Here is a 55190-nt window from a genome sequence, read left to right as displayed (position 1 = left end):
TGGGGTCCTCTTCCAGCAGCCGCTGCATGGCGGCCGACAGCCGGTCCTCGTCCTGGCGGGTGCGCGGGTGCAGCGCCACCGTATGCACTGGGTCCGGCAGGATCAGCGGGTCGTACTGGATCGGGGCCGCCGGGTCACAGAGCGTGTCGCCGGTGTGCGCCTCCACCCGGGTGATGGCACCTAGCATGCCGGCGCTCAGCTCACTCACCTCGGTCAGGTCCTTGCCGTTCACGGTGTACAGGTGGGCGGGGCGCACCTCCAGCCGGATGGTGCTGTTCAGCAGCGTGTCGCCGGCATGCAGCCGGCCACTCCAGACGCGCAGGTAGGCCACCCGGCCCAGATAGGGGTCCACGCTGGTGCGCCACACCCGCGCGCTGAACGGCGCGTCCGGCGTCGGCTCGCGCTTCTGGCCGTCCTGTCCGGTGAGCGGCCCGCGCTCCTCGGGGCTGCGCAGGCCGTCCACCATCAGCGTGGTGAGCGGCGCCAGACCGATCTGGCGTACCGCACTCACCGGCAGCACCGGATACAGCAGCCCGGCATGCACCGCCCGCAGGTAGGCGGCCCGCAGCTCCTGGTCGTCGAGCGTCTCCCCTTCCAGGTAGCGCTCCACCAGGGCGTCGTCGGTTTCCACGATCGCCTCGATCAGCTGGGTGCGGTACGTCTCCACCAGCCCGGTCAGGTCGTCCGGCACCGGCCCGTCCGGCTGACCGTCCCGGATCGCCCGGCGGGTCAGCAGGTCCACCACCCCCTCGAACTGCGCCTCCTGCCCGATCGGCAGGCTGGCCGCCACACATGGCCCCTTCAGGCTGGCCCGGATGTCCGACAGCACCGCGTAGAAGTCGGCGCGTTCGCGGTCCATCTTGGACATCAGCACGATGCGCGGCATGTTGAAGCGGTCGGCGGTGGCCCACACCCGCTCGGTGCCCACCTCCACCCCGCTCACCGCACTCACCAGCACCAGCACGCTGTCGGCGGCCCGGATCGCACCTCTGATCTCGCGCACGAAGTCAGCGTAGCCGGGGGTGTCGAGCAGGTTGACGACCGTCTCGCCCAATCTCAGCTGCACCACGCTGCTCTGGATACTGAAGCCGCGCGCCCGCTCAGCCTCGGTGTGATCCGAGACGCTGGTGCCGTCGTCCACCGACCCCGGACGCGAAACGGCTCCGCTGACGTGCAGCAGAGCCTCGGTGAGCGTGGTTTTTCCCGCGCTGCTGTGCGCGGCGACCGAAACGTTCCGTACGGGCATAGGGCCACCTGCCATCCTGCCGCCGTGCGGCGGCGCTGAACTGCGGGCACACGAACAGCCACCGAAACCGACCTCAGATGTAGTGGAGGCAGCATACACCGCCCGGCCCCGGCACAGTGTTGGCCCGGCAGCCCTCAGCGCCGGGTGTGGTCATGCGGGCTGTTCTGGCCGCCCAGATCACCGTCGGCATGCACCTCCAGGCTGGCCTGCTCCCGCTCCAGCAGCGCGCTGTCCAGCCGCTCGGCCAGCGCCTGGGCCTGCTCGGCCGACAGCTCCAGCTGTTCGGCCCCGGCCACCTGGCTGTCCACGTCGTAGCGCACCAGACGAGCGCCGCCCTCGTCCATTTGCTCCAGCCGCACCCACCAGTTGGGCGCGTCGGCCGGGTAGCACAGGTCCAGGGCGGCGTCGGCCCCGGGCTCGTGGCGCAGCAGGCGCTGCACCTGCCGGGCCGCGGCGGCGGTCAGGAAGGTCTTGAGGCGGTCGCGCTGCAACTCCGGGTCGCCGGCGTGTTCCAGCGCGCGCAGCTGCAGCAGCGGCTCCCCGGCGGCCGGCACCGCCGCACTCGGATCGGGGGCCACCGTCACGTTGAGGGTGAGCGGCAGGGCGCTGGCGGCGGTGCGGTGCGTGCTGAGGTCCATGCTCCACCGTAGCCGCCCCGCTCAGGAGGGCGGGTAAGCGATCCCCCAAAGGCCGCCGGGCCGTTCAGCCGGGCAGCTGAGCCAACGCGTGCCGGGCGCGCGGCAGTTTCACCTGCCGCTGCTCCTCGAAGGCGTACGGCTCGTTCATCAGAAACCAGTACAGGTCGTGGAGGTAGGTGTGTGCGAGGTAGGCGCGGAAGCGGCCCAGCGTGGCCGGCGCCCGGTCCGGCAGCATCTCCAGCGCCGCGTCCAGGCTGGATTGGGCCGGCAGCAGGTCCAGCGTGCCGGTCTTGAACAGCGCGAAGTCGCGCAGCGGGTCGTCCCAGCCGGCGCGGGTCCAGTCGATCACCAGCAGTTCACGGGTGCGGGGGTTGATCAGGATATTGTCCTGCCACAGGTCCAGATGACAGAAGGCGGCCGGGACGTCCAGCTCGCCGCGCTCCAGCGGCCCCTCCACCGCCTCCAGCAGGTCCTCCAGCGGGTAGGGGGCCAGGGCGCTGCGAAAGCGCTTGAGCCGTTCGCGCAGCCGCACCAGATCCACCCGGCCCTGCACCTGCTGGTGCAGCTCGGCAAGAATGCGCTTGAGGTCCGGCAGCGCCTGCAGCACGTCGTCCGCCTGCAGCGGGCGGCCCTCGAAGCGGCGCATCACCAGCGCCTCCACGCCGTCGGCCTCCAGCGCTTCCACCACCCACGCGCCGAGCCCGGCCCGCCGCAGGTTCTCGGCCTCGCGGCGGTGCTCCCCGCGCTGGGTGCGGTACACCTTGACCATCAGCTCGCCGGCCCGGTACACCCGGCTCTGCATCCCGGCGTCCGACGCCACCAGCGGACCGAAGCGGGCCTCCAGGGTCGGGAAGTGGGCGGGCAGGCCAGCAGACACGGCTCGCATCATAGCCGAGCGCGGGCGGTCAGAAGGAGACGCGCGTCCTCAGCGCTGGTCCGGGTTGAGCTTTTCCAGGGCCGCGACCAGCCGGGGGTCCAGCGCCTTGCCCGCCTGCGCCTTGACCCGCTCCACCGAGCCCACCCGCACGTAGGTGTTGGCCACCGCCACCAGCCGCGCGTACAGCGGGATGTCCTCGCCGGTCAGGTGGTCCGGCTCGCCCTGGCCGTCCCAGCGCTCGTGGTGGTGCCGCACGGCCCGCTGCACCTCGCCCAGGGTGGCCACGCCCTCGATAAAGTTGGCGCCCACCTGGGCGTGGCCGTTCTCGCCGTGAATCTTGCCCAGGTCGTGGAGGGTGGCGGCGTACCAGACCTCATCGAGCTCGCGGCCCGACAGGCCCAGCCCGCGTCCCAGCTGCACCGCCAGCTCCGCCACCTGCCGGGCGTGGCCCAGCGCGTCGAACTCGCGGCTCTCCACCGCCTCCACCACCGCCACGGTCAGCTGCCGGGCCGCCTGACGCCACTCCTCACGGCCCTCGATCAGGCCCAGCAGGCCGCCCACCGCGGCCCCGAAGCGGGTCATCGTCTCCTGCTGCGCCGGGGTGACGGTACCGCCCGTGGTCCAGTCGAGCAGCAGCGCGCCCAGTCCCCGGCCCCGGTCGGCCAGCGGCACCACCAGCGACAGGCCCACCGCGCGCATGCCGGCGGCGTCCAGTTGGGCCGTCACCTCCGGGCCGTTGGCGGCGTACAGTTCGCGCGCTCCGTCGGTCAGCGCGCGAACCCGCCCCGACACCCACGGGCCGCTCAGCTCCACGCCCAGCAGGCTGCGCGGATAGTCCAGCACCGCCGCCACCTTGTCCTGCCCGCGCCTCAGAATGCCCAGGCCGCGCACCTGGGCGCCCAGCAGGGGGCCGGCCTGGGCGAGGGCCGCGTCCAGCACGCCCTCCTGGGTCGGACGGGCCAGCAGCTCAGTCAGCAGGCGGACGCTGTCCGGCTCGCTGGGGGTGGAGGCGGAGGCCGCGCTGGGCGGAACGGCTGCGGGAGCTTTGCGTTTGAACACCTTGCGAAGCAGTATAGCCGCCGGGCCCAGCCGAACGGTATGTCAAACCCGGCAGACACCCCCGGCAGGCTGCTACGCTGCACCGGATGACCCGCCCACCGGACCCGCTGCACACCACCCTCCGGACCGCCTACGCCCGCTACCAGCGTCAGGCGGGCCGCTGGCTGGACGGCTACACCCGTCAGGGCGGACAGGTGTACTGCGGCGCCGGCTGCTTCCGCTGCTGCGACATGCCGATCCGGGTCAGCCTGGCTGAGGCGCGTCTGACCGCCAGCGAACTGACGGCCGCCCAGCTGAACGGCATGCGCCAGCACGCCCGCAAGACCATCCGCAATGCCCGCAGCGCCCGCAGCCTGGAGCAGTACGTGGAGCGGCACCGCCAGGAGGTGGGCTTCTGCCCGCTGCTGGACCGGGAGCAGGGCGTCTGCACCGCCTATGAGGTGCGGCCCACCCGCTGCCGCGACACCTACAGCGCCTTTCCGGCCCGTTACTGCGCCGCCGGCGCGCTGGAGGACATGACCCGTCAGGAACTTCAGGCGTACCGCCGCGAGGTGCGCCGGACGCCCGGCACCGACGGCGAGAGCCACTACATCGCGCCGCTGGAGGAACTGAGCGAGCCGGTGTGGACGCAGGCGGCGCGGGCCATGCGGCAGGCCTGGGGGCTGGAGGTGTGGGGCGACTTCTGGGTGCTAACCAGCCTTGCGACCGACGACGCATTCATGCGGGCGGTGGAGGCGGGGCAGGCGGACCCGGCGCGCCGCCGGGCGCGGGCGCTGGGCCTGGAGCACCCGGAGCTGCTGGAATTCGCCTGAGCCGCGCTCAGAAGCTGCTGCTGCCGCCCACCCGGACGCCCTCGTAATACGCATACGCCGCCGAGTAGCAGGCCGGGCGCTTGTACCAGCTCTTGGCCGCGCAGATGCTCTTCATATTGGTGTAGAAGGCCGAATCGGTGGTCTGGCGGTTGGCGTCGGTGCGCTCGTAGACCTTGAGGTTGCGGTAGCCGAAGTCGTGGACGTTGCAGGCGGGCCGGAAGTCCTCGCGGTAGCCGAGCCCCAGGCCGTCGGGGGCGCTGCACCCGTCGCGGCTCCAGTCCAGGCCGCTGTACGGCAGGCTGGTGCCCGCGTAACTGGCGTACTGGCCGTCATAATTGGCCACCGTGCCCCATCCCACCCACTTGACGTAGGCCAGCCGGTCGCTGGCGAGGTCCAGGCTATGGATGACCGGCGCAGCGGGTAGCGCCAGCGTGGCGGGCCGCTCGCCGTAGGCCTCCTGCAGCGCGGCCAGCAGGCCCGGATCGTTGGCGTAGCGCTGCAGGATCGCCTGGCTGCCGGCGTCCTGCAGCTCCGGACGCTCAGCGTAGGGGGCGGTCAGCGGCTGGGGGCTGGGCTGGGCGACCTGCTGACCACAGGCGGCGAGCAGCAGCGGAACGGCACTGGCAATGAGCAGACGGCGCATGGTTCTCCTCCAAGCTGAGCTGGGTTGTGGAACGGTCTTCAGCGTAGCGTGACCGGGCCGCGTCATCCAGAGGTCAGTGCGGGAACCACGAACCGGCCCCGGCCTCCACATCGGGAAGCCGGGGCCGGAGGGCCTGCCGGAAACGTCAGGCCTTGCTGGCCGCGATCAGTGCCGGAACGATCTCGTTGATGTCGCCCACGATGCCGTAATCCGCGACCTTGAAGATCGGGGCCTCGGCGTCCTTGTTGATTGCCACGATGTAGCGGCTCTTGCCCATGCCCGAGAGGTGCTGCACCGCGCCCGAGACGCCCAGCGCGATGTAGGCCTTCGGCTGCACCGTCTTGCCGGTCTGGCCCACCTGCTCGGCGTAGGGCCGCCAGCCGGCGTCCACCACCGCGCGGGTGGCGCCCACTCCGGCGCCGATGCTGTCGGCGAGGCCCTCGACGTACTTGCCGAAGTTCTCCGGGTTGCCCACGCCGCGTCCGCCGGTCACGATCACGTCGGCCTCGGTGAGCGCCACGCGGCTGCTCTTCTCCACGCTCCGGCCGGTCACGGTCACGCGGGAGGTCGGCAGCGTCAGGTCCACGTCGTACTGCTCACCGGGGGTGGCCAGCGGCTCGGCCGGAGCGAAACTGCCCGGCTTGGCCGTGACCACCACCACCGGCCCCTCGGCGCGCACCGTCTCGGTGACGTCGGGCGAGGTAGGTGTAGCGCTGCGCCTGCAGGCCCGCCCCCTCGGACGTCAGGCTGATGGCGTCCTCCAGGTAGGGCGCGTCCAGCCGCACCGCCACACGCGGCGCATACTCGCGGCCCGAACGGCTGCCGCCAATGATGACGGTGTGCGCCTCGCCCTCCTGGGCGATCTGGGTGGTGGCTGCCGCCCACAGCTCGGCGTTGTACTGCGCCAGCGCGGCCGTGTCGCCCACCAGCACCTGATCGACGTAGCGGGCTGCCTCGTTGGCCACCTCCGCCACGCCCTGTCCCAGCACCAGCAGGGTCACCGGACCTTCCCGGCCGCTGCCGCGCGCCGCCGTCACCATCTCCAGCGTGCTCTTGGAGAGCTTTCCACCGCTGTGCTCCGCCACAATCAGAATCATGCCAGCACCTTCGCTTCGTTTCTGAGCAGGTTCAGCAGCTCTGCGGCCGCCGCCTGCGGGTCCTTGCCGTCAATCAGCCGGTTCAGCCGGGCGCGGCTCTGGATCTCGGCGCCCACGAACGCCACGGCCGGCTTCGCGCCGTACGTCTCCAGCGTGTCCTTGCGCAGTTCCTTCTTCTTGGCCTTCATGATGTTGGGCAGCGTCGGGTAGCGCGGCTCGTTGAGGCCCTGCTGGGTGGTGACCACGGCCGGCAGCGCGGCCGTGAAGCTCTCGTTGCCCTCATCCACGTCGTGGCGGCCGCTGATCTGCTCGCCCTCCACCTTCAGCTCGTTGGTCCAGGTGAGCTGCGGCCAGCCGAGCCGCTCAGCCGTGGCCGCGCCCAGCGCCTGCGAGTCCCAGTCGGCCTCCTGGCCGCCCACCAGCAGCAGGGTGGCACCCTCGGCCTGCGCCACCTGCGCCACGACCCGGCTCAGCGCAATCGGGTCCAGCCGCTCGTCGGTCTCGACGTGGATGGCCCGGTCGGCGCCCATGGCCAGGGCGGTCCGCAGCGCGTCCTCGTTGCGCTTGGGCCCGACGGCCAGCACGATGATCTCCTCGACGCTGGCGCCCGACTCGCGCACCCGCAGCGCCTGTTCCACGCCGTACTCGTCCATGCCGTCCATCACCAGGGTGGCCCCTTCCAGGTCCACCGCGTTGCCCGAGGTCTTCACACGCGCCTCGGCGTCCGGCACCTGCCGGATCAGGGTCAATATCTTCATGGTGCCTCCTAGGGGTCAGGGTACATTATTGAACTGGGTATAATTTTAGCACACCCCAGCAAACCCTTGAGCTGAACAGAAGCCCACGGCCCGCTGAGCGCAGCAGTCCAAACCACAGTAATCCTGGTGGCTGCCCGGCACGAGCCACCACCCGCGGTTGCTACTTCAACAGGTTTCTGGAGATCACCACGCGCTGGATCTCGTTGGTGCCCTCATAGATCTGGTTGAGCTTCACGTCGCGCAGCAGCTTCTCGACCGGGTACTCGCCCACGTATCCGTAGCCGCCGTGCACCTGTATCGCCTCGTTGGCGGCGTCGAAGGCCATCTCGCTGCAGTAGGCCTTGGCAATGCTGCTCTCGGTGGCGTGCGGCAGGCCCTGGTCCACCAGCCACGCCGCCTTCCAGGACATCAGGCGCCCGGTCTCGATGCCCATCAGCATCTCAGCCAGCTTGAACTGGATGGCCTGGAAGCTGGTGATCGGCTTGCCAAAGGCCTCACGCTCCCTGGCGTACTTCACGCTCTCGTCCAGCGCCCGCCGGGCAATGCCCACCGAGCCGGCCGCCACCGGAATGCGGGTCTTGTCGAGCGTTTTCATGGCGATCTTGAAGCCGTCGCCCAGGCCGCCCAGCTGATTGGCCCTCGGCACCCGAACGTTCTCGAACACCAGCTCGGCGGTGTGCGACGCGCGCTGGCCCATCTTGTGATGGATCTTGTTGGCACTCATGCCCTCGGGCATGCCCTCCACCACCAGCGCCACCGTGGCGCGGTGTCCGCCGTTGCGGTCGGTGGTGGCGAACACCACCGTGATGTCGGCCTTGCCCCCGTTGGAGATCCACATCTTGGTGCCGTTCAGCACCCACTCGTCGCCGTCCAGCACGGCGGTGGTGTGCATAGCCGCCGCGTCGGAGCCGTTGTTCGGCTCGCTGAGCGCGAAGGCGGCCAGCGCCGGCTTCTCCACCAGCGGGGCCAGAAAGCGCTTCTGCTGCTCCTCGCTGCCGCCCACCAGAATCGGGGTGATGCCGAGCTCGCTGGCCATCAGCACCGTGTAGATGCCCATGCAGCCGTAGGCCAGCTCCTCCCCGATCAGGCACTCGTCCAGCATGCCCAGGCCCAGCCCGCCGGCGTGTTCCGGCACCGACAGGTTCAGCAGACCCACCTCGTGGGCCTTCTCCACCACCTGCCAGGGCAGTTCTTCCTTCTGGTCGTACTCGCTGGCGATCGGAATGATCTCGCGGCGGGCGAAGTCGCGGGCCAGCTGCTGCAGCTGCTTCTGTTCGTCGGTCAGGGAAAACTCGATCATGGTGGCCTCCTGGCGCAGGCCCGATCAGGCTTGCCCGCCTGACGAACGCCCGCTTGTTTTGACTGAGTTCAAAATAGCAGCATCCGGCCGGGAAGTGCCATCATGCCCGGTGCTGCCGACCCTCAATCTGACGCCCGACGAGGCCCAGGCCCTGCTGCTGGCCGAGGGCGACCGCCTGGCCAGCCGCCTGATCCAGCATTTCCCGGTGGGCCTGCACAACCTGGAGCGCGCCCATCTGGTCGGCCGCACCGTGGCCGTGACGCTGGTGGAGGCGTTCCTGCCCACCGCCGAGACCATCACCCGCCGGCTGGCTCAGCCACTGAGCCTGTACGTCAGCGCCGACACGCGGGGCCGTCCGGAACTGCTGGCGGTCAACCGCGACGGAGAAGCGCTGGAACACCTGCCGGTGGACGAACTGCTGGAACGCGCCCTGTACGTGCGGGGCCGGCTGCATCCGCAGGTCCGGGCCGAGCTGGTGGCCGCGTTGCAGGCGGAGAACGAACGGGGCGCCAGCCTGGCCCTGGTACGGCTGTTCCGGCTCCCCCAGGTGCTGGACGCCACCCGCCATTATCTGAACCGTTACGCCGGGCGCTGAAGGGTCAGGCTGGGTCCGGCAGCAGCGAGGTGCCCAGGGCAACCAGCAGGAAGACCAGGGCGGGCCAGCGTCCGGCCAGGGTCCCCAGCGCTGCCCCCGCCACCAGAAACAGGACCGCCTTCAGCAGCAGTCGCGGTCCGCTCGGCAGCGGCAGGGTGGCCCGCGGCGCCACAAACAACCCCCAGAGTACTGCGAAGACCAGCGGCAGCCCGAGCGCGGCCAGCAGCTGAAGGCCCAGCAGCGAACTGCTGCGCCAGCCCCACACGCCCAGGCCCACCGCAGCCACCAGCTCCGACAGAAATGCGAATATCGCAAGCATCATCATGGGGCCTCCCCTTCTGGCGACCAGCCGGCCCATGTGGCCGCGCCAGGCTGCTCCGAAGGTGAACAATGTTCACCTTGAGATAAGTCTACATTTGCGCTGAGACCACGTCAAGATGAAAAAGCGTGCCGATCCACCAGGGATCGGCACGCTCCAGCGTCCTGCGACCTTACTGACCGAGCTTGATGATGCGGTCCTGAGCCGGCGTGGCCAGGGGCTCGTTGGCCTTCAGGTAGGCGTTGAAGGCGTCCACGTCCGCCAGGTTCGGCTGCTGCAGCACGTTGGTGCCGTTCTTGAACTCCACGAAGCTGTCGCCACCACCCGCGATGAAGTTGTTGACCACCACGCGGTACCCGGAGGTGGGGTTCACCACGGTGCCGTTCAGCTTGATGCTGGCGGCGTCCACCTTACTGCCGTCCGGCTTGCTCAGGTCGTAGCTGTAGGTGAAGCCCTTGCTGACCTGCAGGATGCGCGGGCCGTTGCTCTGGCCCTGCCACTGCTGCTCCAGCACCGTCTTGATCTGGGCGCCCGTCAGGGTCATGACCGTCAGGGTGTTGCCAAACGGCTGCACCGTGTAGGTGTCACCAAAAGTCACGGTGTTGTTTGCTGCCGAGGGCAGCAGATCGGCACGGATGCCACCCGGGTTCATGAACGCGATCTGGGCCGAGCCGTGCGACGCGTCGCTGGTCGCGTACAGCTGGCTGTCGGCAATCACGTCACCCAGCGCGCTCTCGCCGGCCGCGTTCTGCGTCTTGGAGATGGACGGCGCGGCGATCTTGGCAATCGGGGTCAGCTTGATGGTGTCGGTCAGCCCCTTGGCCTTGGTGACCAGCGCGCTCAGGTCCTGGCTCTTGGGGATGGTGGTGTCAGCACTGGCGTCCATGATCACGTTCGCAGCCGTGACGTTCAGCACCTTGTGGGCGACCAGGTCCAGCTTCAGGTCCACGCGCTGCAGCAGGTGGCCGTAGAAGTCACCCTGAATCACGGTCTTGTCGCCCACCTTGCAGTTATAGCCCTGGTGAGTGTGGCCGCTGATGATCACGCTGACCGCTGGATCAATGGCGTTGGCAATGTCCACAATCGGGCCGGTCAGGGTCGTGCAGGCCGAGGCCGCGTAGCCGTCGGGCGAGGTGCCGCCCTGGTGGATCAGCACGAAGATGGCGTCCACCTTCTTGGCCTTGAGTTCGGGGATGTACTTGTTGATGCTGGCAGCCTCGTCCAGGAAGTCCAGCCCCTTGATGCCTTCCGGCGACACGATGTCCGGCGTGCCCTTCAGCACCGCGCCGATGAAGGCGACCTTGGCGCCGCTCTTGGTGGTTTCGATCTCATAGGGATCGAAGACCGGCTTCAGCGTGTCGTGGTACACCACGTTGGCGCCCAGGTAACGGAACCCAGACTTCGGATAGGGATTCTGGAACTTGCAGGCCTTGGTGGTGTCGTTGCTGTCGCAGCCACCGTTCTGCATGCGCAGCAGTTCCTTGAGGCCCTGGTCGAACTCGTGGTTGCCCAGCGAGCTGACCTTCATGCCCATTTTGGTCATGGCGATGATGGTCGGCTCGTCACGCAGCAGGCTGCTGGTGACCGGGCTGGCGCCGATCAGGTCGCCGGCTCCCACGAACAGGGTGTTGGCGTTCTTGGCCCGCACGCTGTCCACGTAGCCGCCGATGATGGCCGCGCCGCCGGTCGGCAGGTTGATTGTCTTGGTAGAGTCCTTGGGATCGGGAATCTTCTTGCCCGCGAAGCCAGTGGGTTCCAGGTTGCCGTGGAAGTCGTTGAGGCCCAGCACCGTGACGTCGGTGGTGGTGGGTTTGTTGCCCAGGTTCGAACAGGCCGACAGGCCCAACACCAGCGAAACCAGCATGACGTTCTTTTTCATAAGTCCTCCGTAGGGTGGCGTGGTGGCGTCAGGCGAATGTCTGCCGGGCAGCGCTGGGCCGCTCGGCGCCTGAGCCCGGTTTCACGCCCGGGCTGTTCTGGGTTGTTTGCCGATGATACCCAACTGAAACATTTGCAACACACTCATGGGCATCGGCTTAAGGGCCGCTCAAGCCACCGCCGTTCAGCCCAGCCGCTCCAGCACCGCGCGCGCGATCACGATGCGCTGAATTTCGCTGGTGCCTTCGTAGATCTCTGTGATCTTGGCGTCTCGGTACAGCCGCTCCACCGGATACTCACGGCTGTACCCGTTGCCGCCGAAGATCTGTACCGCGTCTCTGGCCGCGTCCACGGCCACCTCCGAGGCGAGCAGCTTGGCCATGCTGGCCTCCTGCCCGTGCGGCTGCCCCTGGTCCTTGAGCCAGGCGGCCTTCAGCGCCACCAGCCGCGCGGCCTCGATGCGGGCGGCCATGTCGGCCAGCTTGAAGCTGACACCCTGCTGCTCGGCGATGGGCCGGCCGAACTGCACCCGCTCGCGGGCGTAGCGGGCCGCATGTTCCAGGGCGCTGCGGGCAATGCCGATCGCCTGCATGGCGATGCCGATGCGTCCGGCGTCCAGGCTGGAGAGCGCGATCTTGAGGCCCTGCCCCTCGGCGCCCAGCAGGTGCTCGTGCGGCACCCGCACGTCGTCCAGCTGGACGGTGGTGGTGTGGGCCGCGTGCAGCCCCAGCTTCTCCTCCGGCACGCCGGCGCTCAGCCCCGGCGTGCCACGCTCCACGATGAAGCAGCTGACCCCGCTGGCCCCGCTGCCGCCACTGCGGGCCAGCACCAGGTAGGTGTCGGCCTGGTTGCCGCTGGTGATCCAGGCCTTGCTGCCGCTCAGCACCCAGCCGTGTTCGTCGCGCACGGCGCGGGTCCGCAGGCTCGCGGCGTCCGAACCGGCCTCGGCTTCCGTGAGGCAGAAGGCGCCCAGCCGCTCCCCGCTGGCTAGCGGCCGCAGGAACCGCTCGCGCTGCTCATCGGTGCCGTGGCGCAGCAGCATCTGGGTGGGCAGGCCGTTCTGGACGCTCACGATCACGGCCACGCTGGCGTCGGCCGCCGCGATCTCCTCCAGGCACAGCGCGTAGGTCACGGTGTCCAGCTCGGCGCCGCCCCACCGCTCGGGCATGGTGGCCCCCAGCAGGCCCAGATCGGCCAGCCCGCGCAGCTGCTCGCGCGGGTACTCGCCGGAGCGGTCATAGGCGGCACTCTTGGGCAGAATCTCGGCCTGGGCATACTCGCGCACCGTCTGCACGATCAGGCGCTGCTCGTCCGACAGGCCGAAGCCGAAGGTGCCGCTCGGGGCGGCGGTCAGGGGACTGGTCATGCCCGCAGTCTACCGAACGGGCGTTTGTTCCGCTGTCTCTTCACACACGGGTGGAGATGCATAAAATTCCATCGCCCGGCCGAGCGCTGCCGCCTAGACTCAGGCCCTCATGACGGCCCTCCCCTGGACTCCAGAAGCGGCGCAGCTGCTCGCGGCGGCCAACGACCTGTTTCCTGACCGCTACCACCCGCATCTGGACCAGCGCGAGCGCTGGCAGATCATCGACGAGCGCTCGGGCCGCTGCGTGGGCCTGGACCATGACCCGCTGCAGGCCGCCCGCACCGCCCTGACCAGCGCCCGGCTCAGCCACCACAAGGTGCGCCTGCACCACACGCCGGGCCGCACCATTCATCTGCCGGCCCCGCTGTGGACCCGGCTGGACGCCGAAGCGGCCCGGCTCGGCTGGAGCGTCAGCCAGCTGATCGAGCAGCGGATGGAGCAGACGTTGCCTGCCCCCGGCGAGCACCCGGAAGCGGCCAGCTGAACAGAGCAGGGGGCGGGCCGTGCCGTGGCCACCGTGTGGTCCGGCCGGCCCCGCTACACTGACCGCATGATCGAACGAGTGGTCCTGGCCAAGCCCCGCGGATTCTGTGCCGGCGTCGTGATGGCGATCGGCGCGGTCGAGAAGGCTGCCCGCCAGGAACAGCAGCCGGTGACGGTGTACCACAGCATCGTGCATAACCACACGGTGGTGGAGCGGCTGGAGCAGCAGCACGGCGTGCAGTTCGTGGAGGACCTGGACAGCCTGCCGCAGGCGGGCGGCAGCGACACGGTGGTGTTCAGCGCCCACGGGGTCAGCCCGGTGATCCGGGAACAGGCGCGGCAGCGCGGCCTGTCGGTGATCGACGCCACCTGTCCGCTGGTCACCAAGGTGCACACCGAGGCGCGCAAGTACGCCCGCGAGGGCTACAGCATCCTGCTGATCGGTGACAGCGCCCGGCATCAGGAGGTGATCGGCACCAGCGGGGAGGCCCCGGAGCACACCATCCTGGTGGGCGTGCTGGGCAAGAGCGGTCCGGGCCTCCACGACCCGCACACCGTAGAGGTGCCGGACCCGGAGCGGGTGGTGGTGCTGACCCAGACCACCCTCAGCGTGGACGACACCCGGCGCACCGTGGACATTCTGAAAGCCCGCTTTCCGGCGCTGGTGGTGCCGCCCAGCGAGGACCTGTGTTATGCCACCAAGAACCGTCAGGACGAGGTGCGGCGCATCGCCGGGCAGGTGGACGCCTTTCTGGTGCTGACCAGCACCCACTCCAGCAACGGCATGCGCCTGCTGGAACTGGCCGAGGCCGAGTGCGGCCGCGCCTACCGGCTGGAAACCGACGCCGACCTGGATGGCCTGAACCTGCAGGGCGTGCGGTCGGTGGGCATCACCAGCGCGGCCAGCACGCCGGACGATCTGGTGCAGGCGGTGGTGGAGCGGCTGCGTCAGCGCAACCCTGAGCTGCAGGTCACGGAGGAGGGCGAGTGGGAACACATCGAGTTCCGCGAACCCAAAAAGCTGCGTCCGGAGGAGCAGGTCAGCCGGGTCCGCTAGGCGGCTCTGGTACGGTAGGGCATGACCGATGCCCCTCCCCCGTCCGCACCCGCTGCACCCCAGGACCAGGTCAGCGTCACCCACCACACCCTGCACCTGAACGGCCGTGAGCTGCGCTACACCGCCACCGCCGGCACCATGGTGCTGCACGAGGAACGGCTCAAGGAGGGCGCGGTCGAGGGCGCCCGGCCCCAGGCCGAGCTGTTCTTCGTGGCCTACGCGCTGGAGGATCAGGACGCGGCGACCCGCCCGCTGACCTTCAGCTTCAATGGCGGCCCCGGCAGCAGCAGCGTGTGGCTGCACCTGGGCCTGCTGGGCCCGCGCCGGGTGGTGATGGGCGACGCCGGCCAGCTCACCGGGCCGCCCTATCAGCTCACCGACAACGAATTCACCCTGCTGCTGCACTCGGACCTGGTGTTCATCGATCCGGTCAGCACCGGCTACTCGCGCGCCACGGAGGGCAACAAACCCGCCGACTTCCACGGCTTCCAGCCGGACATCGAGACGGTGGGCGAGTTCATCCGGCTGTGGACCACCCGCGCCGAGCGCTGGCTGAGCCCCAAGTTCCTGATCGGCGAGAGCTACGGCACCACCCGCGCCGCCGCCCTGAGCGGCCACCTGCAGGAGCGCCACGGCCTGTTCCTGAACGGGATCATGCTGGTGAGCAGCATCCTGGACTTCTCGACGGTGGACTTCACCCCCGGCCACGACCTGGCGTATGTGCTGCACTTTCCCACCTACGCGGCCACCGCGTGGTACCACGGCCGGCTGGACCCGACCCGCACCCTGCCGGAGGTGCTGCAGGAGGCCGAGGCGTTCGCGGCCGGCGAGTATCACCAGGGCCTGTTCCGGGGCGCCCGCCTGACGGACGAGGAGCGGCAGCGGCTCGCCCAGACCTATGCGCGGCTCACCGGGCTGGATGAGGCCTTCGTGCTGCGCCACGACCTGCGGGTGCCGCTGGACCGCTACACCAAGGAACTGCTGCGCACTCAGGCCCGCACGGTGGGCCGGCTGGACAGCCGCTTCACCGGCATGGACCGTAACGCGGGCGGCGGCGAGTACGAGTACGACCCGAGCATGAGCGCCATTGTGGGGCCGTACACCGCCGCCATCAACCACCTGCTGCGTCACGAACTCGGCTACCGCTCGGACCTGCCCTACGAGGTGCTGACGGGCCGCGTGTGGCCCTGGAGCTACCGCGAGTTCGAGAACCGGCACGTGCGCGTCTCGGACACCCTGCGCGGCGCCATGCACCGCAATCCTCACCTGAAGGTCTACGTGGGCAGCGGCTACTTTGATTTCGCCACCCCCTACTTCGCCACCCGTCACACGCTGGACCACCTGGCACTGGACCCGGCGCTGCACGGAAACATCCGCGAGCACACGTATGAGGCGGGCCACATGATGTACGTGCACGGCCCCAGCCTGGCGCAGCAGAGCCAGGACCTGGCCAGCTTCATCGGCTGGGCGACGGGCCAGGACAGCTGAGCATCCGGGCCTCTCCCCTGTCACCGTGCCATGGACCCTGTTGTCGGCTGGCCCAGCGCTAGACTCGGATGAGTATGGAGACCTTCGATGTCGTGGTGATTGGCGGCGGACCCGCCGGATACGTGGCGGCCATCCGCTCGGCCCAGCTTGGGCTCAAGACCGCGTGTGTGGACAGCTTCACGCGCAATGGCAAGGGCTCGCTGGGCGGCACCTGCCTGAATATCGGCTGCATTCCCAGCAAGGCCCTCCTGGACAGCAGCGAACGCTACGAGATGATCCAGCACGAGGCGGCCGAGCACGGCATCAACGTGCAGGGCACCTCGCTGGACGTGGCGAAGATGCTGGCGCGCAAGGACAGCGTGGTGGACAAGCTGACCGGCGGCGTGGCGTTCCTGTTCCGCAAGAACAAGGTCACCAGCTACACCGGGCTGGGCCGGCTGGTGCGTCAGGAAGGGGACGGCTGGGTGGTGGACATGGCCGGCAGCGAGGTGCTGGCCCGCAACGTCATCGTGGCGACCGGCAGCAGCCCCCGGGCCCTGCCGGGCGTGCAGTTCAGCGAGCGCATTGTGGAGAACAGCGGCGCGCTGAACTTCCCGGAGGTGCCCGAGCGGCTGGGCGTGATCGGGGCCGGCGTGATCGGCGTGGAGCTGGGCAGCGTGTGGCGCCGGCTGGGCGCGACGGTGACGGTGCTGGAAGCGCTGCCCGGCTTCCTTATGGCCGCCGACGCCGCCGTGAGCAAGGAGGCCCTCAAGCAGTTCCAGAAGCAGGGCCTGGACTTCCACTTCAGCGTGCGGATCGAGGGCATCGAGGAGCAGGGCGAGCGCGTGAAGGTGCGCTACACCGAGAAGGAGCAGACGGTGGAGGCTGAATTCGACCGGCTGATCGTGGCGGTGGGCCGGGTGCCGCACACCACCGGCCTGGGCGCCGAGGCAGTGGGCCTGGCGCTGGACGAGCGCGGCTTCATTCCGGTGGATGCCCACTACCGCACCAACCTGCCGGGCGTGTACGCCATCGGGGACGTGATCGGCGGCGCCATGCTGGCCCACAAGGCCGAGGACGAGGGCGTGGCGCTGGCCGAGCAGCTGGCCGGGAAGCCGGGGCACGTCAACTACAACGTGATTCCCTGGGTGATCTACACCAGCCCGGAAATCGCCTGGGCCGGGCTGACCGAGGCGAGTGCCAAGGAAAAGGGCCTGAAGGTCCGGACCGGGCAGTTTCCCTTCTCGGCCAACGGCCGGGCACTGGGCCACAACGACACGCGCGGGTTCGTGAAGGTGGTGGCGGACGCCGATACCGACCAGATTCTGGGCGTCCACATGGTGGGACCCAACGTCTCGGAGATGATCGCGGAGGCGGTGACCGTGATGGAGTTCGGCGGCAGTGCTGAGGACCTGGCGCGGACCGTGCACGCCCACCCCACCCTCAGCGAGGCGGTCAAGGAGGCGGCGCTGGCGGTGGACAAGCGGGCCATTCACGCCTGAACCAGACGTTCCGGGCGGGCAGGGGCAATTGACAGCCCCCTGCCCGCCCTGTATTCTGCTGTGCGTGCTGAAAAGCACCCCTTGAAAGGGCAGCAACCGCATTCTCCGGAATGCTCACAGCTGAAGGTGTGGCCCCATCGTCTAACGGTTAGGACACTACCCTTTCAAGGTAGCGATACGGGTTCGAATCCCGTTGGGGTCACCACGGAAACCTCTGCTCAGGCAGGGGTTTTTGCTTTGCAGCCAAACAGAGAGGGGGGCCCGGAACACTGCCGGGCCCCCCTTTTCAGCCAGGGCGCGCACGCCCTCCTCGGCTCAGATGAGCTCGCCCCCATGACGGGCCGCTGCAGCGCGCACCACGTCATCCGGCACCGAATCCTCGACCGCGATCGCCCGACCGCCGCTGCTGTGGCTGGCTTCCATCCGGCTGTAACGGTCGTCGTCCACGTACTGAGCTCCGGCGCCATAGCCGCCGCTCCCGGTCTCGTCTACACCCGCCGCGCCACCGATGGCGCCGACGCCCGCACCCACACCGGAGCCCAGGGCCGTCATGCCCAGCACCACCGGCAGCAGCAGCCCTCCGGAAGCCGCGGTGGCCACCGCACCCACCACGCCGCCCGCGACGGCGCCAGCAACGGTGCCCTTGACGGCGCCCTCGCCCGCGTCCTCGGCGGTGCCGCCGCCCATGCCTTCCACCGGCCCGGTGCCGTCAAAGTCGCGGCGGTCATCGTTGAGCCGGGTGTCCGAGCCGCTGTACTGACTCTGCCGGTTAAAGCTGGCCTGCCTGGTTTCCGGCTGGATCACGCCCTGCGCGAGCAGATCCTGAACGAAAGCGTCGGCCTGTGCGGTACTTGGGAAGATGAGGTGTTTCATGCGGCCACTCTGACAAGTGCAACGCGCTGTTCCTATGAGAAATACACCAAGTCAGGTTGCCGCAGCCTTGACGTGACCGTCAGCCAGAGAGGGATGGTCCGGCTCGCTAGACTGGGCGGCAGATGACCGCCCCCCTTTTCTCCCGGGCACAACGCTTCATAGTGGCCTGGCTGGCGCTGCTGCCGACGTTACCCTTCCTCAGTGTGTTGTCTCTGGGCTCGCTGCACTGGCGCGCCCTTCCCAGACAGTTTCAGCTGATCTTTGCTGTGATGGCCACCACCCAGATGATCGCTGCCGCATTGAGCCCTTCACCGTTGCTGTCACTGGCGCTGGCGGCCGGACGGCTGCTTCTGGTACTTGCCCTGATTGGAGCGGGGCACCGTCTACAGACGGCGCAACTGCGCTGGGCGTTGGTGGGTCTCGGCGTGGTGTACGTCACTGCTTATGCCGACGCGCTGCTGGGACAGCGCAGCGCGTCCCTCCTGACCATCCGGCTGTTGCACCCGTTTCTGACCCCACCCTCGTTGGGGCTGGCCGGGGCCGCCGGGGTGCTGCTGGCGGTGGCCGCCTCCGGCGCGGCGCTGTGGTGGCGCCTGCCTGTCGGCCTGCTCGCCCTCAGCGTGTGTGTCCTGAGCGGCAGCCGCTCTCCCCTGCTGGGGCTGCTGGTGGGCCTGCTGGTCATCCTGACGGCGCGACGTCGGCGCTGGGCAGCCCTGCTGGTGGGTGGGCTCGCCTTCCTGGCCCTGACGGCAGCCGGCACCCTCAGCACCAACAGCGTATTGGAGCGCTACGCCTCCATCAGTAACACCGACCGTGACCTGATCTGGAACAACACCCTATCGGTCATCCAGCCTCACCTGTGGAGCGGTGTGGGGCCATATCAGCTGGGCGGGTTCCTGCAGCCTCCTGGGCAGTCATGCGAGTTGTGGCCCTCACTGACGGCGCGTGGCGTGGGCTGTCCTTTAGCCGTACAGCATCTCCAGGGCGCTTGGCTGATCGCTCATAACCTGATGCTGCACCAACTGGCCGAAACCGGGCTGATCGGCACCCTGGGCTATGCCCTGCTGCTGGGCTTGGCCGTGCCACTGATGCTGCGCTCCAGCCTGCCGGTGGCCGGGCTGAGCCCCCTGCTGTTGGTAGCCAGTCTGGTAGACAATGTGCTGCTGGTGCCCAGCCCCTTCTTTGCCGAGCTGTTCTGGATCGGCCTGGGGATGGCGCTGCGCGAGGGCGCCACTTCCGGCACCCCTTCTGCCGTCCTGCTGGCACCGACGCGGCTGGTGCTCAGTGCCTGCGCGGTGGCTGGCCTGTATCTATATCCGCTCTGGACATCGCTGTGGCCGCACCCTCGTCCCACCACGGTACAAGTGGTGGCTGCCAGCGGTGCCCGCCACTGGCCCCGGAACCAGCCCTACCGGGTGGATGTGCTCCTGCAGGGCCATGGCAGTTACCGTGTGGTGTTGCGCGGCTGCCTGAGCAGCTGCCGGACTCTGGGCATGCTGCCGGTGAACCTGGACAGCGTCAGCTCCCAGCCCTGGGACGGGTGGCTGGAAGAACGGCTCCCCACCGCTCCAGGGCGGGCCACCCGCGTGCTGCTGGAACTGTATCCGCTCAATGCTCCGCCCTTTTCGATCCAGCCGCTGGCCCGCAGCAGCTGGCTGGTGGATGAGCGGTGAGGTTGGCATTGATCGCCGCCATTGCGGGTGGTCTGCTGCTCATCGCTGCCTGTGGCCTGGCTGTGCAGCGGTTCAACAGGGTAGCCATTTCTCCTCTGCCTGTGGCGCCTCTGACCGCCTGCCAGCCGCAGCAGCTTGCCCGGGGCCAGGCACGCTGGGACGCCCCGGGTCAGGGTGGCTTTCTGTATGGCAACGGCACGCTGCTGCTGCAGGCGTGCCGCAAGGGTCACTGGACGCTGCAGGTCAACGGCACCGCCATGCAGGGCATTCCGCCGCATCTGATCATCACCAGCGGCATCCAGCCGTTGCTGGAACGCGACGTCAGCGGTGTGCTGACCCTGACCGTGCCAGCAAAAGCGGGACAGCCGCTGGCTCTGACTGCACCGAATACCCTGGTGGTGCTGGAGGCGCGCAACCTCTATGTGGACCACTTTCATTTTCAACCGCAACGTCCCTGTCTACAAGGGCCGGTAGAGCTGTCGTCTCCGGATGTCGGGACGCTCGGACCCACAAAAATTCAACTGCTGTCCAACGGAGCGGTCTCCCTGATCGCCTGCGGAGCCGGTGAGGCGACCTTTCAGCTCTCCGGCAGTGAGACCGCCGGTGTGGGACCGCTCGCTACGGTCCAAGTTGGCGGACACACGATCTTCCGGGGACTCATCGCCACTCAGCGTTCCCGAACCCTCCGCCTGCCGCTCCGTCAGGGCGAACAGCTGCAGATCAGCTTTTCAAACGACGCCGCCCGACAGCTGGATCAGCGGCAGATCGAGGTGAACCAAGCCGTCTTTCAGGCGGACTAGGCGGAGGAAGACAGCAAGGCGCGCAGCTCGCGCCACCGCCCGGAATCCAGGCTGACGTCGCCCGGCAGCCGGACACCGGCGCTGGCCCGGGTGCCCTCCTGCACGTCCGGCCGTCGCCGCCGAGCCAGCTCATACACACTCTTGCGCTCGGTGGCGATGTGCAGCACCTCATCCGAAATATCGGGCGCGTGCTGGATGGCCAGGGCAATGTCCAGCGCGATAATATCCACGTAGTCCTGGCTAGTAAAAACGTCGCTAAACGCCACCGGATACGCGAACTCCCGGGGCCGGAAGCTGGTACGGACGATCAGGTGCCGGGTGGCCGCGCGGGCGGCCTCCTCGGCTACGAGCTTGGTCAGGGCGTAGTAGTTGACCGGGGGTCCAGGCGTGTCGGTCTCGCGGTAATGGCCCTGGTCGCCGTCAAAGACGTAGTCGGTGCTGATGTGCAGCAGTTTCGCACCTACCGCGTTAGCCGCCTGCGCCATGTGGCGGGTGCCTTCCACGTTCACCTGCCAGCAGCGCGCCCGGTTCCGCTCAGCTGCGCCCACGTCGGTGTAGGCCGCCGCATGGACGATCACGTCGGGCTGCTCCCGATCAACGACCGCCCTTACACTTTCCGGATTGGTGACGTCGAGTTCCGAACTCGCAGGCGCCACCATTTCAGGCAGCAGCGCCTGCAGTTCCTGGCCCAGCCGGCCGCTGCCGCCGGTGAGCAGCACCCGCATCAGCCGCGGTCCTCAGCCCACAGCTGCGCCCCGAAGTGGTCCCACGGCAGTCGCCCCTCGTTCGGGTCTGCCAGGTTGAACTGCGCGTCCATGCTGTAGAGCAGGGTCGCGCCTTCAACCCCCGCCTGATACCCGTGGGCCACTCCGCTAGGAATGTGCACCACCGTGGGCTGCTCGCCGCTCAGGACCAGCCGGCGCCGCACGCCCAGGGTGGGGCTGCCGGCCCGGCAGTCCACCAGCCAGACGGTCAGCTGCCCGCCGATCACACACCACAGCTCGTTCTGCACCTCCTTGACGTGGATGTGAAAAGCGTTGATGCGAGACGGTGCCGCCCACGACACGCTGATCTGGCGCGGCGTGAGCGAACCGGGCAGCCCCTGGACCCCAGCCTCGTCTAGCCGCAGGTACTCCATGAACGCCCCGTTCTCGCTGCGGTTCTTGCGCAGGGCATGGACCCACACGCCCTCGATCTGCGGGGCGGCCGGGTAGGTCTCGAAGGTCAGGGCCTCGGTGTACTCAGGGGCCAGCTCAATACGGTGGGTCATGGGCGTCTGCCCTCCTGGCTGAGTTTGATCAGGTACTGGCCGTAGCGGTTTTTGGCAAGCGGGCGGGCCTGCTCCAGCAGCATCTCGGTGCTGATCCAGCCGCTGCGCCACGCGATTTCCTCGGGCGAGGCCACCTTCAGTCCCTGGCGGTGCTCGATGGTCTGGATGAAGCTGCTGGCCTCCAGCATGCTCTCGTGGGTGCCGGTGTCCAGCCACGCGAAGCCGCGCCGCATCAGCTGTACATCCAGCAGACCCGCCTCCAGATAGGCGTTGTTCACGTCGGTGATTTCCAGCTCGCCGCGTGCCGAGGGCCGGATGCTCTTCACGATGTCCACCACCTGCTGGTCGTAAAAATACAGCCCAGTCACCGCAAAGTCAGACTTGGGCGCGCTGGGCTTCTCCTCCAGCGACACTACCCGGCCCGCGTCATCGAACTCCACCACCCCGTACCGCTCCGGATCGCTCACCTGGTAGGCAAACACCGTGGCGCCCTGTGCCCGGCCGTCGGCCGTTTCCATCAGGTCCGAGAGGTCGTTGCCGTAGAAGATGTTGTCGCCCAGGATCAGGGCGCTGGGCCGGTCGCCCACGAAGTCCGCGCCGATCAGGTAGGCCTGCGCCAGCCCGCCGGGCTCCGGCTGCACCGCGTATTCCAGCTGGAGGCCCCACTGGGAGCCGTCGCCCAGCAGCTGCCGGAAGCGCGGCGTATCGTCCGGGGTGCTGATGATCAGAATCTCGCGGATGCCGCCCAGCATCAGGGTGGTGAGCGGGTAGTAGATCATCGGTTTGTCGTAGATCGGCAGCAGCTGCTTGCTGACCGCCAGGGTGGCCGGGTACAGCCGCGTACCGCTGCCGCCCGCCAGGATGATGCCGCGCCGGCCCGTGAGGGTGGTCACGGCTGCCCGGTTCCTGCCAGCCGCGCCCGGTACTGGGCGTCGTAGTAGGCCCGGAACTCACCGCTGCGGATCGGCGCCCACCACCACTCGTTCCCGGCGTACCAGCGGGCGGCCTCGGCCACCGCCTCTCTGGGGTCGTACTGCGGCTGCCAGCCGAGCGCCCGTAGCTTGTCCACGTTCATGCTGTAGCGGCGGTCATGGCCGGGCCGGTCCGTGACGTGCCGCACCAGGCTGTGGTCCCTGCCCAGCACGTCCAGGACAATGTCCACCATTTCCAGGTTGGTCATCTCACGGCCAGTCCCGACGTTATACACCTCACCGATACGGCCATGGAGCAGCACTGCCTCAATCCCGGTGCAGTGATCGTGAACGTGCGCATAGTCGCGCATCTGCAGCCCGTCGCCGTAGACCGGCAGCGGCTCACCGAGCAGGGCATTGGTGGCAAACAGCGGCACTGCCTTCTCGGGGTACTGATAGGGCCCCACGTTGTTGGCGCCGCGTGTGATGGTGACCGGCAGGCCATACGTGATGTGGTAGGCCTGCACCAGCTGATCGGCAGCGGCCTTGCTGGCGGCGTAGGGACTGCGTGGCAACAGCGGATCCGTCTCGACGCTCTGGTGCTGATCCGGGATGTGCCCGTACACCTCGTCGGTGCTGATGTGGTGCAGCCGCAGGCGCAGCTCGCGGGCCACTTCCAGCAGCACGTGAGTGCCGCGCACGTTGGTGTCGGTGAACACCAGTGGCCCCAGGATGCTCTGGTCCACGTGCGTTTCGGCAGCGAAGTTCACGATCAGGGTGACGCCCTGCTCCTGACAGGTGCGGCGCACCAGCGCCTGATCGGCAATGTCACCGACCACCAGCGAGAGGCGCGGATCATCCCAGAGGTCGTGCAGGTTCTCCCGGCGGCCTGCATACGTCAGCTTGTCGAGAATCACCACCCGGCCCTGGGCATGCTGCGAGAGCCAGTAGCGGACAAAGTTGCTGCCGATGAAGCCGCAGCCGCCAGTGACGAGAAGTGTGTCCATACTTGCTTACTCCTTAATGTTGATCCCAGTGGTAGCTGTGCATGCTCAGCCGTTTCTTGAGGGCCCGTGGCAGCCAGTGGTGACGACGGCCCAGCTGGAAGGCCGTAAACTTGGCGGCCGATTCGGCGATGACCCTGGGCATCAGGTCAGGTCGCCCATGGCGCAGGATATACCGCAGCTGTTCCAGTACGAACCGCGCGCCCTCACCCCCGACCCGGGCGCCGGCCAGTGCTGGACCCGCATCCGCAAAGTAGGCTCCCACATCGAAGTTGCGCCGGAACTGCTGCTGCAGGGTGTAATCGTGCGAGTGCAGCACTTCGGCCTCGGCCACGTACTTGATGCAGTGACCGGCCCGCAGTAGGCGGGCGGCCAGCGCCATGTCCTCGTTCATGATCACGTCTTCCGGAAAGCCGCCCGCCGCCCAGAACACGTCGGCCCGCACTGCCGAACAGACGTTGGAGAAGAAGAAGGCCTTGACGCCCAACCTCGGAATGTCAGCCTCTGTTCGCAGCTGACTGTGCTCCGGGTAATTGAAGTAACGCGAGAACCGCTCCAGCAGCGTGGCTTCTGGCCGGGGCAGCTGGCGGGCAAAGGTGGCCACCGCTTCGCCGCTCCGGATGGGGGCCAGCAGGTGCTCGATGGTGTCAGGAGAAGGCACCACCGCGTCCTGCGTCAGAAAGATGTAGATGGCCGCTCCGGTAGCCTGGCGAGCGCCGAGATTGCGGCTGGAACCGTGGCCGAAGTCCGCCTTAGGCAGCGGGATGGCACCACGATTCTGCGGCGCCTGGCCTGCCTCCACCGTTTCTACCACCAGCGGCTGGATGTACGTGGCCGCGTCTCCGATGGCCCCCAGATAGTCATATCGGTAAACCGGCACCACTGATGTATATGTCTCCATCGTGCGGCTGCTCACAGGAACAACCATGCCAGATTCCTGAGCAGCCCAACTTTCCAGAACCCATGCTGCAGGATGGTTCTGGCCTTGAGGAGCCGACTCATTTCGGACAGGGACCCAAAGAGGGCGGCCTCAGCTGCCCAGCCATTGTCAGAAAAGCGCTCAGCAAAGGCGCGGGCCTGTTGGGTGTTCTGCATCAGGGTGGTCCTCGCGGCCTGTCTGTCAGTCAGGCTTCCAAGTTTTGAGAGGATGTAGTGCCAGTCAAACTTCTGTGCGCCCAGCGTGTTGCTGCTGTGCTGGCGGTAGCGCACGGTTGTCGACGGCATCCAGATCACCTTTCCGGTCGCGCATGCTACCAGGGCCAGCCACCAATCGTGCATCACCGCGTCCGCTGGAACCGGCAGGGCGAGGTCCAGCAGGGCCCTGTTCACGAGCGTCGCGCAGCCGGTCACCACATTCTGGGTGAGCAACCGCGGCACGTGGTCACCCCATCGTGGATCCAGGTGTTGATACTGCCAAAAGGACGGGGCGACTGGCTGGCCGGCATCGTCCACAAGTTCCAGGTCGGAGTGAACCAGCAGGGGTGTCTGTATTCCCGCCAGCACCTCGGCCCGGCGAATCGCCCGCATAAAGCGCTCCAACTTGTCGGGCTGCCAGATGTCATCCTGATCCGCCAGGAACACATACGGCGCGTTCGTCCGGTTCAGGAGAAAGGAAAAGTTGGCGCTGGCGCCGCCACAGGACGGATGCTCCACCACCTGCAGCTGGTGGCCCAGACGGGACTGATACGCCCTCAGAATGGCCAGGGTATCGTCCGATGACCCGTCATCATGCGCCAGCAGCTGCCACCCAGTATGGCTCTGAGCCAGGATAGAGTCCAGTTGCTCAGCCAAGTAATGGCCGCCGTTGTAGGTGGCCAACACGATCTGTACTTCATACGTCACGGCTCGGTTCTCTCTTTCAGTTGCAGAATAAAGTAGGCCAGCAGAATACCTGAGACCGACGAGATCAGATATGGATTCGTAAAACAGGAAAGAAGCCAGGAGAGAAACACAATCAGATTGAGTTTGTCGACATTCAGCAGACGTATGGCGAGGTACAGCAGGTAGAACGACAGAAGGGCGGCGCCCACCACGCCCGTCTGCATCAGCAGGGCAATGAGCTGCACCTCATAGCTGTACGTGTGGGTGGCGTCACGGATCACCGCCGTGTGGGCGCCCAGGCCGCTCCCAAAGACCGGTGCTGCGTCAAACTGTTCCATCAGGCTGCGCGTCTGATCAATGCGCGTCAGGTCCGAGGCAGCAACGCTCTGGCCACTCAGCCGTTGCGAGATCACGTCAGCGTTCAGATCACCAAACAGCAGCAGCGTGGCTACAATCAGGAGGGCCGCCATGGCCGCGACCAAGACGCGAGTCAGCCGCGAAAGAACTGCGTACAGCAAAGGAATACTGCTCAACAGCCAGATAGCCCGGCTGTAACTTAAAAATACCGTCAGAAAGACCAAGGCATACAGAACATACTTCGTCGACTTTGAGAGAACCATACGCTGCACAACAACAATGACGATTGGCGCCAGAAGATCCAGGATGGTCTGTATTCGAATGATCCGGCCCACAATTTGCTGAGTGATAGGCACATACGAAATCACTTCACCATAGAAGATCAGCCGGGCATAGCTCAGCACCCCACTGGCCAGAGCTCCAATCAAGACCAGTTTCAGCAGGCCATATAGACAGAATCCCAAGACAACAGCTTTATAAAAACGTAAACGGGTAAAATAGCCAGAATACACCGCTGTACAGATGATTGCTGGATATAGCAGGGTGATCAGCATGGCTTGATACTGGTCAGGAGCCAGAGGGTAACCGTTGATCCATCCGATCAGGAGCCACACGCTCAGAAGCAGGCAGAGCATGATCACCGAGGCCAGGAAACTCAGGCTCCTCGCCCCGATGTGCCGGCGGAAGACCAGAGCGACGCCGAGTCCAGCCACGCTGATCAGCACGATCATCAACTTGTAGTTGATGTTGAACACGGTCCCACTTGGCAACATGCACGTCACGACCACCAGGAGACTGAGCACGACCGACAGATAGGTTGCCAGTCTCGGACGCGAAAACAGCTGAACCGGCCTAACACTCACGCCGGTCTCCCCTTCTGCCAGAGAAAAGATCATCCCATCTGATGACGATGATATGAAACAGGTAGATGGCCCTCAGCACGAGGTTCAGGAACCTGAGGCGTAGCCTGCTGAGCGGGTCGCCAGTATTCAAAACAACAATCTGCGCCTTGTTGCGCCTGATCACCAGAGACAGAAACAGCTTCTCAGAGCCCACAAAATCCGGATAGGCCTGTTCTTCCGCGGCCACGACATCATGCAGCAGTTGCATCTGCCGCTGCTCGCTCCTGACGCTCTGCCGGCTGTGCACCCGGTACTGAGCGACCGGCGCTCCAAGAAACCCCAGCGCGTTTCTGCTAAGGAGCTTCAGGTAGAATGGCCGGTCCTCAACCGATAGTGCAGCATCGTACAAGCCGATGCCGCCTGGCGATAGGTATGCCGAACGCCTGACCATCAGGCCTGGGCCAGGAACAGACCAGCGCAGAATCAACTCCCGAACCCGACCGGCAGGCGAATGGAGCGCGGGGACGAAGCTTCGATACAGCCCACGCATGGCACTGAGGTGGAGAAGTCGGCCGTGCTCGTCTATGGCCTGACAGTCGCCAAACACAGCGAGATGTGTGGGGTGTTCGAGCAGATAGGTGGCCCTCGCCTGCAGGCCACCTGGCAACAACAGATCGTCGCTGGCGAGAATGGCCACATACTCACCGCGTGCTGATCGGATCAAGGTATTGAGTGTCGCCGCGATGCCCTGGTTGGCTTGGGTGGCAACCTGAACCCGAACAAAGTGGTGTCCGAACTTGCCACACCATCCCTGGGCCACACCCAACGTATCGTCCATAGACCCGTCGTCCAGCACCAGCACCTCGGTCTGGGGGTAGGGGTCGAGCCGGATGCTTTCCAGGCAGGTTTCAATGTACCCGGCATGGTTGTAGGCCGGAACAAGGACACTGATCAGAGGACTGGCCACCGTCACTTGCGACCACGCAACTGCGCCAGACGGCCGCCAGCAGTCATCAGACCAACGCTCTGCCGGGTCCACCCGAACAAACCCATCCCAACCACAAACGCCACGCCCGCTACCAGCACACCATTGAACGCCGTGCCAAGGGCGTAGTTGGGCAGCGACGACAGAAGCAGCATCGCTGCGATCACCAGGGCGATATACATGCCTGCCCGGAAATCGAACCGGAAGCCCACAATGAAGAAGGCCAGCGCGGAAATCACGATGTAGTAGACGACATATGCGCCGAGGTAACCGATCCCCACAGCGTTGATGCCGAATCTGGGCAGCAGAACAAGACTCAATCCATAGAGCAAAACATTCCAAAGGGTTTCCAGAACTAGATACCAGCCCTTCTGGTGGATTGAAAGGAGAAGAAATCCAAAGGCCCAGCCCGGAATCTTCAGGACATCACCGAGCAGTTGCAGGCGCAGCACGGGTATGGCTGCATGGAATGTGTCTGAATACATCAGTTCGATCACTGAAGGAGCCAGGCTGTACAGCAGGATGATCACCGGCGCTCCCACTACCAGCGCAAACCTGATCTGCCGTCGGACATGCTGATCCAGCACTTGGTGGTTCTCCGCGAATGCACTGATGCGGGGATAGTATTCCACCGCCATCGCGTTGAGAACGAACCCCAGATAGACACTCGCCACGGTCCAGGCGGCCTGGAAATATCCCAGGTCCAGCACACCCAGGCGAACCTCGATGACCCTTCGAATCAGCAGCTGCGTCAGAGAGGAGATGAGGACCGTCGCTGAGAAAGCGGCACCGGCGACCAGCATCGGACGGACGGTCGGCCACAACGTACCCGCCCCCAGGTAAGTCCGCAGTTCCCTGACCTGCGCCCGTGTATACCAGCTCGTGAATCCGGCAGTCACCAGCGGCGCCACGGCGAGCGCCGCAGCCACGCCCAGCGCCGGTACACTGAATACCGTCACCAACGTGGCCACCGTCCCGATCACCGAACCATAAATGTTGGCCCGGGCAATCTGCTTGATCTGGCCCAGGCCGTTGAGCAGGGCGATCTGTCCTGCAGAGAGCGTTGACGCGAACAGGGTCAGACCGAGCACGCTGCGTTCCAATGTGGTCAGAGATAGGGACAGGGTGCTGGGCGCCAACAACGCCAGCACCGTCCCAACCCCTCCCCCCAGCAGACCGAGTGCCCAGGCACTGGCTGTGACCGCCGCGCGCGAACGGCCCGACTGCGCTTCACCCTTCGCCTCGCCCGCAGCCACTTCACGAACACCGCTGTTTCCCAGGCCCAGCGTAAAAAGCGTCACGCCAAAGGTCAGCAGCGTGACCAGCAGGCCCAGCGTTCCGATGCCCTGCGCTCCCAGGTGCAGCGCAATAAACTTGTACCGTACGGCACTCAGACCCACCGTGGCCACCGAACTGAGGCCCATCACCGCCGACGCTTTCAGAATGCGTTGCAAGGGCGAACTCAGCCGGTGACAGATACGTGGTGAACGGCCTGCACGACCGCCTCAACCTGATCGTCTGTCAGGTGCGGCCCGATCGGCAGACTCAGCACTTCAGCATGGATGTGCTCCGATATCGGAAAGGTGCCGGCTGACCAGCCAGCCGAGCGGTAAGCGCCCTGCAGGTGCGGGGGGCAGGGGTAGTGAATCAGCGTACTGATGCCCTGCTCGGTCAGCTGCCGCTGCAGGACGTCACGCTGCCGGCTCCCTACCACGTACAGATGCCACACCGGCTCGGTCTGATCCAGCACCACGGGCAGCTGCAGATCGGTGTCCTGCAACGCCTGCTGATAATGGGACGCAATCCTGGCCCGCCGTGCGTTCCAGGTGTCCAGATGCCGCAGCTTCACCCGCAGCACTGCAGCCTGCAGTTCGTCCAGACGGCTGTTGGTGCCCTGAATCTCGTGGACGTACTTCTGCTTTGACCCGTAATTGCGCAGCAGCCTCACGCGCGCCGCCAGCACATCATCATTGGTCGTGACGGCGCCGGCGTCGCCCATGGCCCCCAGGTTTTTTCCCGGATAGAAGCTCCAGCCGGCCGCGTGACCCAACCCGCCCACCCGCTGACCCTGGTATCGGGCTCCCTGCGCCTGCGCCGCATCTTCCAATACCAGAAGCCCGTACCGTGTTGCCAGGTCACTGATCGGCTGCATATCGGCCGGCTGCCCGTACAGATGCACCGGACAGATCACGCGGGTTCGCTCGGTGATGGCCGCCTCGATGCGCGCCGGGTCGAGGTTATACGTTCCCTGGTCCGGCTCGACCGGCACGACCGTCGCTCCGGTCTGGCTGACAGCCAGCCAAGTCGCGATGTAGGTGTTGCTCGGCACGATCACCTCGTCGCCCGGTCCCACTTCCATCGCCTGGAGCGCCAAGTGCAACGCGTCCAGGCCATTCCCTACACCGATACAGTGGCGCACACCCAGATAAGCTGCGTATTCGATCTCAAATGCCTCCAGCTGCTCGCCCATTAGATACCAGCCGCTGTCCAGCACCCGGGCCACAGCCTCATCAATCTCCGGCTTCAGCTCCAGATAGCCGGCGTGCAGGTCTAGAAATGGCACGTTCATGGCTGACATCCTATATCGCGAATGAATTCATCGTAGTCTCGGTAATAATCGGCCTCGTCGTAGCGCAGGGAAGCCAGCACCAGACAGACTGAGCCCGAAGAGAAATTCTCGAGTTCCCGCCAGATCAGGCGGGGCAGGTACAGACCGTGGTACGGCCGGTTCAGCAAAAAGGTCCTTCTGGCCCGGCCATCATCCAGCACCACCTCGAAACTGCCGGATGCCGCAATCAGTACCTGTTCCAGGTCGCGGTGGGCGTGGCCGCCTCGCGTCTCTCCGCCTGGAACGTCATACAGGTAATACACGCGCTTGATATCGAAGGGGACATGCTGTTCCCCTTCGACAAAAGTGAGGTTGCCTCTGGGATCCTGAACTCTGGGCAACTGAATGATCCGCACTTGGTCCAGGGGACTCATACCGGCGTTCCGCCCTCAGGTTCTGCTGATATCGGCCGTCTGACCCGCGCCGGACTACCCATCACCACCGCGCCTGGGGTGACGTCACGCGTCACCACCGCCCCGGCAGCCACCGTGGCACGCTCACCGATCATCACGCCCGGCAGCAGCACGGCACCTGCACCGATGACGGCACCGTCCCGGATGGTGGGTCCGGTGACTGCTCCTTCCTCGTAGCCTGCCCGCCCCATGGCATTGTCGTTCGCGGTCATCACGCCGCCGGAAATGAACACGTCTTGGCCCACCGTCATGTTGCCGGCCAACCAACTGTGATCCATCACCTTGCTGCCGTCACCAATGTGCGTCTGGTAATTCACCGTGACCTGCCGGCCAATCACGACCCGGGACCCGATGCGGGTCTGCTCACGGATCGAGGCGCCGTCGCCGATCAACGTTCGCTCGCCAAGGTGAACGTCGCAGTACAGCACCACGTGCGGACCGATGGAACAGTGAGCGCCCACCTCGACTCCACTTTCAAACACCGGCACCCGTGCCAGCGCCCCGGCCCCCTTAGGCTCCTTGCCGATCACAGCACCAGGAAACACCTCGACGCCCGGTCCTAGAGTGACACCACTGTAGATCGTGACCTGTGGATGGATCACCACATCCGCGCCAATCGTTACATCTTGTGCGATGTAACAGAACGGGCCAATGACGGTGTTAGGGCCAATGTCTGTGGTAAGCACCACCGCATGCGCGTCTATGGTCGTCTGCCCAGAAGCCTGCACTTAATACGCCCCCTTACCTGCCAGAACCACCCGGACGGTCTGCAGCAGAATGACCAGATCCAGCCAGGGCGTCCAGTTGGTGATATAGAAGTTATCCATCCCGACCCGTTCCTCGTAGGTGGTATCGCTGCGGCCATTGGCCTGCCAGTAGCCGGTGATACCGGGCCGGACCTGCTTGTACACTGCATAAACGCCGCCATACTTGATGACTTCCGCCTCCACGATCGGCCGAGGCCCCACCAGGCTCATGGTGCCGAGCAGAACGTTCAGCAGTTGCGGCAGTTCATCCAGACTGGTTTTGCGAAGAAAGGCGCCCACCCGCGTCACCCGCGGGTCGCTTTTTAGCTTGTGGGTATCTTCGTACTCGCGGCGTAGTAGAGGCGACGTGTCCAGCAGATGCCGGAGTTTCTCGTCGGCGTCCTGATGCATGCTCCGAAACTTGAAGCAGTCAAACGACTCGCCGTCCTTGCCCAGGCGGCGAGCCCGATACACCACCGGCCCTGGACTGTCCAGGCGAATGGCTAGCGCGATCAGGGCAAACACCGGCAGAATCAATATCCCGCCCACTAGGGTCGCCGCCAGATCAATGCTGCGCTTGACCAGCCGGGAGCGGAAACTCCGCAGGTTGTTGCGAATCTCCAGGCTGGCCAGCGCCCCGATGTTGTGCGGCTGCATCGCCTGGTTGGGCACGCCTATCAGATCCGGCACTGACCAGGTGATCGGAAAGACGGAGTAGATGCTGTTGATGAGGAGCCGCTGCGTTTCGGCACGCGCACTGGGGATGCCGATCACTGCCTGCTCGGTTCTCGGCTGGCTTATGGCCTCATCAATACTGCCTGCCACTAGCACGCCGTGAATCAGCGTGCCATGCAGGCGTGAATTGTCGTCATAGGCCACCACCGGATTGAGCCCATAGCTGGGGTGGCGCAGCAGATGGTCAATAATCATGCTGGCCGTCTGTCCTGCGCCGATGATGCTGACTGGCCGGCCGAAATAATGCAGCGAAATGAGCAGCGACCGCACCCCATAGCGCACCGGCAACGCCACCACCAGCACTACCAGCCAAACCAGCACGACTTCCAGACCATTCAGAGCGTAGCGCTGAACGGCCAGTGCTGCAGCCATCTGCGCCACGGCCACTTGCACCGTGCTGACGGTATGGCTGCGCAGTTCAGTCTGCGGTGACTGCCCATAACCAGGATAAAGCCCCTGATAGGCCCGCCAGAATAGCCACAGCAGCAGCCAGGCACCAGTGACCCTCCAATCAATGCTGGCATATCCCAGCGGAACCAGCAGCAGGTTGACCAGCAGGTGCGCCAGGAAGCCGCTGGCCACATCACCTGCGGCAATCAGGCCGACCTGTGGCAGAGCACGCGTCCGCAGCGAGTGGTGCTTGACGGCCCGGGCGGCCCCTACCGGCTGCCGCAGTTCGATACTCATGTGGGCTGAACCAGCCTGGTAGAGGGCTTCGGCATGTAGTGGTAGACCGCCCCCTGACGTAACCTTGACTTGTTGATCACGCACCCTATGATGTTCGCCCCACTACGCTCCCCTTGACGCAACGCCGTTCGGATGGCCGTCAGGGGAGTGTGGCCTTGTTCGGCCACCAGCAACACCGCATCAGCGCTGGCGCCCAACACCATGCCGTCGGCTAAAGCCAGCAGCGGAGGACTATCAATCAGAACCAGATCGTAGTGTTGCCGCCAGCGTTGTAGCGCCGCCGCCAGATCGGCGCGGTTGAATACATTCAAGCTGTCCAGCAGGCCCGGACCGGAGGGCAACAGATCTACACGCTCTCGGACACTCAGCACCTGCACATGCTCCGGCTGCCGCAGGGCCTCCTGGGTTGTTCGGGCGCCTCCCTCACCACTCAGCTGATGCCACGTGCCCGACAGGCCCAACTGCTGCCAGATCTCCATCTGGCTGCCCCGCCGCAGATCAGCATCAATGATCAGCACGCGCCCCCCGCCAGTCGCAATGTTGTCGGCTAGGGCGGCCGTCAGGGTGCTCTTACCTTCTCCAGGAGCGGTACTTGACACCATCAGCACTGGATGCGGCTGGTCCTGCCATAGAGACATCAAATTGACGCGCAGGAACCCCAAGGCCTCAGTGAATCCAGCCTGCCGCGCGGCCTGGACCATTCCCCTCGCCTGACGCTCCCGGCGCTTGACACGTCGAAGTACGCTCAGGGTAGGCACGTGCAGGCCCAGCAGGTCCTCCTCAAGGTTGACCGTCTGCTTCAGCGCCACACGCAGGGCTACCACACTCAGTCCCAACAGAAGCGTCAGCATTCCAGTCAGGAGCGCGTTGCGCAGCGGCCTGGGCGCGACCGGCTGCGCCGGTTCCACAGCGGAAGACAGCAGACTGAGCCCACCCGGCGTGGTAGAGGCCAGAATGGTGATCTGTGCCAGATTCTGCTGGTTGATGGTCCGGCGCGTCACCAACGCCTGACGCTCCTCCTGAGGGAGCGCAGTGGAAGCCAGCCGTGCGTCGATCTGACTCAGCTGAACCTCAAGCGCAGCCTGTGCTCGCTTAAAGCGTTGCAGGTCCTGGGCCACGTCCCAATTGAGTAAAGCCTGCGAACCCAGATCCGCCAGTCGCTTGGCGGCGGCGGCAGTAGACGCACGCGCCGACAGGGTATACAGGCCACCACCTGCTGTGGTGTCCAGCTGGATGGTTTTGAGCTGTTGCGCCTGCAGTTCACGGCGCAGTTGCTTCACCAGTCGGGTCCGCTCTGTTGCGGGAAGCGTCGGGTCCGCCTGGACGGTGCGCACCAGGGGCAGCAGCAGCTCCGTGCTCTGCACGGCTTGGGTCAGCGCGGCGCTGGGTAGCGGCTGGGCCTCCACGAATGCGCTGCCCAGCAGGCCATCCTGATCCTGCAATTGGGTAGCTCCATTCGGCAACGGCTGGGTTCGCAGTACTGAACCGTTGAGCAGCCCTCCGGGTGCCTGCGTATTGGTGCTGATCACTGTGGCGCTGGCCTCATAGACGCGGGGCTGAGCGCGTGACCACAACCAGACAATCAGCGCCAGCACAATGCTGAGGCCCACGATCCACACCAGCCGGCGCCAGAGTTCCGACCAGAGAATCCCAAGGTTGATGTCCTGTTGCGTACGCTCTTCCACTTCTGTTCTCCTGCGGCGTTGATGCACTCCAAGCCTGAAGTTCAGGTCACGCTATCAGCGGTGTGGCCTGTGTCAGCCGCATCGGCCCGCCCGTGTTGGGGATCCGGTGAATACAGCCTCAGCCGGAGCTCAAGCATCAAAGCCTCTACAGCCGGACGGCACGACCCAGCAGAACACCACGACCTGTCTATCTGGGCAACCGTCACAGTATCACCCGGCTGGGGCGCACCTCCCGCTCAAACAGGCGTGTGAAGCCGGGTGCAGCGCCTGACCACCCCGCCATTCTTCCAGCTGTCCCAACTCGGCTGTGTCCACGCTCCCCTTCCTTAACCAGCATGTCAAGCCCAAACGTCTCCTGCTCATGCGACAAACCTGCCATACAGTAACTCGAAATCTATTCTGACTCACAACACCAGGTGAAGAAAAACTCTCATGCTTCAGTCAGAAAAAGCCTAAAGTTCGGCCATTTCGGGCTGCCTGAACATAAGGCACGCGCTAGACTCCCTCCATATGAAAGCCCTGATTCCTGCGGCCGGGTTCGGTACCCGGATGCGCCCCCTGACCTTCACCCGTCCCAAACCGGTGCTGAACGTGGCCGGAAAGCCGATCATCGTGCATGCCATCGAGACGCTGCAGGCGGCCGGCATCTGCGAGATCGGCATCATCGTCTCAGAGGTCACGCACTCGGCCGTGCAGCAGGCGGTCGAGGATCTGCCGGGCGTGCAGCTGAACTTCATTGTGCAGCCGAAGATGCTGGGGCTCGGCAACGCGGTGCTGATGGCGCGCGAGTGGGCGGCCGGCGACGACGTGTGCGTGTACCTTGGCGACAACCTGTTCGAGGACGGAGTGAGCGCCTACGTGCGGGTCTTCGAGGAGCAACGCCCGGATGCGGTGATCGGACTGGTGCAGGTGGATAACCCACGCGCCTTTGGCGTGGCTGAGCTGGACGGGCAGCGCATCGTGCGGCTGGTCGAGAAGCCGCAGAACCCGCCCAGCAACCTGGCGGTGGCGGGCGTGTACTGCTTCTCCAGCCGCATTTTCGAGCATCTGGCGGCCTTGAAGCCCAGCGCGCGCGGCGAATATGAGATCACTGACGCCATTCAGAGCCTGATCGAGGCGGGCGGCACGGTGCTGGGCCAGCAGGTCCACGGCTGGTGGAAGGACACTGGTCAGCCGCACGACCTGATCGAGGCCAACCACCTGCTGCTGGAGCGGCTGGAAAACAACGTCCAGGGCACGGTGGAGGACTCGCGCGTCAACGGGCGCGTGGTGCTGGCGCCCAGCGCCGTGGTCCGCAACAGCACCATCATCGGGCCGGCCATGATCGGGGAAGGTGTGGTGATTGAGGACAGCTACATCGGGCCTTTCACCAGCATCGGTCCCGGCACCATCATCCGGCGCTCGGAGGTGGAGCACAGCGTGATTGAGCAGGAGTGCGTGATCGAGAACGTCGAGACGCGGCTGCAGGACTGCCTGATCGGGCTGCGGGCCGTGGTGCGCGGCGGGCGTCGCCAGCCCCGGACGCTCAAGCTGACCCTCTCGGACGCCAGCCTGATTGAGCTGACCTGACCGCTGCAACGACCCTCAGACGGTCTTGAAAAGCTGTTCCCGCTGACATTACCTGAGTGTGGTCATGTTAAGATGGGGGCATGTCAAACCCCTATGCAGAATGGTTCGAGCAGCTGCGGGCCGAGTACGGAGACCAGCTGCGCCAGATGCCGCTGCCGGACGGTCTGCCGGAGCATCTGCGCCTGCTGATCAGCCAGGGTGACGAGGACTCCATCACCCTGATGCTCAAGCTGGCGTGGCAGCTGGGTGCGCAGGCGGGCTTCGCAGCCGGCATCCAGCAGCACGAGGCCAAGGTCGAGCGCCAGCCGCGGATTCCGACCGTCCAGGCGTAACCACACCCACTTCAGGGGCGGGCCAGCTGGCCCGCCCCTTCTCTCTTGCTCCCTTTACTGGGCGGGCGTCGTTTGCAGGCGCTCCAGCACGCTGGGGTCTTCCAGGGTGCTGGTGTCACCCGTGATCTGCTGCCCCGCCGCCACCTGCCGCAGGAACCGGCGCATGATCTTGCCGCTGCGGGTCTTGGGCAGCGCGTCGGCCACGTAGATCGCGTCGGGCCGCGCCAGCGCTCCGATCTCGCGCGCGACGTGCTGGCGCAGCTCCGCCGGGTCTACCGTATGCCCCACCTGCGGCAGCACGAAGGCCACCACGCACTCGCCCTTCACGTCGTCGGGCCGGCCCACCACCGCCGCCTCGGCCACCGCCGGATGGCTCACCAGCGCCGACTCAATCTCCATGGTGCCGAGCCGGTGGCCTGAGACGTTCAGCACGTCGTCCACCCGGCCCATCACGGTGATGTAGCCGTCGGAGTCGCGCCGCGCGCCGTCGCCGGCGAAGTACACGTGCGGAATCTCGCCCCAGTAGGTCTTACGGTAGCGGTCATCGTCGCCGTACACGGTCCGCAGCATGCTGGGCCAGGGCCGCCGCAGCACCAGCAGGCCGCCCTCACCCGGCCCCACCTCCTCGCCGTCGCGCGTCACGATGGCCGGGTCCACCCCGAACATCGGCAGCCCGGCGGTGCCTGGCTTGCTGGGAAACGCGCCCGGCAGGGTGGTGAGCATGATGCTCCCGGTCTCGGTCTGCCACCAGGTATCGATCACCGGGCAGCGGTCGCCGCCGATCACCCGGCGGTACCACATCCACGCTTCCGGATTGATCGGCTCGCCCACCGACCCGATCAGGCGCAGGCTGGAGAGGTCGAAGCGCTCCGGGATCTCGTCGCCGGCCCGCATGAAGCTGCGGATCGCGGTAGGGGCGGTGTACAGGATGCTGACCTTGTGCCGCTGGATGATGTCCCAGTAGCGGCCCCAGTCCGGCTGGTTGGGGGCACCCTCGTAGATCATCACGGTGGCGCCGTTGAGCAGCGGGCCGTACACGGTGTAGCTGTGGCCGGTGACCCAGCCCACGTCGGCGGTGCACCACAGCAGGTCGTCGTCCTTGAGGTCGAAGACCGCGCCGGTGGTCAGGTGCAGGCTGACCATGTACCCGCCGGTGGTGTGCAGGATGCCCTTGGGCTTGCCGGTGCTGCCGCTGGTGTACAGCACGAACAGCGGGTGCTCGCTGTCGAGCGGAACCGCCTGATGCTCCGTTCCCGCCTGCGCCATCGCCTCGTGCCACCATACGTCGCGGCCCGGCTCCATCTCCACAGCCGCGCCCGCACGCGCCACCACCAGCATCTGTTGCAGGCTGGGCGCGCTCTCGGCCGCCCGGTCCGCGTTGGCCTTCAGCGGCACCTGCGCCCCACGCCGGTAGCCGGCGTCCGCGGTGATCAGCAGCCGGCTCTGGGCATTCTCGATGCGGTCGGCCAGCGCCGAGACGCTGAACCCGGCGAACACCACGCTGTGGGTGGCCCCGATGCGCGCGCAGGCCAGCAGGCTGATGACCACTTCCGGGATCAGCGGCAGGTAGACGGTGACGCGGTCGCCCGCCTTCACGCCCAGCGACTCCAGCACGTTGGCGGCCCGCTGCACCTCCCGCAGCAGCTCGGCATAGGTGTAGGTGCGGACCTCACCGTCCTCGCCCTCCCAGACGATGGCGCGCTTGTCGCCGCGCCCGGCCTGCACATGCCGGTCCAGGGCGTTGTAGGCCATGTTGGTCTGGCCGTTCACGAACCAGCGGGCGTGCGGTTCCTGCCAGTCCAGCACCTGATCCCAGCGCCGGAACCAGTGAAGCTCATCCGCCGCCTTGCTCCAGAAGGTGTCCGGGTCTGCGAGGCTCTGGGCGTACAGCTCGCGGTACTGCTCGGCCGAGTAGCGGGCCGAACGGGCGAAATCGGTGGGCGGAGCGATGCTGCGCTCCTCGTGCAGTACGGCATCGATCTTGTCGGACACGGCTGTCGTCCTCCTTCGGACTTCACGAACGGTCAATGGGCCACCAACGAACGGTAAGCCCCACTCTACCGGCCTGGAGGCACGATGGTCGCCGAATGGTTCAATCCGTGCTGTCTCACAGGGGCGTCCGGCAGCGGCGCGTATGCTGAGCGGCGTGTCCTCCCCTTCCGCCCTGACCGACCAGCTGGGCCGTCCGCTGCGCGACCTGCGCCTCTCGGTGACGGACCGCTGCAACCTGCGCTGCACCTACTGCATGCCCAAGGACGTGTTCGGCCCGGACTTCGCGTTTCTGCCGCGCAACGAGCTGCTGAGCTTCGAGGAACTGGAGCGCCTGACCCGGCTGTTCGTGGCCGCCGGGGTGCAGAAGCTGCGCCTGACCGGCGGCGAGCCGCTGCTGCGCCAGGGTCTGCCGGAGCTGATCCGGCGGCTGCACGCCATTGCAGGCGTGCAGGACATTGCCATGACCACCAACGGACTGCTGCTGCCGCGCTACGCCGCCGAGCTGAAGGCGGCCGGGCTGCGGCGCGTGACGGTCAGCCTGGACAGCTTGGACCCGGAGGTGTTCGGGCAGATGAACGGGCTGGGCATGCATCCGGACCGGGTGATGGACGGCATCGAGGCGGCGCTGCAGGCGGGCCTGCCGGTCAAGGTGAACACGGTGGTACAGCGCGGCGTCAACGACGCGCATCTGGGGGAGCTGTGGCGCGCGCTGAAGGACCGGGCGGTGCTGCGCTTCATCGAGTTTATGGACGTGGGCAACCACAACGGCTGGAACCTGGAGCAGGTGGTGCCGCCCGCCGAGGTGCTGGCGCGGCTGGGCGGCGACCTGACCCCGGTGGAAGCTCAGTACCGGGGCGAGGTGGCCGCCCGCTACCGGGACGCCCAGGGCCACGAGGCCGGGCTGATCACCAGCGTGAGCCGGCCCTTCTGCGGCGACTGCACCCGCGCGCGGCTCTCGGCGGTGGGCGTGCTGTACACCTGCCTGTTTGCCGGCAGTGGCCTGGACCTGCGCGCCCCACTGCGCGACGGCCAGAGCGATGACCAGCTGAGCCGGCTGCTGGCCGAGTGCTGGCAGGCCCGCCGCGACCGCTACTCCGAGGAACGCGGGGCGGCCACCAGCGCCCATCACAAGGTGGAGATGTCGCACATTGGCGGCTAGCGGCGGTGCCCCCGAAACCTGAGCGTACTCGGTACACAAATAGATTAGACTGATGAAGGCGCCTTTACATGCACCACCACGGGGGCGCGTTCAGGCAGGTTGATGTGTGAGGTTGGCGCCGTGAGGCGCCCGTACGAGGTTCGCGCCGTGAGGCGCCTGTGCACTGTCACCCCGGAGGGAGTATGGCCAAGTACCCACTGATCAAGACCACCCTGAAAGACCGCCTGCTGGGTGGGCACTATTCGGAGGGCCTGCCCCTGCCCAGCGAGCCGCAGCTGGCCCGCGAATTCAGTGTTTCGCGCATGACCGCCCGCCGCGCCATCGACGAACTGGAGCGCGAAGGGTACGTGTACCGGGTGCAGGGTGCCGGCACGTTCCCCACCGGGAAGCGCTTCCGTCAGGGGGTGTTCCGGGTGCGTCCCTTCAAGGAGTGGGCCCGTGACCCGGACCACCGCAACACCATTCTGCAGTCGATGCGGCTGAAGGCCACCCCCGAGATTGCCAGCGTGCTGCAGCTGCAGCACGGCGACCCGGTGATCTTCGTGCACCGGCTACGGCTGGCTGGCGAGGAGCCGCTGGTGGTGGAGAAGCGCTACGTGGACGCCTCGGTGGCGAGCACCCTGCTGGAGCACAACCTCTCGGCCGAGAGCATCCACGAGGTGATGGTCAGCATGGGCGTGCCGCTGACCCGCGTGGAACAGAACCTGGAAGCGGTCAACCTGCGCCAAGAGGAGGCAGACCTGCTGCGTGTGCCGCTGGGGACAGCGGCCTTTTTGTTGCGGCGCACCACCTACAGTGGCAGCAAGCGGATCAGCTACGTGAACTACTGGGTGCGCGGCGACCGTTACGCCTTCCAGGACAGCTTCGAGCCCTGAGCCACCGGACAAACGAGCCAGCCTAGAGGCTGGCTCGTTTTTTAGTTGCTGTCGGTGCGGACTTCCAGGTCGCTGGCCTCGGCCTCGCCCAGCAGGGCGATCCGTTCCTGGGGGCTCAGCTCCACCAGCACCCGCTGCAGCACCACGCTCACCGCCCGGTCGGCGGATTCGTCCAGGCTCAGGCCGTCCAGCTGCGGCACGCCCTGCTGCTGGGCCAGCTGCTCCAGGTAGTCCTGCATGGCCCGGATCTCGTCGAAGTAGCGCATGTAGCGGTTCAGAGGCCGGTTGCGCCCGGTCTCGCGCTCGCGGGCCTCGAAGTGGCGGCGGTGCTCGTCATCGCTCGGCAGGGTGATCAGGATCGGAATCACGATGGCGCCGCTGAAGTCCTCGGCCCGCAGGTAGCCGGGCACCAGATGCACCCCCTCCAGCACGGTGCTGACCCCCTCCTCCACGCTGCGGCGTACCACGGCGCTCAGGCCCAGGCTCACCTGCTGCACCTGCTCTCGGAAGCCCGAGAGCAGCTGGCGCTGGCTCGGGTGGGTCGGGCGTTCCTGTTCCGGCGGCACCAGCGTCTCCCAGGCGTTGAAGGTGCTGGCATGCAGCGCCGGCACCAGCCCGGGGCTGACCATCGCGCGCATCACCTCGCGGATCGAGTCGGTGGACACGATGCGCGAGATGCCCAGCCGGTACGCGATCTCGGCGGCCAGCAGGCTCTTGCCGGTGCCGCTCACCCCACCCAGCAGCACCACCAGCGGGCGTGGTGGCCGGCGGATCACCCGCAGCAGCCGGTAACGTGCCGCCACGTCCGGCCCCACCTCGCCGCGCAGCAGTTCCTCCACCTTCTCGCGGATCTGGGTGCGCGTCACCACCCGGTCCTCGGCGCCGCGCAGCTGCCGCTGGGTGCTGCGCGCCACCTTGCGGGCGTAGTCCGGGGCCACCCCGGCCGCCAGCAGCGACTGCACCAGGATGCCCTTGGAGAAGGGTGTGGGCATGCTGCTGCGCGAGCCGAGCACCCCCAGCCGGCCCCGGTTGGCCTGCAGGAAGCGGTAGGTCAGGCGCATCTGCTCGCCGTGCCGTTCGCGCAGCGCCTGCTCGGTCAGGTCGTCAATGGCCTCGGCGCGGATGTGGTGCACGCCGCCGCGCCGCAGCTGCAGGTCCACCATGCTGGCCACCGTGTAGGCGTCCTTGGGCGTCAGCCCGATGTCCTCCAGGCTGCGGGCCAGCACCCCGCGCGAGAACGGCAGCTCGCGCTTCTGGGTCTGCACCAGGATGTCTTCGAAGGCGGCCGTCTGCTGCTCCACCGTGCGCGCCACCTCCTCGCCCAGCAACGGGCGCGCCTGCTTCACCAGCAGCTGCTTGAGCTGCTCCGGCGAGGTGACGCGCTGCTGGCGCCGGAGCAGAGCTCGCTCCACCGCGCGCGCCACCGACGCGGCACGGTCCACGTCGGCACCGGCATTCAGCAGCGACTCCACCAGCAGCCCTTTGGAGAAGGGCCAGTGATGTTCAGCGGTGCCGACCGACAGCTCGGCGCGGGGTACAGCGTTGTCCAAAGCCCGACTTCCTTCCTGCTCCCGGACAGGCAGCCCGTATCAGGAGGCCATTGTAGGAGCAAATGCCGCCGGGTGGTGCAACGCTCTTCTTTAGCGGCGCAGCACCCCGTCCATCAGGAAGCCCAGGGTGGAGCGCAGTTCCTCGTGCAGCGACCGTTCGGTGCCGTAGGCGGTCCAGCGCAGCGCGATCATCAGGTAGGTATCGGCAATCAGGTTGCTCATGCGCTGCAGGCTCAGGTCGGCGCGCAGCTGTCCGGCCTGCTGCATCGGGCGCAGGATGATCTCGATGACCTTGCCCAGTGGCAGCGCCTGGTAGGCGGTACGGGCGCGTTCCGGGTCCGGATTCAGCACCTCGTAGGCCAGCGGCGGGAACAGGTCACGGTCGCGGGTGTTGCGCTCGGCCAGCTGCATCCAGACGTCCTGCAGCACCGTCATGGGCGCCACGCCGGCATCCAGCTGTCCCTGGGCGTAGCTGTGCAGTTCCTCCACCACCTCGCTGCCGTAGTCCAGCAGCACCGCCTCCTTGTACGGGTAGTAGTTGAAGAAGGTGCCGCGCGAAACGTTGCTGGCCCGCGCGATGTCGGTGGCGGTGGTGGTCTGGAAGCCGCCCTGCCGGAACAGGTCGATGGCCACCGTGTAGATCCGGGCACGGCGGCGCTCTTTCTGCCGCTCCCGCAGAGAGCTGGAATCCATAATTCATCTGTATAGCGCATGACAGTCTAAAATTGAACCCGGTCAAAGCGAGTGGCTGCGCCGGAGCATATGGAAGGACCGAGCTGACCCCGGGGCAGGTCAGCCCAGCACACCCCGGTTACTCGCCCAGATACCGGCGCAACGCGTCCAGCGCGTGCGCGTTCCCGATCAGCACCACCTTGTCGTGGGGGCGCAGTTCCTCCTCGGCGCGCGGCGTCACCTCCACCCGGCCGCTGCGGTTGATGGCGATCACCTGTACGCTGAAGCGTCCGTTGAGGTTCAGGTCGCGCAGGCTGCCGCGCAGCCGCTCGTTCACCTCGATCTCCACGATGGCGTAATCGGAGCCGAGGTCCAGGGTGTCCACGATGTTGGGGGTGGCGATCTGGCGGGCCAGCCGCACGCCCATGTCGTGCTCGGGCCGGATCACGAGGTTGGCCCCGATGCGCTCCAGCACCCGGCGCGCCATCTCGTCGATCGCCTTGGTCACCACGTAGGGGGCGCCCAGACTCTTGGCGTTCATGGTGGCCAGGATGGCCGCCTGTACGTCGGTGCCGATCGCCACGACCACTACGTCGAAGTCCGAGACGCCGATGTTGCGCAGCGCCCGCTCCTCGGTGGCGTCCAGGATAGCGGCGTGCGTGACCAGGTTCATCACACCCTCGACGTTCTCCTCGTTGATATCGATGGCCACCACCTCGTGGCCCATCTCGTAGAGGGTGGTGGCCACGGCGGTCCCGAAGCGGCCGAGGCCGATCACCAGACATTGTTTTGCTTTCATGTGCGCCTCCTTTCGGGATGTCGGCGGCTGGGCAGCGGGACGTGACCCGCCCGTGTGCTCAGCCGATGAGGATGTCGCGCTCCGGCGGGTAGCGCACGTCGGCCGTCTTGTTGCGGCTGTTGAAGGCCACGGCAAAGGTCAGGGGGCCAATGCGGCCCAGGTACATCAGCACGATCAGAATCAGCTGCTGCTCCGGGTTGGTGAGCGGGGTGGCGTTCATGCTCAGCCCCACCGTGCCGAAGGCCGAGACCGTCTCGAAGAACAGCCGGGTGAAGTCCAGCCGCGCGTCGGTGTTGAAGGTCAGCATCAGCAGGAACATCACGTTCACCAGCCCGATGCTCAGCAGCGCCACGGTCATGGCCCGCAGCACCGTCTCGCGGTCGAGGCGCCGCCCGAACGCCACCAGCTCGCCCCGGCCACGCACCATGCTCCAGGCACTGCCCATCATCACAAAAAAGGTGCTGGTCTTGATGCCGCCGCCGGTGGAGCCGGGGTTGGCCCCGATGAACATCAGGATGATGGTGATGAACAGCGTGGCCGGGCGCATCGCGGCGTAGTCCAGGGTGTTGAAGCCGGCGGTGCGCGGCGTGACGCCCTGAAAGAAGCTGGTCAGCAGCTTCTCGCCCAGCGGCAGCCGCCCCAGGGTGTTGGGATTGGTCCACTCCAGCGCCGCGAACAGCACGGTGCCGATCAGCAGCAGCGCGGCCATCATGCTCAGCACGATGCGGCTGTGGATCAGGAGACGGTTGGTGCGCCGCTGCTGCAGGTGCGCCACCACGTTCAGTTGCACCAGAAAGCCCATGCCTCCCAGAATGATCAGCCCCCCGATCACCAGCGTGATCAGCGGGTCGCCGCGGAAGCCCATCAGGTTGTCGGAATACAGCGCGAAGCCCGCGTTGTTGAAGGCACTCACCGCGTGAAACACCGAGTAGTACAGGCCCCGGCCCCAGCCTTCCAGCGGCACGAAGCGCAGCGCGAGCAGCAGCGTGCCGCTCGCCTCGATCACGAAGGTGTACAGGAAGATGTTGCGGATCAACGGCACCACCCCGCCCACGCTGAAGGCGCTGACCTGCTGCGCCAGGCGGATGCGCTCGCTGAAGTTGATGCGGCGGCCCACGATCAGGGCGAAGACGGTGCCGAAGGTGATGATGCCCAGCCCGCCCAGCTGAATCAGCAGCAGAATCACCAGCTGCCCGAAGGTGCTGAAGGTGGTGGCCGGGTCCAGCACGTTCAGGCCGGTCACGCACAGCGCGCTGGTGGCCGTGAACACGGCCTGCAGCGGCCCCACCGTCATGCCCGGCTGGTGGCTCACAGGCAGCGCCAGCAGCAGGCCACCCAGCAGGATGATGACCGCGAAGGACAACGAGATCAGCTGCGGCGGCGAGAAGCGGGCCAGCAGCGGTCGCCGGAAAGGGCGCGGGCTGGCGGGGCGGAGATCAGGCGGGCGGGCCATACAGACGGGGCATTGTAGCAAGCGGACCCGGGCGTCACCGGACCCGGCGCCGCCCGCGGCAATTGTCGCGCCTCTCGCCGCTCTGCCGGAAGAGGCACGGTAGCATGCGGCATGAGACTGGCATCTGCGCTGCTGACCTGCTCGCTGCTGGGGCTGACCGGCCTGACGGTTCAGGCCCAGGCTTCTCCCCAGCCGCTGGCGGTCATGTCCCAGAGCGCCGCGTCCAGCACGGCGGGCGTGACGCTGGCCGCTGCCGGGCGCGGCTACACCGCCAGCAACTTCTTCGCCGACGTGCGGGCCGGGCGCGTGACCAGCGTGACGCTGCAGGGCGACGGCAGCACCAGCGTGATGCTGCAGGACGGCCAGCCGCACTACGTGGTGCTGCCGCCCGACGCCCAGACGCTGGAGACGCTCCGCAAGGCGGGCGTGCCGTTCAGCGTGCTGGACGGCAGTTCCCCGTTCGGCTGGGTCACGGCGGTGCTGCCGCTGATCTTGGCGGTGCTGATCCTGCTGGTGATGTGGCGCAGCGTGCGCGGCGGCCAGCCGGGCGGCGGCGCGAGCCAGTTTGGGCGGAGCAAGGCGACGGTGCACGCGGAGGGGCAGGTGAAGGTGACGTTCGCGGAGGTGGCGGGCTGCGACGAGGCCAAGCAGGACCTGGCGGAGGTGGTGGACTTCCTAAAGCATCCGGAGCGCTACCACACCCTCGGCGCCCGCATCCCCCACGGCATCCTGCTGGTCGGCCCCCCCGGCAGCGGCAAGACCCTGCTCGCCCGCGCCGTCGCCGGCGAAGCGCGCGTCCCGTACTTCAGCATCAGCGGCTCGGACTTCGTCGAAATGTTCGTGGGCGTGGGTGCGGCCCGCGTGCGGGACCTGTTCGAGCAGGCCAAGAAGCAGGCGCCGTGCATCGTGTTCATTGACGAGATCGACGCGGTGGGGCGCAAGCGCGGGTCGGGCATCAACGGCGGCAACGACGAACGCGAGCAGACGCTGAACCAGCTGCTGGTGGAGATGGACGGCTTCCAGAGCCAGCACGACATCATCATCCTGGCCGCCACCAACCGCCCGGACGTGCTGGACGCGGCCTTGCTGCGGCCCGGCCGGTTTGACCGGCAGGTGGTGGTGGACGCGCCGGACGTGAAGGGGCGCGAGACGATCCTGAAGATCCATGCGCGCAAGAAGCCGCTGGACCCGTCGGTGGACCTGGCGGCGGTGGCGCGGCGCACACCGGGGATGGTGGGCGCGGACCTGGAGAACCTGCTGAACGAAGCGGCGCTGCTGGCGGCCAGAGAGGGGCGGCGGCGCATCACGGTGCGGGACGTGGATGAGGCCAGAGACCGGGTGCTGATGGGGCCGGAGCGCCGCAGCATGGTGATCAGCGAGGCAGACCGGCAGCGTCACCGCGTACCACGAGGTCGGTCATGCCCTGGCCGCCCAACTGCTCCCCCACGCTGACCGTGTGCATAAACTCACCGTCGTCCCCAGAGGCCGGGCGGCCGGCTACATGATGCCGCTGCGTGAGGACCGGGTGCACTACGTACGGGCCGTGCTGGAGGACATGATCGCGGTGGCGCTGGCCGGCCGCGCCGCCGAGGAGGTGGTGTTCGGGGAGATCACCACCGGGGCGCAGAACGACTTTCAGCAGGCCACCAACATCGCCCGCCGGATGGTCACCACCTGGGGCATGAGCGAGCGGCTGGGCAAGGTGGCGCTGGCCAGCGAGGACAGCGCCTACCTGGGCGGCGGCATGCAGGCGAGCCCGCACAGCCAGCAGACCGGGCGGGTCATCGACGAGGAGGTGGCGCAGATCATCGCGCGGCAGTACCAGCGGGTGCTGACGCTGGTGCGCGACCACCTGCCGCAGATCCACGTGATCGTGCCGGAACTGCTGCACCGCGAGACGCTGAGCGGCGAGGAGTTCAGCGTGCTGCTGGCCGGCGGCACCCTGGAAACGCTGAGCGAGGCCACCCTGCCGCCGCCGCTGCCCCCGCTGGGCGGGCTGGCCGGCGCCTGAATCAGACGGTCGGTTCCGGCTTGTCCAGGTGCAGCGGCAGGTCGTGTGCGGTGGCGGGCAGCAGCCGCACCTCAATCGGGTTGATGCTGAGCGGCACCGGATCGGCGGCCGGGGCGGGCGTGTTGATGCCGGCCTCGGTCAGCGCGGCCTGGATGCGGCGGTTGAACTCGCGGCCTACCGGGTACTGAGACTTAGGGAGCACCTTCATCAGGGCGCGGATGGTGAAGCTGTCGGGGCTGAGCCGGGTCACGCCCTGCTGCTCCGGCGCGGCCAGGAAGTGATGCTTCCAGGCCGGGTCCTGGTACAGCGCGTCCGTGACCGTCTGCAGCACCTGCAGGGCCGCGCTGGGATCGGTGGTGGCGGCCAGGTCCACCGCCGCCACCACCCGCGCCCAGTCCTTGCTGCTCACGCTGACGGTCAGGATCTGTCCGTTGGGAATGATGTGCAGGGTGCCGTCCAGGGCGCGCAGCCCGGTCAGGCGCAGGTTGAGCCGCTCCACCGTGCCGTTGAGCGCGCCGTTGTTCACCGCGATCACGTCGCCCACGCCGTACTGGTCCTCCAGCAGGATGAAGAAGCCGGTGAACACGTCCTTGATCAGGCTCTGCGCGCCGAAGCCCACCGCCAGCCCCAGCACCGAGACGCCGGCCAGCAGCGCCGAGGCGTTGATGCCCAGCGCCTGCAGCACACTGATCAGGGCCAGCACCACGATCACCACCCGCAGCGAACTCTCGATCACCCCGGTCAGGGTCTGGACCCGCACGCTGCGGCGGGTGAAGGCGGCGTCCTGCTGCGCTTCCGGGATCATCCGGCGCGACGCCAGCGTCACCAGGTTCCAGGCGATCAGGGTCAGCGCGAACACCACCACCACCTGTCCGGCGCGGTTGCGGAAGCCCTGAGCGATCAGCGCCCCGTTGTCGTAGAGCAGCGGCACATCCACCAGGGCCAGCGCGTACACGGTGGCAGCCAGCGCCGCGTACGCGCACACCACTGTCCAGCTGAGCCGCAGCAGTGAAGCCAGGCGGTCATGCAGGTAGGTGCAGACCAGCCCGATCAGGGTCAGACCGATGCGCCAGATGGCAAAACTGGTGCCCAGGGCAAACAGCAGTTTGAACCAGGTGGCGGGCAGGGTCAGGGTGGTGGCAAGAACATCAAACATGGTCCAGAGTAGGCCGATTCTTAATGAGACGTGGTTAAGGATGAGCTTGAGACACCGGCGTGGGCATCATCGTGGCGGCCAGTTCGCTGCTCAGGCGCTCCACCAGCCGGGTCTGGTAGGCCCGGTCGGCGCGCAGCAGGGCGTTCTTGACCGCGCGGGCGTCGGCGCTGCCGTGCCCGATAAAGCTCAGGCCCCGCACGCCCAGCAGGATGCTGGCCCCGTAGGTGCTGGGGTCCAGCCGGTCGGCAATGCCGCGCAGCGCGCCGCGCACCAGCAGACCGCCCAGCTTGGTGCTGAGGCTGCTGTTCAGCGCGTCGCGCACCCAGCCGAACAGCACCTTGGCCTCGCCCTCGGCCAGCTTCAGCACGATGTTGCCGGTGAAGCCGTCGGTGACCACGATGTCGGTGGTGCCCTGAAAGATGTCGCGGCCCTCCACGTTGCCGTGAAAGTTGATGCTCTTCAACTGGCGCAGCAGGGCGTGCGCCTCCAGCGTCAGCGCGTTGCCCTTGTGGTCCTCTTCCCCGATGCTCAGCAGGCCCACTGTGGGCCGCTCCTGCCCTTCCAGCACCTGCAGGTAGATGCTGGCCAGTTGCGCCCACTGCGCGAGGTACGCCGCCTTCACGTCGGCGTTGGCGCCCACGTCCAGCACCGTCACCATGCCGGTTTTGGACGGCAGGTGCGTCAGGATCGCCGGGCGGTCCACCCCCTTGAGGCGGCCCAGCGTCAGCAGCGAACTGGCCATGGTGGCCCCGCTGTGCCCCATGCTGACCACCGCCGAGGCGCGGCCCTCCTTCACCAGCCGGGTCGCCACGTTGATGCTGGCCTGGGGGCGGCCGCGCACGTCGCTGGCGTGCTCATCCATGCCAATCACGTCGGGGGTGTCGATGACCTCCAGCGGCAGGCGCCCGCTGCCGGGATGCCGGCCCAGCTCGGCGTGCAGCCGCACCCGGTCGCCCACCAGCAGGATGCTCAGCCCGCTGCGGGCGGCCGCCACCGCGCCCTCCACGTTGGGGGCCGCGCCGTGGTCGCCGCCCACCGCGTCCAGCGCCACCGGCAGGGTTGGCGGGGCGTCAGCGCTCATCACTGTCCGAGAGGGCGGTCATGTAAAACGGCCGGGTCTCGCGGCCCTGGCCCTCGCGCGACTCGCTGGGCAGGCGGTAGCCGGGCCGCTCCATGTGTTCGCGGATGTCCTTGAAGTCCACGTACTCATCGGCAGCGTTGCGCAGCTCGTAGCTGGTCATCTCCGGAATGCTGGCCACGATCACCCGCTTGCCGCGCGCGCGCAGCACCTCCACCGGCCGCTCGAAATCGCCGTCGCCGGTGAGCAGCACCGCCGTATCGTAGCGGTCCACCGTGGCGAGCAGGTCCGTAACCATCTCGATGTCGAGGTTGGCGTGGCGGTGCACCTCGCCGTTCTCGTCGGTGCTCTCCTTGAGCATGCGGGTCCGTACCGTGTAGCCCATGTACGTCAGCGCGTCAATGAAGCGCTTCTGCTTGTCGTCGATGGTGCCCGGCACCGCCGTGTAGTAATAGGCGTTGTAGAGCCGTCCCAGGCCGGCGAAGTGCTCCAGGATCTTGCGGTGGTCGAAGTTCCAGCCGAGCCGCTTGGCCGCAGCGTACACGTTCGCGCCGTCAATAAACAGTCCAATCCGTTCCATCGTGGGTTGTCCTCCAACCAGTTCTAGCGTGCCCTGCTCCCGAGCCAATCAAGTGTGAGTGTCCGCCCGAACCTGCGGCGTAACCTATGCAGCATACTGGAAGCCTCATCGCTTCCTCAAGGCGACCGCTTATGGGTGTGGAGCGCCCACGGGCAACTGGGGATACATCCCGTCCTGAGACAGGGCCTGCAGCACCTGCTGCTCCAGCTGACGCAGCCGCACGCCTCCGTAGAGGTCGGGCAGCGGTTCCAGATGCGCCAGCGCCTTGTGGTAATTGCGCAGGCCGGTGCTGCCGTGATGCCAGCGCTTATGTAGCGCGGCGGCCAGCAGGATCAGGCCCTGCACGAAGTGGCGCCGCTCCCCGCCCGCCTCCATCCAGACCGGCTCCCAGGCCTCATGCGCTTCCCACCACTCGCCACGGTTGAACAGCTCCGCGCCCTGCCGCAGCGCCGGGTCCAGCGTGTCCGTGTGCATGGCGGCAGTGTAGCGGGGACGGGTGAACCGCGCCTCAACCTCAGCTGAATGCCAATGCTGTACAGCGTCACCAGGGTAAAGGGTGCGGGCGCGTATGATGTCCCCATGAAGCCGATGGAACTGAACGACAGCAACTTCAAGGGCGAGATCGATTCGGGCCTCACGCTGGTGGACTTCTGGGCCCCCTGGTGCGGTCCCTGCCGCATGATCGCTCCGGTGGTGGAGGAAATCGCCTCGCAGTACGAGGGCAAGGTCAAGGTCGGCAAGCTGAACGTCGACGACAACCAGCAGACCGCCATGCAGTTCCGGGTGATGAGCATTCCCACCCTGATCCTGTTCAAGGACGGCCAGCCGGTGGAGGGCGTGGTCGGGGCGCAGCCCAAGCGCGCCTTCGAGCAGCTGCTCGACAAGCACCTGGCCACTGTCAGCAACTGAACCCGCCTGCCGCGCCGCCTGCCTCCCAGCAGGCGGCGTTCTGATTGGCTGGAAGCCTCACGGCCCGCTGCCCTATACTGACGTGCTATGGCCGAAAAAATGAAAATGACCCGCAAGGGCTATGACAAGCTGAAAGAACAGCTGGAGTTCTTCAAAACCACCCGCCGCGAGCAGATCAGCGAGTACATGGGCATCGCCATCGCGGACGGCGACCTGCGTGAGAGTGCAGCCTACGACGAGGCGCGCATGCAGCAGTCCGAGAACGAGGCACGCATTCTGGACCTCGAGGACCAGCTGGAGAACGCCATCATCATCGAGGAAGGCGTGCAGGACGGGGTGGGCCTGGGCGCGCGCGTGCTGGTGCAGGACGCCAGCGGCCGCGAGCACCGCTTCGAGATCGTGGGCACCTACGAGGTGGACGTGCTGAACGGCAAGATCAGCGATCAGAGCCCCATCGGTCAGGCGCTGGCCGGACAGCAGGAAGGCAGCAAGGTGTCGGTGCAGATGCCGCGCGGCAAGCAGGAGTTCACCATCCTGAAAGTCAGCTACGAATAACGAGAACAGGACACGTGAACGCGCCCGCCCCATCAGAGGGGCGGGCGCGTTCATTGGCGCTCAGGCTCAGTCGTCGTTGCGGTTGCGGCCACCGGTGCCGCCGCTCCAGCCACGGTCCGCGCGGGCGCGCGGACGGAACTCGCTGGGGGCACCACCTTCACGGCTGCCGCCCTCGCGGGGGCCACGGTCCTCACGGGGACGGAAGCCGCCCTCGCGGTTGCCGCCGAAGCTGCCACCACGGTCGCCGCCGCGGTCCTCGCGGGGACGGAAGCCACCCTCACGGTTGCCACCGAAGCTGCCGCCACGGTCGCCACCGCGGTCCTCGCGGGGACGGAAGCCGCCCTCACGGTTGCCACCGAAGCTGCCGCCACGGTCGCCACCGCGGTCCTCGCGGGGACGGAAGCCACCCTCACGGTTGCCACCGAAGCTGCCGCCACGGTCGCCACCGCGGTCTTCACGGGGACGGAAGCCGCCCTCGCGGCTGCCGCCACGGTCGCGGTTGAAGCCGCCACGGTCGCCGCCGTCACGGTTGAAGCCGCCGCGCTCCCCACGGTCCTCGCGGGGGCGGAAGCCGCCGCCCTGACCCTGGCTGCCCTGGCTTTCGCGCAGCTCACGCATCTCGCGGCGCAGGCCACGAATCTCCTTGGCCTGATCCTCCAGGAGGGTCTGCAGCTTGGTCAGCACCGAGAACAGCTCATCGGCGTCGACAAACGTTTCGTCCTCGCCGTCCTCGTCCAGCTCCTCGGCGTCCAGTTCGGTGTCCTCGTCCAGCGGACCCGCTTCCAGCTCGCTGATCACGCCCTGTAACTCTTCCGGGGCTTGTTCGTTGGTCATAATCTCTTCCTTTCACAGCTCTGCGGACAGGCCGCACCCTCTGCGTTGATCGCAGGCGTCCCTGGAGTCTACCATCTCACCGCCGCTCTCGTCCTTCACGCCCAGACCGCAGACGATCTCACAGTTCCCGGACGCCTGCGATTGTCAGACTGCAGCAGCAACAGGAGGCTTCACATGCAGATCACCTTCATCGGCCACAGCAGCTTTCTTCTGGACGACGGCCAGCACCGCGTCGTGATCGATCCGTTCATCGAGGGCAACCCCAAAGCTGGCCTCACGCTGGATCAGGTTAAGGCGCGGCAGCCGCAGACGGTGCTGATCAGCCACGCGCACGGTGACCACTGGGGCAACGCCCTGGACCTGGCGGCCGGGGGCGCCAGCATCATCGGCACCGCCGAGATCGCCGGGTACGCGCAGAAACAGGGTGCGGCGAATGCCCTGCCGTCCAACATCGGCGGCACGGTGCGGCAGCCCTGGGGCAGCGTGTACTTCACGCCGGCGTGGCACTCGTCGAGCTTTCCGGACGGTACCTATGGCGGCATGCCCACCGGTATGGTGATTGAGTTCGGGGGCAAGCGGCTGTACTTTGCGGGCGACACATCGCTCTTCAGCGACATGCAGCTGATCGGGGACCGGGGGCTGGACCTGGCGTTCCTGCCGATCGGCGACAACTACACCATGGGCCCCGAGGAGGCTGGCCGCGCCCTGGACCTGCTGCGGCCGCGCGACGTGATCCCGATGCACTACGGCACCTTCCCGGTCCTGACCGGCGACCCGCAGGTGTTCGCCCGCGAGGCGGAGCAGCGGGGCGTGAAGGTTCACCTGTTGCAGCCGGGTGAGACGCTCGACTACTGACGCCTGCTGGCCGGCTCAGTCCTCGTCAATCTGAATATCGAAGATCGGCGGGGCCTTCGGCTGATGGCGCACCCGGGCCGGATCACGGTCCTCCGGAAGCGGCGAGAAGCTGGAGCGCACCGCCTGGGTGGGCACGAACTCGGTGTCCGCCGCGCGCTTGGAGGCCAGCAGGATCGAGTCCACCTCCTTGGCACTCAGGACGCCTTTGTGCTGCAGGGTGCTCAGAATGGCCAGGGCCAGTTTGCGCGCGTATAGGCCTTCACGCAGCTGCGCGTCACGCTGGCGCTCGGCGTCCTGGGCCGGCGGGGCAGAAGAATCCGAACTCATGGCTTAGGCTACCGCAGCCGCGAACGCTTCTGCCATCCTGCCAGCCGATTTTGACAGCTTTCCGGGGCCGTGCTAACATCCCTTTCGCTGGGAGTCAGGCCTCCAGGCATTTTCGTGGCTGGCGCTGTAGCCAAGCGGTAAGGCAGAGGTCTGCAAAACCTCCATTCACCGGTTCGATTCCGGTCAGCGCCTCCAGTTTCATACCCCGCAGGATATCGGTCCAGACTCGTAGCTCAGGGGTAGAGCACTACCTTGACACGGTAGGGGTCAGGGGTTCAAATCCCCTCGAGTCTACCAACAGAACCTCCCTCCCAGAGGGAGGTTTTTCTTTGGCCAGGAGGTCGGGTCACCTTCCCAGAGGGGCTCACGTGGGCGGTTGAATCCTGCCTTGAGCGGCAACCTCCAGCTGTTTCCGGTACAGGTTGAAGGCTGCCTCTCATATCTCCTCCGGCACTACGGACATTAGGTGCTGGGAACGCTCGGCATTCCGGCCTGTTCAGCAAAGCAGGCAGCGGCCCAGCATCCAATCGGGAAAATGCTGGTGGCGCGGCCTGGGCAGCTCCCAAATCGTTTGATCCCCGGCGCCCTGAACTCCGGCTTGCGGCTGCCACTCCCCTTCAAACGAGGTTCAAGCAGCTTCAGCTCTCCCTGTACAGCGAGTGTCCTGTTCCGGTCAGTTCAGCTCCCAGGACCCGGACAGGAACTGCAGGCGCAGACGCCGCGCCATCTCCATCAGCTCAATACAGTCGAGGTCGGTTGAGACGTGCAGGACCTTCTCTTTCAGGTACTCCAGCCGGACCTGTCCTTGCGGGTGAGGATGCTCGTCAGCGCAGCGCGCCGTCTCGGCAAGGGTGCGGCAGATCAGGTCATGAAGATGCGGACGGGACATACCCACAACCTACCCGCCGGTTCGTGAATTAAACGTTAAACCTTTTCAACCCTGGAAAGGAACGATGTTCATCTGCCGGCGGTGAGCGGCCCCGCATCCTGTTCAGCCGTGCAGTACCTGCAGAGGTCAACTGCGGACCAGCGCCTGCACGGTCATCGCTCGGGCGTGGGCAATCAGGTCCTGATACGTCTGGGCATCGGAGGACCACCCACACACGATCGTCAGGAAGTCGGCCCTCAGGTGGTGCGCCTGCAGCATCTCGTGAGTGTCCCCCCGCTGCTGGGCTGCAGAGATGGCCTCCGCGACCGCTCTGAGCGCAAGTTCGTACAACGGCCAGTGATCCACGTTCCCAGGGTAGGCCTTGAACCCTGACAGTTTCTTGACCACAGCATTCGGCGCGCTCCGGCGGACCTGGCATCGGCGCAAGGACCAGCCGGAACAACTCACAACACGGCTTAACGGTGGCCCCGTTGCTCCCTGCGAAAAGAAGGGTAGCCTGGGACGGTTCAGGTGCTTATGACTGCTGCATGCTTCCCTTTTCCTTCCCTCCCGTGCTGCCCGCTCCATCATCCGGCGGGTGCCAAGTGAGCGCGTTCCAGCTGGGCGACCGGGTCCAGATCACCGGTGACGGTCAGCGGCTTCCGGATGGAGCGGTTGGCGTCATCACAGAACTGGGGGCGGATGCCCGCTACCGGGTCGCCACCGCCGCCACCACCGCCGAGTTTCTGGGAATGCGCGGGGTCTGGATTGCTGCGGACCGCCTCAGGCTGGTGCGGGCCGCGCCTGGCCAGCCGCGTCCGGACGTTGAGACCCGGCTGATCGTGCGGGAGACGATTGGGCCGGACGGACCGGAACTGGTGCCGGAACTGGTCCCGGTGGTGCGCCGGATTCTGATCACGGTGGGCAGCAACAACACCCAGGATCAGGCCATCAGTGAGCAGGATCTGACAGAACTGCTCCTCGGCCGGGGCTGCACGCTGGAAGAAGCGCGCCGCGTGGCTCACCGCGCCTGGACTCAGGGCCGTGGCCGTACCGACCACATCAGCGTGGAAGTCCAGGGCGTGACCGATCAGATGCTGGCCCTGCTG

Annotated in this window: 54 protein-coding genes, 3 tRNA genes and 2 pseudogenes (2 of these 59 only partly in view); 20 read left to right on the top strand and 39 right to left on the bottom strand. The window is 66.7% G+C overall.

Annotation, left to right across the window (positions count from 1 at the left end; genetic code table 11):
* The 4 genes from ABOD76_RS11365 to ABOD76_RS11350 form a co-directional block, all read right to left on the bottom strand.
* Window positions 1–1246 carry the 5' portion of an elongation factor G gene (locus tag ABOD76_RS11365; RefSeq protein ID WP_350244956.1) on the bottom strand. 776 nt of this gene lie to the left of the window's left edge, so only the first 1246 of its 2022 coding nucleotides appear in the window; it begins with the start codon at window positions 1244–1246; the stop codon falls past the left edge of the window.
* 134 nt (window positions 1247–1380) lie between these two features.
* Window positions 1381–1884 (bottom strand): hypothetical protein, encoded by a 504-nt coding sequence (locus ABOD76_RS11360; protein ID WP_350244955.1) that lies wholly within the window; start codon window positions 1882–1884, stop codon window positions 1381–1383.
* Window positions 1885–1948: 64 nt separating this feature from the next.
* On the bottom strand, window positions 1949–2770 hold the full coding sequence (locus tag ABOD76_RS11355) for a phosphotransferase family protein (RefSeq protein WP_350245247.1): 822 nt from the start codon (window positions 2768–2770) through the stop codon (window positions 1949–1951).
* A 39-nt stretch (window positions 2771–2809) separates the two neighbouring features.
* Window positions 2810–3820 (bottom strand): HD-GYP domain-containing protein, encoded by a 1011-nt coding sequence (locus ABOD76_RS11350; RefSeq protein WP_350244954.1) that lies wholly within the window; start codon window positions 3818–3820, stop codon window positions 2810–2812.
* 86 nt (window positions 3821–3906) lie between these two features.
* Here ABOD76_RS11350 and ABOD76_RS11345 point away from each other — a divergent pair, with 86 nt between their 5' ends.
* Window positions 3907–4632, top strand: a complete 726-nt coding sequence (locus tag ABOD76_RS11345) for a YkgJ family cysteine cluster protein (protein WP_350244953.1) — start codon at window positions 3907–3909, stop codon at window positions 4630–4632.
* Window positions 4633–4639: 7 nt separating this feature from the next.
* On the opposite strand, the gene ABOD76_RS11340 is transcribed toward ABOD76_RS11345, so the two are convergent.
* The 4 genes and pseudogenes from ABOD76_RS11340 to ABOD76_RS11325 all read right to left on the bottom strand — a co-directional run bounded on the left by ABOD76_RS11340 (window position 4640) and on the right by ABOD76_RS11325 (window position 8430).
* Window positions 4640–5275, bottom strand: coding sequence for a phospholipase A2 (locus ABOD76_RS11340; protein WP_350244952.1), 636 nt, complete (start codon window positions 5273–5275; stop codon window positions 4640–4642).
* A 145-nt stretch (window positions 5276–5420) separates the two neighbouring features.
* Window positions 5421–6372, bottom strand: a pseudogene (locus ABOD76_RS11335) (electron transfer flavoprotein subunit alpha/FixB family protein).
* Window positions 6369–7130 carry an electron transfer flavoprotein subunit beta/FixA family protein gene (locus tag ABOD76_RS11330; RefSeq protein WP_350244951.1) on the bottom strand — a complete coding sequence of 254 codons (762 nt, stop codon included), beginning with the start codon at window positions 7128–7130 and terminating at the stop codon, window positions 6369–6371. Before ABOD76_RS11330 ends, ABOD76_RS11335 begins: the two are co-directional and overlap by 4 nt.
* 160 nt (window positions 7131–7290) lie before the next feature.
* Window positions 7291–8430: an acyl-CoA dehydrogenase family protein gene (locus ABOD76_RS11325; RefSeq protein ID WP_350244950.1), complete on the bottom strand. Its 1140-nt coding sequence runs from the start codon at window positions 8428–8430 to the stop codon at window positions 7291–7293.
* Between the two features lie 109 nt (window positions 8431–8539).
* Between ABOD76_RS11325 and ABOD76_RS11320 the strand changes: the two genes are divergently transcribed.
* The gene (locus ABOD76_RS11320) at window positions 8540–9025 is read left to right on the top strand and encodes a hypothetical protein (RefSeq protein WP_350244949.1); all 486 of its coding nucleotides are present in this window, start codon (window positions 8540–8542) and stop codon (window positions 9023–9025) included.
* Between the two features lie 4 nt (window positions 9026–9029).
* Here ABOD76_RS11320 and ABOD76_RS11315 read toward each other — a convergent pair whose 3' ends face one another.
* The 3 genes from ABOD76_RS11315 to ABOD76_RS11305 form a co-directional block, all read right to left on the bottom strand.
* Complete coding sequence (locus tag ABOD76_RS11315; RefSeq protein WP_350244948.1) at window positions 9030–9350, bottom strand: YrdB family protein; 321 nt, start codon at window positions 9348–9350, stop codon at window positions 9030–9032.
* 166 nt (window positions 9351–9516) lie between these two features.
* Window positions 9517–11223 (bottom strand): bifunctional metallophosphatase/5'-nucleotidase, encoded by a 1707-nt coding sequence (locus tag ABOD76_RS11310; RefSeq protein ID WP_350244946.1) that lies wholly within the window; start codon window positions 11221–11223, stop codon window positions 9517–9519.
* A gap of 183 nt (window positions 11224–11406) precedes the next feature.
* On the bottom strand, window positions 11407–12588 hold the full coding sequence (locus tag ABOD76_RS11305; protein WP_350244945.1) for an acyl-CoA dehydrogenase: 1182 nt from the start codon (window positions 12586–12588) through the stop codon (window positions 11407–11409).
* A 109-nt stretch (window positions 12589–12697) separates the two neighbouring features.
* On the opposite strand from ABOD76_RS11305, the gene ABOD76_RS11300 reads away from it, so the two are divergent.
* From ABOD76_RS11300 to ABOD76_RS11280, 5 genes are all read left to right on the top strand, one after another.
* A complete protein-coding gene (locus ABOD76_RS11300; protein WP_350244944.1) occupies window positions 12698–13072 on the top strand; it encodes a hypothetical protein in 375 nt (124 codons plus the stop codon).
* A gap of 66 nt (window positions 13073–13138) precedes the next feature.
* Window positions 13139–14128 (top strand): 4-hydroxy-3-methylbut-2-enyl diphosphate reductase, encoded by a 990-nt coding sequence (gene ispH, locus ABOD76_RS11295; protein ID WP_350244942.1) that lies wholly within the window; start codon window positions 13139–13141, stop codon window positions 14126–14128.
* Between the two features lie 21 nt (window positions 14129–14149).
* Window positions 14150–15616, top strand: a complete 1467-nt coding sequence (locus ABOD76_RS11290; RefSeq protein WP_350244941.1) for a S10 family peptidase — start codon at window positions 14150–14152, stop codon at window positions 15614–15616.
* 74 nt (window positions 15617–15690) lie between these two features.
* Window positions 15691–17097, top strand: a complete 1407-nt coding sequence (gene lpdA / locus ABOD76_RS11285) for a dihydrolipoyl dehydrogenase (protein ID WP_350244940.1) — start codon at window positions 15691–15693, stop codon at window positions 17095–17097.
* A gap of 130 nt (window positions 17098–17227) precedes the next feature.
* A tRNA-Glu gene (locus ABOD76_RS11280) sits at window positions 17228–17302 on the top strand.
* Between the two features lie 110 nt (window positions 17303–17412).
* Here the strand turns inward: ABOD76_RS11280 and ABOD76_RS11275 are convergent.
* Window positions 17413–17970: a hypothetical protein gene (locus tag ABOD76_RS11275; protein ID WP_350244938.1), complete on the bottom strand. Its 558-nt coding sequence runs from the start codon at window positions 17968–17970 to the stop codon at window positions 17413–17415.
* A 122-nt stretch (window positions 17971–18092) separates the two neighbouring features.
* Here ABOD76_RS11275 and ABOD76_RS11270 point away from each other — a divergent pair, with 122 nt between their 5' ends.
* Together ABOD76_RS11270 and ABOD76_RS11265 are read left to right on the top strand one after the other, a co-directional pair.
* Complete coding sequence (locus ABOD76_RS11270; protein ID WP_350244937.1) at window positions 18093–19643, top strand: O-antigen ligase family protein; 1551 nt, start codon at window positions 18093–18095, stop codon at window positions 19641–19643.
* A 2-nt stretch (window positions 19644–19645) separates the two neighbouring features.
* Window positions 19646–20443: a hypothetical protein gene (locus tag ABOD76_RS11265; RefSeq protein WP_350244936.1), complete on the top strand. Its 798-nt coding sequence runs from the start codon at window positions 19646–19648 to the stop codon at window positions 20441–20443.
* Here ABOD76_RS11265 and ABOD76_RS11260 read toward each other — a convergent pair.
* Genes ABOD76_RS11260 through ABOD76_RS11195 form a run of 14 tightly spaced genes read right to left on the bottom strand, consistent with a single transcriptional unit; the run spans window position 20440 to window position 34507 of the window.
* Complete coding sequence (locus ABOD76_RS11260) at window positions 20440–21168, bottom strand: SDR family oxidoreductase (protein WP_350244935.1); 729 nt, start codon at window positions 21166–21168, stop codon at window positions 20440–20442. The genes ABOD76_RS11265 and ABOD76_RS11260 overlap by 4 nt on opposite strands.
* Complete coding sequence (locus ABOD76_RS11255) at window positions 21168–21713, bottom strand: dTDP-4-dehydrorhamnose 3,5-epimerase family protein (protein ID WP_350244934.1); 546 nt, start codon at window positions 21711–21713, stop codon at window positions 21168–21170. The genes ABOD76_RS11260 and ABOD76_RS11255 overlap by 1 nt, the downstream gene beginning before the upstream one ends.
* The gene (gene rfbA / locus ABOD76_RS11250; RefSeq protein ID WP_350244933.1) at window positions 21710–22606 is read right to left on the bottom strand and encodes a glucose-1-phosphate thymidylyltransferase RfbA; all 897 of its coding nucleotides are present in this window, start codon (window positions 22604–22606) and stop codon (window positions 21710–21712) included. Before rfbA ends, ABOD76_RS11255 begins: the two co-directional genes overlap by 4 nt.
* On the bottom strand, window positions 22603–23631 hold the full coding sequence (rfbB, locus tag ABOD76_RS11245; RefSeq protein ID WP_350244932.1) for a dTDP-glucose 4,6-dehydratase: 1029 nt from the start codon (window positions 23629–23631) through the stop codon (window positions 22603–22605). The genes rfbA and rfbB overlap by 4 nt, the downstream gene beginning before the upstream one ends.
* Before the next feature lie 13 nt (window positions 23632–23644).
* A complete protein-coding gene (locus ABOD76_RS11240; protein WP_350244931.1) occupies window positions 23645–24508 on the bottom strand; it encodes a glycosyltransferase family 2 protein in 864 nt (287 codons plus the stop codon).
* A 32-nt stretch (window positions 24509–24540) separates the two neighbouring features.
* On the bottom strand, window positions 24541–25470 hold the full coding sequence (locus ABOD76_RS11235; protein WP_350244930.1) for a glycosyltransferase family 2 protein: 930 nt from the start codon (window positions 25468–25470) through the stop codon (window positions 24541–24543).
* Window positions 25467–26702 (bottom strand): O-antigen ligase family protein, encoded by a 1236-nt coding sequence (locus ABOD76_RS11230; RefSeq protein WP_350244929.1) that lies wholly within the window; start codon window positions 26700–26702, stop codon window positions 25467–25469. The genes ABOD76_RS11235 and ABOD76_RS11230 overlap by 4 nt, the downstream gene beginning before the upstream one ends.
* Window positions 26659–27615 (bottom strand): glycosyltransferase family 2 protein, encoded by a 957-nt coding sequence (locus tag ABOD76_RS11225; protein WP_350244927.1) that lies wholly within the window; start codon window positions 27613–27615, stop codon window positions 26659–26661. The genes ABOD76_RS11230 and ABOD76_RS11225 overlap by 44 nt, the downstream gene beginning before the upstream one ends.
* Before the next feature lie 2 nt (window positions 27616–27617).
* Window positions 27618–29087 (bottom strand): oligosaccharide flippase family protein, encoded by a 1470-nt coding sequence (locus ABOD76_RS11220; protein WP_350244926.1) that lies wholly within the window; start codon window positions 29085–29087, stop codon window positions 27618–27620.
* A gap of 8 nt (window positions 29088–29095) precedes the next feature.
* Entirely contained in the window at window positions 29096–30202 is a 1107-nt protein-coding gene (locus ABOD76_RS11215; protein WP_350244925.1) for a DegT/DnrJ/EryC1/StrS family aminotransferase, read from the bottom strand.
* Complete coding sequence (locus tag ABOD76_RS11210; protein WP_350244924.1) at window positions 30199–30615, bottom strand: sugar 3,4-ketoisomerase; 417 nt, start codon at window positions 30613–30615, stop codon at window positions 30199–30201. The genes ABOD76_RS11215 and ABOD76_RS11210 overlap by 4 nt, the downstream gene beginning before the upstream one ends.
* Window positions 30612–31382: an N-acetyltransferase gene (locus ABOD76_RS11205; protein ID WP_350244923.1), complete on the bottom strand. Its 771-nt coding sequence runs from the start codon at window positions 31380–31382 to the stop codon at window positions 30612–30614. Before ABOD76_RS11205 ends, ABOD76_RS11210 begins: the two co-directional genes overlap by 4 nt.
* Entirely contained in the window at window positions 31383–32822 is a 1440-nt protein-coding gene (gene wbaP / locus ABOD76_RS11200; RefSeq protein ID WP_350244922.1) for an undecaprenyl-phosphate galactose phosphotransferase WbaP, read from the bottom strand.
* On the bottom strand, window positions 32819–34507 hold the full coding sequence (locus ABOD76_RS11195) for an AAA family ATPase (protein WP_350244921.1): 1689 nt from the start codon (window positions 34505–34507) through the stop codon (window positions 32819–32821). Before ABOD76_RS11195 ends, wbaP begins: the two co-directional genes overlap by 4 nt.
* Window positions 34508–35017: 510 nt before the next feature.
* On the opposite strand from ABOD76_RS11195, the gene ABOD76_RS11190 reads away from it, so the two are divergent.
* Both ABOD76_RS11190 and ABOD76_RS11185 read left to right on the top strand, forming a co-directional pair.
* Window positions 35018–36076, top strand: a complete 1059-nt coding sequence (locus tag ABOD76_RS11190; RefSeq protein WP_350244920.1) for a glucose-1-phosphate thymidylyltransferase — start codon at window positions 35018–35020, stop codon at window positions 36074–36076.
* 80 nt (window positions 36077–36156) lie between these two features.
* Window positions 36157–36408, top strand: a complete 252-nt coding sequence (locus ABOD76_RS11185; RefSeq protein ID WP_350244919.1) for a DdrH — start codon at window positions 36157–36159, stop codon at window positions 36406–36408.
* Window positions 36409–36462: 54 nt separating this feature from the next.
* Here ABOD76_RS11185 and acs read toward each other — a convergent pair whose 3' ends face one another.
* Window positions 36463–38400, bottom strand: coding sequence for an acetate--CoA ligase (gene acs / locus ABOD76_RS11180; RefSeq protein ID WP_350244918.1), 1938 nt, complete (start codon window positions 38398–38400; stop codon window positions 36463–36465).
* A gap of 154 nt (window positions 38401–38554) precedes the next feature.
* Between acs and moaA the strand changes: the two genes are divergently transcribed.
* Window positions 38555–39559 (top strand): GTP 3',8-cyclase MoaA, encoded by a 1005-nt coding sequence (gene moaA / locus ABOD76_RS11175; RefSeq protein WP_350244917.1) that lies wholly within the window; start codon window positions 38555–38557, stop codon window positions 39557–39559.
* A 182-nt stretch (window positions 39560–39741) separates the two neighbouring features.
* Window positions 39742–40434: a GntR family transcriptional regulator gene (locus ABOD76_RS11170; protein WP_350244916.1), complete on the top strand. Its 693-nt coding sequence runs from the start codon at window positions 39742–39744 to the stop codon at window positions 40432–40434.
* 41 nt (window positions 40435–40475) lie between these two features.
* Here the strand turns inward: ABOD76_RS11170 and ABOD76_RS11165 are convergent, their stop codons facing one another.
* From ABOD76_RS11165 to ABOD76_RS11150, 4 genes are all read right to left on the bottom strand, one after another.
* Entirely contained in the window at window positions 40476–41984 is a 1509-nt protein-coding gene (locus tag ABOD76_RS11165) for an ATP cone domain-containing protein (protein ID WP_350244914.1), read from the bottom strand.
* Between the two features lie 90 nt (window positions 41985–42074).
* Entirely contained in the window at window positions 42075–42677 is a 603-nt protein-coding gene (locus tag ABOD76_RS11160) for a TetR/AcrR family transcriptional regulator (RefSeq protein ID WP_350244912.1), read from the bottom strand.
* Between the two features lie 118 nt (window positions 42678–42795).
* Window positions 42796–43455 (bottom strand): potassium channel family protein, encoded by a 660-nt coding sequence (locus tag ABOD76_RS11155; protein WP_350244911.1) that lies wholly within the window; start codon window positions 43453–43455, stop codon window positions 42796–42798.
* Between the two features lie 58 nt (window positions 43456–43513).
* Entirely contained in the window at window positions 43514–44908 is a 1395-nt protein-coding gene (locus tag ABOD76_RS11150; protein ID WP_350244910.1) for a TrkH family potassium uptake protein, read from the bottom strand.
* Between the two features lie 204 nt (window positions 44909–45112).
* Between ABOD76_RS11150 and ftsH the strand changes: the two are divergent.
* Window positions 45113–46919: pseudogene (ftsH, locus tag ABOD76_RS11145) on the top strand (ATP-dependent zinc metalloprotease FtsH).
* Window position 46920: 1 nt separating this feature from the next.
* Here ftsH and ABOD76_RS11140 read toward each other — a convergent pair.
* From ABOD76_RS11140 to ABOD76_RS11125, 4 genes are all read right to left on the bottom strand, one after another.
* Window positions 46921–48075: a mechanosensitive ion channel family protein gene (locus tag ABOD76_RS11140; RefSeq protein ID WP_350244909.1), complete on the bottom strand. Its 1155-nt coding sequence runs from the start codon at window positions 48073–48075 to the stop codon at window positions 46921–46923.
* Window positions 48076–48109: 34 nt separating this feature from the next.
* On the bottom strand, window positions 48110–49156 hold the full coding sequence (gene plsX / locus ABOD76_RS11135; protein ID WP_350244908.1) for a phosphate acyltransferase PlsX: 1047 nt from the start codon (window positions 49154–49156) through the stop codon (window positions 48110–48112).
* Window positions 49146–49733: an NYN domain-containing protein gene (locus tag ABOD76_RS11130; RefSeq protein ID WP_350244907.1), complete on the bottom strand. Its 588-nt coding sequence runs from the start codon at window positions 49731–49733 to the stop codon at window positions 49146–49148. Before ABOD76_RS11130 ends, plsX begins: the two co-directional genes overlap by 11 nt.
* 129 nt (window positions 49734–49862) lie before the next feature.
* A complete protein-coding gene (locus ABOD76_RS11125; RefSeq protein WP_350244905.1) occupies window positions 49863–50207 on the bottom strand; it encodes a DUF309 domain-containing protein in 345 nt (114 codons plus the stop codon).
* A 105-nt stretch (window positions 50208–50312) separates the two neighbouring features.
* Here ABOD76_RS11125 and trxA point away from each other — a divergent pair, with 105 nt between their 5' ends.
* The gene (gene trxA, locus ABOD76_RS11120) at window positions 50313–50642 is read left to right on the top strand and encodes a thioredoxin (protein WP_350244904.1); all 330 of its coding nucleotides are present in this window, start codon (window positions 50313–50315) and stop codon (window positions 50640–50642) included.
* Window positions 50643–50729: 87 nt separating this feature from the next.
* On the top strand, window positions 50730–51197 hold the full coding sequence (locus ABOD76_RS11115) for a transcription elongation factor GreA (RefSeq protein ID WP_350244903.1): 468 nt from the start codon (window positions 50730–50732) through the stop codon (window positions 51195–51197).
* 66 nt (window positions 51198–51263) lie between these two features.
* On the opposite strand, the gene ABOD76_RS11110 is transcribed toward ABOD76_RS11115, so the two are convergent.
* A complete protein-coding gene (locus ABOD76_RS11110; protein WP_350244902.1) occupies window positions 51264–52031 on the bottom strand; it encodes a hypothetical protein in 768 nt (255 codons plus the stop codon).
* Between the two features lie 174 nt (window positions 52032–52205).
* Here ABOD76_RS11110 and ABOD76_RS11105 point away from each other — a divergent pair, with 174 nt between their 5' ends.
* Window positions 52206–52886, top strand: coding sequence for a metal-dependent hydrolase (locus ABOD76_RS11105; protein ID WP_350244901.1), 681 nt, complete (start codon window positions 52206–52208; stop codon window positions 52884–52886).
* A 15-nt stretch (window positions 52887–52901) separates the two neighbouring features.
* On the opposite strand, the gene ABOD76_RS11100 is transcribed toward ABOD76_RS11105, so the two are convergent.
* Complete coding sequence (locus ABOD76_RS11100; RefSeq protein WP_350244900.1) at window positions 52902–53213, bottom strand: hypothetical protein; 312 nt, start codon at window positions 53211–53213, stop codon at window positions 52902–52904.
* A 120-nt stretch (window positions 53214–53333) separates the two neighbouring features.
* Here ABOD76_RS11100 and ABOD76_RS11095 point away from each other — a divergent pair.
* A tRNA-Cys gene (locus ABOD76_RS11095) sits at window positions 53334–53408 on the top strand.
* A 27-nt stretch (window positions 53409–53435) separates the two neighbouring features.
* Window positions 53436–53510 (top strand) — tRNA-Val (locus tag ABOD76_RS11090).
* Between the two features lie 376 nt (window positions 53511–53886).
* On the opposite strand, the gene ABOD76_RS11085 is transcribed toward ABOD76_RS11090, so the two are convergent.
* Both ABOD76_RS11085 and ABOD76_RS11080 read right to left on the bottom strand, forming a co-directional pair.
* Complete coding sequence (locus ABOD76_RS11085; RefSeq protein WP_350244899.1) at window positions 53887–54102, bottom strand: hypothetical protein; 216 nt, start codon at window positions 54100–54102, stop codon at window positions 53887–53889.
* Between the two features lie 126 nt (window positions 54103–54228).
* Window positions 54229–54447, bottom strand: coding sequence for a hypothetical protein (locus tag ABOD76_RS11080; protein WP_350244898.1), 219 nt, complete (start codon window positions 54445–54447; stop codon window positions 54229–54231).
* 239 nt (window positions 54448–54686) lie between these two features.
* Here ABOD76_RS11080 and ABOD76_RS11075 point away from each other — a divergent pair, with 239 nt between their 5' ends.
* Window positions 54687–55190 carry the 5' portion of a hypothetical protein gene (locus ABOD76_RS11075; protein WP_350244897.1) on the top strand. It continues 9 nt past the right edge of the window, so 504 of the gene's 513 nt are visible here — the first part of the coding sequence; the start codon lies at window positions 54687–54689; the stop codon falls past the right edge of the window.

This window comes from Deinococcus sonorensis KR-87 (assembly GCF_040256395.1).
Classification (GTDB): Bacteria; Deinococcota; Deinococci; order Deinococcales; family Deinococcaceae; genus Deinococcus; species Deinococcus sonorensis.
Note: the sequence above shows the minus strand (reverse complement) of the source record. Positions and strands in the feature narration are given on the sequence as shown.

Excerpts from the sequence above, each read along its gene's own strand:
- ABOD76_RS11360 (WP_350244955.1), bottom strand. The coding sequence starts at position 1,884 with ATGGACCTCAGCACGCACCGCACCGCCGCCAGCGCCCTGCCGCTCACC.
- ABOD76_RS11355 (WP_350245247.1), bottom strand. The coding sequence starts at position 2,770 with ATGCGAGCCGTGTCTGCTGGCCTGCCCGCCCACTTCCCGACCCTGGAG.
- ABOD76_RS11345 (WP_350244953.1), top strand. The coding sequence starts at position 3,907 with ATGACCCGCCCACCGGACCCGCTGCACACCACCCTCCGGACCGCCTAC.
- ABOD76_RS11340 (WP_350244952.1), bottom strand. The coding sequence starts at position 5,275 with ATGCGCCGTCTGCTCATTGCCAGTGCCGTTCCGCTGCTGCTCGCCGCC.
- ABOD76_RS11330 (WP_350244951.1), bottom strand. The coding sequence starts at position 7,130 with ATGAAGATATTGACCCTGATCCGGCAGGTGCCGGACGCCGAGGCGCGT.
- ABOD76_RS11325 (WP_350244950.1), bottom strand. The coding sequence starts at position 8,430 with ATGATCGAGTTTTCCCTGACCGACGAACAGAAGCAGCTGCAGCAGCTG.
- ABOD76_RS11315 (WP_350244948.1), bottom strand. The coding sequence starts at position 9,350 with ATGATGATGCTTGCGATATTCGCATTTCTGTCGGAGCTGGTGGCTGCG.
- ABOD76_RS11310 (WP_350244946.1), bottom strand. The coding sequence starts at position 11,223 with ATGAAAAAGAACGTCATGCTGGTTTCGCTGGTGTTGGGCCTGTCGGCC.
- ABOD76_RS11305 (WP_350244945.1), bottom strand. The coding sequence starts at position 12,588 with ATGACCAGTCCCCTGACCGCCGCCCCGAGCGGCACCTTCGGCTTCGGC.
- ABOD76_RS11300 (WP_350244944.1), top strand. The coding sequence starts at position 12,698 with ATGACGGCCCTCCCCTGGACTCCAGAAGCGGCGCAGCTGCTCGCGGCG.
- ispH (WP_350244942.1), top strand. The coding sequence starts at position 13,139 with ATGATCGAACGAGTGGTCCTGGCCAAGCCCCGCGGATTCTGTGCCGGC.
- ABOD76_RS11290 (WP_350244941.1), top strand. The coding sequence starts at position 14,150 with ATGACCGATGCCCCTCCCCCGTCCGCACCCGCTGCACCCCAGGACCAG.
- lpdA (WP_350244940.1), top strand. The coding sequence starts at position 15,691 with ATGGAGACCTTCGATGTCGTGGTGATTGGCGGCGGACCCGCCGGATAC.
- ABOD76_RS11275 (WP_350244938.1), bottom strand. The coding sequence starts at position 17,970 with ATGAAACACCTCATCTTCCCAAGTACCGCACAGGCCGACGCTTTCGTT.
- ABOD76_RS11270 (WP_350244937.1), top strand. The coding sequence starts at position 18,093 with ATGACCGCCCCCCTTTTCTCCCGGGCACAACGCTTCATAGTGGCCTGG.
- ABOD76_RS11260 (WP_350244935.1), bottom strand. The coding sequence starts at position 21,168 with ATGCGGGTGCTGCTCACCGGCGGCAGCGGCCGGCTGGGCCAGGAACTG.
- ABOD76_RS11255 (WP_350244934.1), bottom strand. The coding sequence starts at position 21,713 with ATGACCCACCGTATTGAGCTGGCCCCTGAGTACACCGAGGCCCTGACC.
- rfbB (WP_350244932.1), bottom strand. The coding sequence starts at position 23,631 with ATGGACACACTTCTCGTCACTGGCGGCTGCGGCTTCATCGGCAGCAAC.
- ABOD76_RS11230 (WP_350244929.1), bottom strand. The coding sequence starts at position 26,702 with ATGATCTTTTCTCTGGCAGAAGGGGAGACCGGCGTGAGTGTTAGGCCG.
- ABOD76_RS11215 (WP_350244925.1), bottom strand. The coding sequence starts at position 30,202 with ATGAACGTGCCATTTCTAGACCTGCACGCCGGCTATCTGGAGCTGAAG.
- ABOD76_RS11210 (WP_350244924.1), bottom strand. The coding sequence starts at position 30,615 with ATGAGTCCCCTGGACCAAGTGCGGATCATTCAGTTGCCCAGAGTTCAG.
- wbaP (WP_350244922.1), bottom strand. The coding sequence starts at position 32,822 with ATGAGTATCGAACTGCGGCAGCCGGTAGGGGCCGCCCGGGCCGTCAAG.
- ABOD76_RS11190 (WP_350244920.1), top strand. The coding sequence starts at position 35,018 with ATGAAAGCCCTGATTCCTGCGGCCGGGTTCGGTACCCGGATGCGCCCC.
- ABOD76_RS11185 (WP_350244919.1), top strand. The coding sequence starts at position 36,157 with ATGTCAAACCCCTATGCAGAATGGTTCGAGCAGCTGCGGGCCGAGTAC.
- ABOD76_RS11170 (WP_350244916.1), top strand. The coding sequence starts at position 39,742 with ATGGCCAAGTACCCACTGATCAAGACCACCCTGAAAGACCGCCTGCTG.
- ABOD76_RS11160 (WP_350244912.1), bottom strand. The coding sequence starts at position 42,677 with ATGGATTCCAGCTCTCTGCGGGAGCGGCAGAAAGAGCGCCGCCGTGCC.
- ABOD76_RS11155 (WP_350244911.1), bottom strand. The coding sequence starts at position 43,455 with ATGAAAGCAAAACAATGTCTGGTGATCGGCCTCGGCCGCTTCGGGACC.
- ABOD76_RS11150 (WP_350244910.1), bottom strand. The coding sequence starts at position 44,908 with ATGGCCCGCCCGCCTGATCTCCGCCCCGCCAGCCCGCGCCCTTTCCGG.
- ABOD76_RS11140 (WP_350244909.1), bottom strand. The coding sequence starts at position 48,075 with ATGTTTGATGTTCTTGCCACCACCCTGACCCTGCCCGCCACCTGGTTC.
- plsX (WP_350244908.1), bottom strand. The coding sequence starts at position 49,156 with ATGAGCGCTGACGCCCCGCCAACCCTGCCGGTGGCGCTGGACGCGGTG.
- ABOD76_RS11130 (WP_350244907.1), bottom strand. The coding sequence starts at position 49,733 with ATGGAACGGATTGGACTGTTTATTGACGGCGCGAACGTGTACGCTGCG.
- ABOD76_RS11125 (WP_350244905.1), bottom strand. The coding sequence starts at position 50,207 with ATGCACACGGACACGCTGGACCCGGCGCTGCGGCAGGGCGCGGAGCTG.
- trxA (WP_350244904.1), top strand. The coding sequence starts at position 50,313 with ATGAAGCCGATGGAACTGAACGACAGCAACTTCAAGGGCGAGATCGAT.
- ABOD76_RS11115 (WP_350244903.1), top strand. The coding sequence starts at position 50,730 with ATGGCCGAAAAAATGAAAATGACCCGCAAGGGCTATGACAAGCTGAAA.
- ABOD76_RS11110 (WP_350244902.1), bottom strand. The coding sequence starts at position 52,031 with ATGACCAACGAACAAGCCCCGGAAGAGTTACAGGGCGTGATCAGCGAG.
- ABOD76_RS11105 (WP_350244901.1), top strand. The coding sequence starts at position 52,206 with ATGCAGATCACCTTCATCGGCCACAGCAGCTTTCTTCTGGACGACGGC.
- ABOD76_RS11100 (WP_350244900.1), bottom strand. The coding sequence starts at position 53,213 with ATGAGTTCGGATTCTTCTGCCCCGCCGGCCCAGGACGCCGAGCGCCAG.
- ABOD76_RS11085 (WP_350244899.1), bottom strand. The coding sequence starts at position 54,102 with ATGTCCCGTCCGCATCTTCATGACCTGATCTGCCGCACCCTTGCCGAG.